We start from the raw sequence: 57,671 nt of genomic DNA, 5'->3' as shown, positions 1-57,671 counted from the left end.
GTATGCAAAATATCTACTTAAAGAGTTGTGTTCATTATCATTCAGATATAAATTTTGAATTTTTTGTATATGCAGGATTTTATTTTGAATATTGAAGTGATTTAAAATTAGTAGACTTCTTTAGTGTAAATTAATGGAGATGTGACAGTATTTAAAATAACCGAATTAACATGAATAAGTAAATTGTAAATTTATGTTATCATTTAAAATGATACTATTCTCTTACTAATTATAATTAAATGTAACGCTTCCTATTTTTATTTGAGCTGTAATGATTTATTAAATAAATATTAATTATGATTAATTAATAAATATTTCATCATTTCTATAATTATTGATTGCACTATGTGCTTTTGGGAGGTGCTTTGAGCACTTACAGACCTTCCGCAATAGAAAAGTCTGTAGCGTAAGTAAATCTTAATGATAAGCCATCTCGCGGCTGGTTTTTATCTCATCAGGAAAAGGCCAGAAAAGGAGAGATACATAGCAAGATCCCTGTGAAGATAATCAAGATTAGTGATACTCCTTTGTGATGATAGAGGTTGGGAACTTTGTAAACCAGATAAGCAGGAATAAGGCAGCCGACAATACCAAATATCGGACTACAGATAGATGTGAAACTTAAAACCGGTACATTCAGAATAATCGCTCCCCATGCTAATAAAATAGCGAATGCAATGATGCCTTTTTGCACCCATTTTTCATTGATTTTTGCTGTTGGTATTAAGCGGCTGAGAATATTCATGGCTATTCCCTGACTGGCTTCTCGAAAACCGAGGTAGACACCAAAGAAAGCAGTCATGACAGCGAAGACATTGAGCATAACACTGACTAAAATGACCCAACCTCCGGGGAAAAATTGTGCAGCAATCGCTAGCGCCGAAATATTCTGTTCATAAGCTTTGACCGCCTCGTCATGTCCCATTGCCAGCGTAAAAGAAACAGCATAGAAAAATACTGTACAGAACAGAATACCAAAGGCGACATTCATAGCCCGCAGTGCCTTATAACGGGCAACTTCACGATTTTTTTCATGATTGCGATAAGAAATAACCATCGGGCTTAGTGTCTGGATAAACAAGATGGATGTGAGTGTAAAAGGGAGAGTGATAATAGCTTTTTTTATCAGCATGGAGAAAGGAGGTAATGCGCCGATATTGCACAGATGCCACATGCCGATCATGGAAAACCCCAATGCAGCAACAACAAATAGTTTTATCAGCACCATCAGACTGGACAGTTTAAATAATAATCGTTCACTGCGGGATGAGATCATCACCAGAATACAGATCAAGGCTAAACCATAAAAAGGGTTTTCGGATAATAATTCGTCAGTAATACCAAAGGTTTGCAGATATGAGGCACTATCGTTGGTAATCGCAGTGGAGTAAACAAACATCCAGATCACCAGCATAATAAAGTAGAGCACACCTAAAAAAACGCCCCAATTTTTACCGAGATAGCCGCTGATTACGCTAGGGTAATCCTTACATTCAGGTGATTCAGCAAGTGTATTGATGAATAGGCGTTGAAAAAGATACATGGCAGGATAGCCAATAACCGAAGAGAGCAGGAAGACCCATAATCCCATTAAACCGACTTGTACCGGAAGGAAAACAATACCAGCACCGATTGCCATGCCGATACTCATGATGACCCATCCCATGTCTATGCCATCAAATTTTATGGCTTGTTTCCATTCTGCTTCCGTCATATTAGCTCGTTTAGCAGCCAAAGAAACGTGGGACATGACATCATTACTTTTTGTTGCTGTTTTCATAATAGCTCTCGCTTACATCTTTGGTGCTGTAATAGGTGTTGAATAAGCACAGAGAAAAACGTATCACATAAACACCAAAGAACGATTTTTTTTATAAAATTTGTTCAAAAAATGAATTGTCGGGTATTGATATTAAAGAATTTTATGAGGAAAATTTTCCTAAAGACTCCGTTTAATATGACTTTTTAGAGAATTATTTTACATAAAGAAAAAATTGAGATTTGTTATTCTCTCTTTATGCCAGGGCGTTGTGGTTGTTCGTAATATTGAAACAATTGGAGAGAAAAGCGATGTGATTCACTACACTCATACTTGCTCAAAACACCCTGTCAGTATTAAATCCTTTTTATTGTTTACATTATGATGTAATTTAGAATATTAATCTAGTTTTTTCTTGTGGTTATTGTCAGGAATGGATAAAAAGCAATCCGTTTTAATGGCCATCTGTATGGTCATATAGTGTATTTATTCATTTGTATATTTTTCTTGAGTTTAATTAATTTATAACTATAAATTTGTAAATAGTCTATTGGATAAAAATAGTTTAATACATGATTATAAATAATGACTTAATTATATCTTTTTTATTTTATATTTTAATAAATACAGGCTAATTCATTACGCTTAGATTCACCTAATATGTAGGATGGTTTTTAGATAAACAGTTAATGATGCCGATAAATTACATCAGAGTGGCAGGAAAGCAGGGCATATTATTACTGCTTTAATTCCTTTTGGTATACAGATGCTCTTGAGAAAGGTTTGGCAGAACAGGATAAACTTTATATGGGATGAGCCGGAAATGGTGATATGGTGTTTCTGTATTGTCATTTAAATTATAATCTCTTTTATTATTTTAATTTACAGATTTCCTGCTTATATATAATATCGAAATTTGCATTCTAAAATAATATTAGAATATCTATTATTCTAACCCTAAATAAGGGAGGTGGATTACCTTTCATATCTTAACAGACGGAATATGGTTGTAATTAAATGGGTTATCGGAAGTATAGGTAATGGGTGTTTAACTATAGTAACAGAACACACGGATGATATGGTGGTGTTGTATTTACATAGACTTTCCCTATAATAAAACTTATAAGACGATGGGATAACCAAAAAAACTCTCAGGAAGACCTAATAATGAAAAATAAACTCACTTTAGCTTCACTTTGTTTCGCTTCATTCATGTTGAGCGGATGTGCGACGGAGTCGTCATCGACTCTTCAGGTGCAAAAAGTTTCTTCATATAACACCACTTACAAAGGAATTCGTAGCCCTATTGCGGTAGGTAAATTTGAAAATCGTTCAAGCTACCAAAATGGCATTTTCTCTGATGGTATCGATCGTTTGGGTAACCAATCAAAAACTATTCTGGTGACACACTTACAGCAAACTGGTCGTTTTAATGTGCTGGAGCGTACTAACATGGCTGAATTGAAAACAGAGGCCGGGTTACAAGGCAAAGCGCAGAAGCTGAAGGGAGCTAATTATGTGATCACTGGTGCAGTCACTGAATTCGGTCGCAAGGAAGTCGGTGACCATCAGTTATGGGGTATTTTGGGGCGTGGCAAATCACAGATTGCTTATGCAAAAGTGATGTTGAATGTTGTGAATGTTGAAACGTCTGAAGTTGTTTTTTCTTCAGCAGGAGCCGGGGAATATAAATTATCCAGCCGCGAAATTATTGGTTTCGGTGGTGCATCCGGTTATGACTCTACTCTGAATGGCAAGGTGTTGGATTTGGCTATCCGTGAAGCTGTCAATGACCTTGTGTCTGGTATTGAAAGTGGCGCATGGAAGCCAGTGAACTAATAATACATAGGGAAGATTTTTTAATGTTTTTGATAAAAAAGATGGGGATGCTGCCGGGCATACTATTATTGGTCGGGTGTGTGCATGCACCTAAAACCATTTATGAATGGGGTGATTACCAGCCAACGGTTTACCAATATTACCAACAAGATAAGACCGGACCACAAGAACAGATCCAGGCATTGCAAAAAGTCATTGAACAAGCCAGAGCTAAAGACAAACCCGTTCCTCCTGGGCTGCACGCTCAAATGGGGTTGCTCTATAGCAAAACAGGCAATATTGAGGAAGCCTTTCAGCAGTTTGAAATAGAAAAGAAATTATTTCCTGAATCCGCACAGTATATGGATTTTCTGCTGAATAAAAATAAGGGAGTGAAATGATGAACCATCTTTGGGGTGCAGTCAGCGCTTTATTATTGCTGGTATTGACAGGATGTGCCAAGCAGACACCTTACGATTATAGTGCGTTGAAGGAAAGTGATCCTAAATCGATACTGGTTCTGCCTGCTGTGAATAAGTCCGTGGATGTCAAGGCGGCTGGCAGCGTGGTTTCTCAGGTCACTTATCCGTTGGCGGAATCAGGATATTATGTTTTTCCTGTCGCGGTTGTCGAAGAGACATTCCGGCAGAATGGTGCAGCAGATGCGCAGGATATTCATAATATCAGCTATAAAAAATTACATGATATTTTTGGCGCGGATGCAGCACTTTATCTGGATGTCACAGAATATGGTACACAATATCATATCATTAGCAGTGATACCCGCGTGACAGCAAAAGCTCGATTGGTTGATCTAAGGACTGGTAAACAAGTGTGGAGCGGTGTAGCAACAGCTTCCACCGCAGAAAATCGTAACAATGGCGGTGGTGGAATTATTGGTATGTTAGTGTCTGCGGCTATTGAGCAAATTGCAAATACGGTGATGGATAGAGGCCACGATATTGCAGGCATCACCAGCAATCGTCTGTTGAGTGCGGGAGGATATCATTATGGCCACCTGCTGTATGGGCCGCGTTCAAAACATTATCGGAAAGAAAAACTAGAATAATTTTAAAAATGCCGCAGTTATTGTCTGCGGCATTTTTTTACTGTCATTTTTATAACTAATTTTTATAACCATGTTTTGCAGTTAAACACGATTAAACATCTAATCGTTTGGTTTGCCATTTCTTAGATTTCCAGCGCCAGGCGTTTACCAGACCTCGTATCCATTCATCGCAGAAAAAGCCAATCCAAATCCCCAGGATCCCCATCCCCATGGTAATTCCCAGAAAATAGCCAACAGGGATAGAAATACCCCACATGAAGAGCAGAGCAGTACAAAGCGGGAATCTGGCATCACCGGAAGCACGCAGGGCATTGACCATGACGATATTAAAAGTACGCCCCGGCTCCAGGAAGACAGATAGCAGGAATAAAGGCAGCAGAAGCTCAATGATATTTTGATCTTCTGTCATCAGGACAAGGAGCGGTTCCCGGAAAATCCAGAAAAACAATACGACGCCAATTGTGACAACAACGCCGATTTTCAGACTCTTTATCCCACGGATATAAGCATCTTCAAAACGTTTTGCTCCGACAAGATGGCCGACCATAATTTCATTACCGATACTGGTGGCGATACCAAACAACATGATAAACAGTGATAATTGAAAATACAGCGTCTGTGCAGCCAGAGAAGTTTCACCCATCAAACCGATAAAAGCTTGTGCGGTCATATATTGTAATATCCACACCAGGTTTTCACCGGCAGCTGGTAAACCGATATGCAGGATTTTGCCAAGTATATTCTTTGACCAGCATATCAGCAACTTTGGGATCAGTTTGATTCTTAAGCCATAAAATAATAATCCGCAGAGAAGAATAACCGCAACCGTACGACCAAATACTGTAGACCATGCTACACCTTCCAGCCCATATTTAGGTAGGCCAAAGAATCCGTACAGGACAATCATATTACCGATAATTGTCAACAGATTGGCAACCAGGGTGACATACATGGCAGATTTTGATTTACCATAAACTCGCAGACAGGCAGCCAGAATAATTGAAATTGCTTCTGGTATCAGGCAGATACCTAAAATGTGCAGATAAGCAAATCCATCCTCCATCAGGTTTTCTGGCAGATTCATGATGTGTAGGATTTTATAGCCGAAGAAAATCGTCACCAAAGCACAACTAAAACCCAACACAAAATTAAAAGCGATGGAAATATGGATCGCCTGACTGGCTTTATCTCTTTTTCCTGAGCCGAGATATTGTGCAATTACAACGCTGCAACCAACACTAATAAAATTAAAGATCGTAATGAATAGATCAAAAACATGATTACCAACCCCCATAGCAGCTAAATAAGCCGAAGAAATATGGCTGACCATATATGTATTGATTAGCAATGTCGCCATATGAAGAAAAATATCGATGAAAATCGGCCAGCTCAGTGAAAAAAGCGAACGATCTGCAACATCAGATTGATGCATTATAAAACCTATTAATTGAATGGTCTTTTGTGGTGTGACATATCCAGAAAGTATCTATAATTTTACTTGGTTTACTGGTTGATTGGTAGACAAAATGCGTTATTCACCGATAGAGTGAAGCAAAAACTTTTATTATCAATATTCACTGATTTCTTGTTTTTCCTTAAGGCTGCCATATCGAGATTGGCAACAAAATTCATGATTATGACTTGATTCTCATCCCCGATTCACCGGATAATCCTCTGCCTCAAATTATCTCACCGTTTTTTTAACTCAAAAGCCAAACGATTGCGTGTGGGAATGGCTGAATTAATAATTGCAGCGTTTTTCAGGTTATCAAATAACGTAATCGTTTTCGTCAGGTAAGAAGGGGGAAGAAATGGTGAGGAAAATCGGATAGCTGTTCAACATACTGGCAGGGGATAAACAATGTCTGGCACGCAGGCACCAACTCAATGCAAACTTGATAAGTATTTTAAGATAACTGAACGCGGAAGCTCGGTACGTCAGGAAATTCTCGCGGGGTTAACAACATTTTTGGCGATGGTTTATTCCGTTATTGTTGTGCCAGGTATGCTTGGGCAGGCCGGATTTCCTCATACCGCAGTATTTATTGCTGTATGTCTGGTTACAGGGATTGGCTCATTATTGATGGGATTATGGGTTAATTTACCGATGGCAATTGGCTGCGCAATCTCACTGACGACCTTTACTGCTTTCAGTCTGGTATTAGGACAGCAGGTCAGTATTCCTGTCGCATTGGGTGCTGTTTTCCTGATGGGATGTCTGTTCACCGTCATTTCCGTTACCGGCATTCGCGCCTGGATATTACGCAATATGCCAATGGGGATAGCGCATGGAACAGGTATCGGCATCGGATTATTTTTGCTGCTTATTGCAGCAAATGGCGTTGGACTGGTGATTAAAAATCACCAGCCGGGGTTGCCGGTTGCTTTTGGATCGTTGACAGCCTTCCCTGTCATAATGACTTTGTTAGGGTTAGCGGGGATTATTGGACTGGAAAGGAAAAAAGTCCCCGGTGGTATTTTGCTGGTTATTATCGCTATTTCAATTATTGGATTGATTTTTGATCCCGCAGTGAAATATCAAGGATTTTTTAAATTACCAACGTTGGGGGAAGACGGGCTTTCTTTGATGTTTAGCATGGATATTATGGGAGCTTTACAGCCTGTTGTATTACCCAGTGTTCTTGCGCTGGTGATGACAGCAATATTCGATGCTACAGGTACTATCAGGGCTGTAGCAGGGCAGGCCAATCTGCTGGATAAAAGGGGGCAGATTATTAATGGTGGTAAGGCGCTGACAGCCGATTCGGTCAGTAGTATTTTCGCCGGAGCAATTGGCTCTTCTCCTGCTGCCGTTTATATTGAATCTGCCGCAGGAACCGCAGCAGGAGGAAAAACAGGGTTAACCGCAGCGGTTGTTGGTATCCTATTTCTGCTGATATTATTCCTTTCTCCATTATCATATCTGGTTCCTTCATATGCGACAGCGCCTGCTTTAATGTATGTCGGGTTGCTGATGTTGAGTAACGTACGCAAATTGAATTTTGATGATTTTGTCGATGCAATGTCAGGATTACTGTGCGCGGTATTTATCGTTCTGACTTGTAATATTGTTACAGGTATTATGCTGGGATTTGGTGCTTTGGTTATTGGACGTGTTTTCTCCGGTGAATGGCGTAAGCTGAATATCGGTACGGTAATTATTGCTATTGCATTGGTGGCATTCTATGCTGGCAATTGGGCCCTTTAATTAAAAGGGCGCTCAAAAAATTATGCGCAAACGATTAAAGTTTGCGCGTATATTTCCAGATTGGATAATTTTTAAAACCTGTCAAATTTTCGACAAAATTCCGTAGATAAGTATAAAATAGACAAATGACTTGCTGTTCATTGATTCACAATGTGATTGTTTTTTAAATTTCCAGAATAACTTTAATTTTTGGGGTTATTAGCGCTGTTATTACAAGAAAAAAACAGTCACAATCTCTTCACCGACGGATTTTTGGCAATTTGTAAGGGTAACATGGAAATATTCTTTACTATCTTGATCTTGATTTTGGTGGTGTCAGTTTCTGGTGTTCTTACTAAAGTGATCCCATTTCGTGTCCCTTTGCCGATAGTGCAAATAGCAATAGGGGCATTGCTGGCCTGGCCTCATTTTGGTTTACACGTTACTTTCGATCCTGAATTATTCCTCGTTTTACTTATCCCTCCTCTATTATTTGTTGATGGTTGGAAAACACCGACCAGAGAATTTTTTCAACATGGGCGTGAAATAGTTATTCTGGTTTTAGTATTGGTTCTGGTGACAGTTGTCGGTATTGGTTATTTGATTTACTGGTTACTGCCGAGTATTCCGCTTATTGCGGCTTTTGCTCTGGCCGCAGTGTTGTCACCAACTGATGCAGTTGCATTATCTTCGATTGTTGGGAAAGGGGGAATTCCTAAAAATATGATGAGTGTACTGGAAGGTGAAGCATTGATGAATGATGCTTCCGGTCTGGTTGCTCTGAAATTTGCTGTGGCAATTGCTATGGGGACAATGGCATTTACCGTCACGGGCGCAACATTCGAATTTTTTAAAGTGGCTATTGGCGGCTTGGCATCAGGTATTGCTGTCACCTGGTTGTACAGTAAATCACTGCGTTTGATGAGTCGCTGGAGTGGTGATGATCCTGCCACTCAAATCATGTTTATGATGTTGTTACCATTTGCCTCTTACATGATTGCTGAACATATTGGTTTCTCCGGTATTCTGGCCGCAGTTGCTGCGGGTATGACTATCAGTACGGCGGGAGTGATCCGCAATGCGCCTTTGGATATGCGTTTACGTGCTGATAACGTATGGGGAATGTTGGCATTTGTGTTCAACGGTCTGGTATTCATCATGTTGGGCTTACAGTTGCCGGGGATTTGGGAGACATCTGTTGCCCAGGCGGAACTTGATCCGCATGTTGAAACCTGGATGTTGTTCGCTGCGGTAGGCATCATTTATGCGGCGTTGTTACTGCTACGATTCTGCTGGCTATGGTTGATGAAAAATACCAGCAAGATATTGATGAAGAAAAAACCGCTGGAATTTTCGACTTACACTACCCGTGAATTGTGGCTGGCTTCGTTTGCTGGTGTCCGTGGGGCAATTACTCTGGCTGGTGCTTTATCCGTACCTCTTTTCCTGCCGGATGGCGATCCATTCCCTGCTCGTTATCAGTTGATCTTTATTGCCGCAGGTGTGATTCTGTTCTCTCTGTTTGTTGGCGTTATTGCTCTTCCATTATTGCTAAGAGGCATGAAAGTGGGAGACAAGCAGTCTGATCTCAATGAAATCAGAATGGCGAAAGCAGCGATGGCTGAAGTTGCGATTGTCAGTATGAATAAAATGGAAGAACGTCTGTCTGCCAGCACTGAAGAAAAACTGGATGCTGAAGTGATTAGTGAAGTCGCTTCCAGAGTCACTGGTTATTTGCGACGCCGTACTACTGGGACTGATGAAGGAGAACACAGCTTGTTGGTTGAAGATTTGGAACGGCGTTTCCGCTTGACAGCGTTGCGGGCTGAGAGAGGGGAGCTATATCACTTGCGTGCAACTCGTAAGATTAGTAATGAAACGCTACAGTCGCTCCTGCATGACCTTGATTTGCTTGAAGCGCTGTTGGTAGGTAAATCTCAATAAAATATGTGGCTATTAACAATTACAACACTTTTGTGGGCTGCGTCATTCAGCCTGATTGGTGCTTATCTCGCCGGTCAGGTTGATAGCTGGTTTTCTGTTCTTGTCAGGGTCGTGTTAGCTGCTCTGGTATTTTTACCCTTTCTGCGTTGGCGTGGGTTATCACTGAAAGTCATTGCGCTGTATATGGCAGTAGGAGCTTGTCAGTTAGGTGTGATGTATTTGTTTGTATTTCATGCTTACCACTATTTGACAGTAGCGGAATTTTTGCTGTTTACGGTCATGACTCCGCTGTATGTCACATTGATATATGATTTGATGGGGCGTCAACGGCTGCGTTGGGGCTATGCGCTCAGCTCGTTATTGGCTGTAGCGGGAGCTGCGATTATTCGTTATGACCAGTTAAGTGAATCCTTCTGGATTGGTTTAATGCTGGTGCAATTGGCAAATATTTTCTTTGCCATTGGTCAGGTTGGTTATAAGCGTTTGATGGAAGTGCATCCGATACCACAGAGAATCGCATTTTCGTGGTTCTATTTAGGTGCTTGTGTCATTGCCATTATCGGTTGGTTAATGTTTGGTGATCCACAGAAACTACCGACAACCCAATTACAATGGGGGGTTCTGATCTGGTTAGGAGCAGGGGCTTCCGGTATTGGCTACTTTATGTGGAATTATGGTGCAACCCAAGTGGATGCCGGAACACTGGCGATTATGAATAATATGCTGGTTCCGGCGGGGTTATTGGTCAATTTTGTTATTTGGCAGCAGCATCCAAATTGGTTGGGCTTTACCATTGGAGGCAGCCTGATTGTTGCGTCGCTTTGGGTGCATCACCGTTGGATATTGAGACCCGCTTCACAAACGGCAAATTATCCACGGCGTGCTGACGCGCAGAACGAATAAATGTATCAATAGCCGGTTGGCGTTGCTCCCCTTTACGGCAGGCTGCGTACAATCGGCTCCATAGCCCTTCTCCCAACGTCTGAGTGACAACTAATCCTTGCCTTTCGAATGTTTCTACCGCCCAGTGAGGCAATGCTGCAATACCTAAACGGGCGGCCACCATTTGAATGAGTAATAGCGTGTTATCGACGGTTTTCAAGGTTGGGGTGACATTTGCGGGTTCAAGAAAACGTCTCCAGATATCAAAACGTTGCCGTTGAACCGGATAAATCAGCAAGGTTTCGGGGGAGAGATCCTGTGGCTGGATATCACGCTGATTAGCCAATGGATGATCTGGTGCAACCACCAGTTTCACTTCATAGTCAAACAACGGCGTATAGTGCAGTTTACTGTCTGAAATAATGTCGGATGTCAGTACAATATCCAGCTCTCTTTGTTGCAGCGCCGGCTGTGGATCAAAGGTTACCCCGGATTTAAAATCCACATTGACCTGCGGCCAGCTTTCCCTAAAACGCTTAAGTGCAGGAGTGAGCCACTGAATACAGCTATGACATTCAATGGCAATGCGCAAGTTAGTTTCTTGCGGCTCATTGCACTCGTGCAGGGAGGCCGTGATCATAGGCAAAATTTGTTCTGCCAATCTTAACAGTACTTCACCTTGATGAGTCAGTTTCAGGGGCTGACTTTTACGAATGAAAAGCTTATATCCTAGCCGATGCTCTAGTTCACTGAATTGGTGTGAAAGAGCCGATTGTGTTTGATGCAGATGATTTGCTGCTGCTGCCAACGAACCACAGTGATTTAATGCTTGCAGTGTTTTTAAGTGTTTTATCTCGATCATGAAAAACCTTCAAGTTGATTATGAATAATTTGCGCTTGTGGTTTATACATTACCTGTTGATTATAGAAGTGTAAACATCTAGACGGCTAAAATTTGCGGGTGACGACATGACAGTTTTGAATCATACATTAGGTTTTCCACGTATCGGCTTGAAAAGAGAGCTAAAAAAAGCACAAGAAAACTATTGGGCAGGTAAAATTTCTCAACAAGAATTGCTGGAAACAGGAAGTGAATTACGTGCACGTCACTGGCAACAGCAAAAAGAGGCAGGGGTGGATTTCGTTCCTGTTGGTGATTTTGCTTGGTATGACCAAGTGTTGACGACCAGTTTGCTGTTAGGGAATGTACCTCCTCGCCATCAAAATAAAGATGGAAACATTGATTTAGATACACTATTCCGTATTGCTCGTGGTCGGGCTCCAACAGGTACTCCGGCTGCTGCATCAGAAATGACCAAATGGTTTAATACTAATTATCATTATATTGTGCCCGAATTTCAGCAGGGACAGGAGTTCAGGCTCGGATGGCCTCAATTACTGGATGAAGTTGATGAAGCATTAGCGTTGGGGCATAAAGTGAAACCTGTTTTGTTGGGTCCGGTGACTTACTTATGGCTTGGAAAGGTGAAAGGAAAAGCTTTTGATCGCCTCTCTCTGCTGGAGGATATTCTGCCGGTATATCAGCAAATTCTGGCTGAACTCGCAAAACGTGGTATCGAATGGGTACAGATCGATGAACCAGCGTTGGTGCTGGAACTACCCGAAGATTGGCTGGCAGCCTTCCCGACAGCTTATCAAGCACTTCAGGGACAGGTTAAGTTATTGCTGACAACGTATTTCGATAGCATCAGCCATAATCTGGAAACCATTAAGGCACTGCCGGTACAAGGTTTGCACGTTGATTTGGTGGCAGGGCGGGACTCTCTCAATGAATTGGAAAGATCTTTACCGGGATCATGGCTGCTTTCGTTAGGGGTCATTAATGGACGCAATGTCTGGCGGGCAGATTTGAGTGCGAAATATGAACTTATTGCACCGTTGGTGGGTAAACGAGATATCTGGGTTGGTACTTCTTGTTCATTGTTGCACAGTCCGATTGATTTGAATGATGAAACCGGATTGGATGAAGAAGTTAAAAGCTGGTTTGCTTTTGCACTACAGAAATGTACCGAGTTATCTCTATTGTCTCAGGCACTGAATGCACCTGAAGCCAGTAAACAGACTGAATTGAATAAATTGGATAGTTACAGTGCTCCAATTCGTGCCCGTCGCAGTTCCACAAGAGTGAACAACCCGGCTGTGGCTGAACGTCTTGCTAAGATCCAGCCACAAGACAGCGAGCGCAATCAGGTTTATTCGGAGCGTGCTAAGCTTCAGCGCCAACGGTACAAATTACCTTTGTGGCCGACAACAACCATCGGTTCTTTCCCACAAACAACAGAGATCCGTGGCTTACGTTTAGATTTCAAGAAAGGCCGTGTTGATGGTAATCATTATCGCATCAACATTAGTGAGCACATTAAGCAGGCGATCAATGAACAGGAACGATTGGGATTAGATGTACTGGTGCATGGTGAAGCTGAACGTAATGACATGGTGGAATATTTCGGTGAACATTTTGATGGTTATGTCTTTACTCAAAATGGTTGGGTACAAAGCTATGGTTCCCGTTGTGTAAAACCACCAGTAATTATCGGAGATATCAGCCGTCCAGAAGCGATTACGGTCGATTGGGCAACATATGCACAATCTCTGACTGACAAACCAGTAAAAGGCATGTTAACAGGGCCGGTGACTATTCTTTGTTGGTCATTCCCAAGGGAAGATATCAGCCGGGAAGCTATTGCTAAACAGATTGCACTGGCCTTGCGTGATGAAGTGGATGATTTGCAGAAAGCAGGTATCGGCATTATTCAAATTGATGAACCTGCATTACGTGAAGGCTTACCGCTGCGTAGAGAAGAGTGGCAGGAATATCTGGATTGGGCGGTGGATGCCTTTAAACTGAGTGCAGCAGTGGCGAAAGATGATACACAGATCCATACGCATATGTGTTATTGCGAGTTTAATGACATTATGCCTTCCATTGCAGCGTTGGATGCAGATGTCATTACTATTGAAACCTCCCGCTCAGATATGGAATTGCTGGATTCATTTGAAGATTTCTCATATCCGAATGAGATTGGGCCTGGTGTGTATGATATTCACTCACCTAATGTGCCGAGTGTTGAATGGATTGAAGCTTTATTGCGCAAAGCGGCCGAGCGCATTCCTGTTGAACGCTTATGGGTTAACCCGGATTGTGGTTTAAAAACCAGGGGTTGGACAGAAACCCGTCAGTCACTGGCGAACATGGTTGAAGCGGCAAAACGTCTGCGTGATTCAGTAAGCAACTAAATTAATTTGAACAATATGTTGCCCACCACACTAAATAAGTGTGGTGGGCGAGTTTATTTACTTAAGAACTTATTTTTTAACAAATCCATTCCTACGGACTTTAGATCCGAATTTTCTGGAACTTCACCATTTGGGGTGACCTCATCAACCAGGTTAGGCAAATGTTGTGAAATTAATGACGAAGCTTCATCGGGATCGATACTCACTTTTTCTGCCAATCTCTGGCCCTTCCTGACCTTCAACCCAGTCTACCATATGTTGAATTTGTTGGTTTTTCCCCCGGCTCAGCTTATTTGGGGGGAGAGTATTAGATGATTGAGAATTTTTGTTTATGCTAGTCACATGAGTGTGTGAAATGTTTTTTTATATTTGTTGTTTAAAAAATATTTAAATTCAATTTGTTGTGTGTTTTTTTTCTTGTAAATAATAAACCTTGAATGTGATATCCATCGTTTTTTTGTGAAATTATCTATGTGAATATAAAAGAGCAATAAATAGCCATAACACCAGGGAACTTCATAAATAGCTAAATAAAAAATAGAGATTATAGAACTAGAGCGATGGCAAGATGGATCGCATAGTCATTATAAATATACGAATATTTTTTTGATTTATATTTAATAATTTGTTTTCAACTCAAGAGAATAGAAATAAAAAGAAACATCAGAAGTGTACTAGCGAAAGGAATATTAATAATTAACTATAAAAAAATAGAGGTAGAGCCATGATGAACATATCCAAGGAGATAACTTTATCAGAGAGAAATCATGACCATTAGAGCGATTGTTGGCTGGTACTTAAATCAGGAAATTTTGGAGAGGTAGATTTTTTTAAACATGCTCAGGAGATATTTCATGGATGAGATGATAAATAGTCAGTGAAGTAGGTTGTAACCTTGTTGCTAAGAGTAGGAACAATAATGGCTAAATTTGCAGCAAATTTGAGTATGATGTTTAATGAAGTCCCTTTCATGGAGCGTTTTGAAAAAGCATCGGATGCGGGCTTCAAAGGTGTGGAATATTTATTCCCTTACTATGAATCAACCGAAGAGCTCTCTGCATTATTGAAGAGATATCAACTTACACAGGTTTTGTTTAATATGCCTGCGGGAATTTGGGAAGCCGGTGACAGAGGGGTTGCTTGTTTGCCTGGACGTGAAAAAGAGTTTGCTGATGAGGCGCATGAAGCTTTGAAATACGCTTTGGCGTTGGATTGTAAGCAAGTTCATGCGATGGCTGGTAAGTTAGATGGGCGGTCTAAGCTGGAACAACAGTATGAATGTTATATCACAAATATCCAATATGCAGCGGACGTTATGTATAAATATGGTATTAATGTCTTAATCGAACCAATAAATACTCGTGATATACCCGACTATTTTTTGACAACACAGCAACAAGCTGAAACGTTGTTAAAAGCTATTGGACGTAAAAATGTTTTTATTCAGTTGGATCTTTACCATTGCCAGATTATGGAAGGAGATTTGTTGCGAACTATAGAGCGCTTGTGGGGAAAATTTAGGCATATACAGATTGCTTCAGTACCAGGACGTCATGAACCCGATATTGGTGAAATTAATTACTTTTGGTTGTTCAAGAGATTGGATGAAATGGGTTATCAAGGATGGTTTGGGTGTGAGTATCACCCTGCGGGGTATGATACTGGCTATTCCATGTGTCATGGGAATCACTTTTTATGCTAAATGGCTGGCAATTAAATATCCTGAATACCAATTTGTTGATGAAGAAGTAAATTTGGAAAATTTAAAAAAAATTCATCAGAACTACATGGAAGAAAAATCCAATAAATCATTACCAAGTTTATTTCTTTCCCTATTGCCTATTGCTGTACCACTCTTCCTGATTTTTATCAAATCAGTTAATGGATTGTTATTGGAATTTGATTTATTGCTTAGAAGGGAAAATTATTTCTATTTTCAATTTCTTGATTTTCTTGATTTTCTTGATTTTCTTGGTGAGCCAATTATTGCCTTGGCAATTAGTGTATTATTGGCGATTTATACGCTAATGCCCAAAGCTAATAAGCATGAGGTAATTGAACATCTGGAAAATGGCTTAAAGATGGCAGGTATTATTCTGTTGGTTACTGGTGCTGGTGGCGCTTTGGGAGCAGTATTACATGAAAGTGGAACAGGAACTATACTAGCGGGGCTTATTGCAAGCTTACCGATAACGCCAATTTTGATTCCATTCATCATTGCGACATTGGTGCGTTTGATTCAAGGTTCTGGCACAGTAGCTATGGTTACAGCAGCTTCCATTTCAGCACCTATAATCAATCAGATACCGGATATTAATATGTTGGCAGCAGCTTTGGCTGCAACGGTGGGGTCACTATTCTTCGGCTACTTCAACGATAGTTTATTCTGGATGGTTAACCGGATGATGGGTATTAAAGATGCAAAACAACAGATGATTGTCTGGTCAATTCCGACAACAATTGCGTGGGGAATTGGGCTGTGTGGTGTATTGTTACTTAATCTCGTCATGTAAGTCATCGTAATGCGCTCTGTAAAGGGCGCTTTTCTTTATTCTGTATATTCCAAATAAATCCTCATTACTTTAATTGAGACTACAGGTTTTGTTACAGCTTGTAACAAGAACTTTGACTGACATACCATGCACATTTATCGCCAATAATACAGATATTGAAACGGGGTTTTATGGTGGAGTTTTACATTCCAATTATTGGATTGGGAGTGGCGGTATTTACGCTGATTTTTCTGGTCTTACGTACTCGTATTCATGTACTTCTTGCCATGTTGATTGCTGCGGTTATCGCAGGAATATCCGGCGGTTTAACCATGAGCAATGTTGTTGAAGTTATCGCGAAAGGGTTTGGCTCGACATTGGGTAGTATTGGTATTGTGATCGGATTGGGAAGCATGATGGGGAGGATATTGGAAGCCTCTGGTGCAACTGAACAAATTGCCTATAGCCTGATCAAATGGTTAGGTAAAAAGCGCGAAGAATGGGCGCTGGCAATCACGGGTTATATCGTCAGTATTCCTATATTTGTTAATTCGGCTTTTGTGATCCTCTATCCTCTGGTGAAAGCATTGGCGAAGAAAGGCAAACGAAATGTATTGACGTTAGGAATAGCATTAGCCGGAGGGCTGGTGGTAACTCACCATATTGTTCCACCAACACCGGGGCCGCTTGGTGTGGCCGGAATATTCGGAGTAAGCGTAGGTAAAGTGATGCTGGTGGGCATGATACTGGCTATCCCATGCGTTATCGGTATTACCTGCTATGCCAAATGGCTAGAGATTAAATATCCTGAATATCAGCTTGTTGAAACGGAAGAAAATCTGCGGCACATTCATCAAAGCTATATGGAAGAGAAATCGAACATGCCATTACCAGGCTTATTTATTTCTCTTCTGCCTATTGTTGTGCCTATCGTGTTGATTTTCATTAATGTTGTGAATGGATTATTGTTGAAAACGGCTCTGTTTATCGGCAAAGAAAACCATTTTTATTTTCAGATTTTTAATTTTCTTGGATCACCGATTATCGCTCTGGCAATCAGTGTCTTGCTGGCGGTTTATAAGCTTATGCCAAATGTCAGTAAACAAGAGGTGATTGAACATTTGGAAACCGGGTTACAAACTGTGGGTATTATTTTATTAGTGTCAGGTGCAGGAGGAGCGCTGGGAGCTGTATTAAATGAAGGTTCAACCGGCACAATACTGGCACAATATATAGCCAGCCTGCCAATAACTCCTGTCTTAATCCCATTTATCATTGCGACGTTAATACGCATCATTCAAGGTTCTGGTACTGTGGCAATGATCACAGCAGCATCTATTTCAGCGCCTGTTATTAAACAGATACCGGATATTAATATGTTAGTGGCTGCTCAGGCTGCAATGATGGGAACACTGTTCTTCAGCTATTTTAATGACTGTTTTTTCTGGGTAGTTAACCGGATGATGGGTATTAAGGATGTGAAGCATCAAGTGATCTTCTGGTCGATTCCGACAACCATCGCATGGGGAATTGGACTGTGTGGCATATTGCTTCTTAACTTAATCTTGTAAATGATCCAACGGCGCTCTGCGAGGAGCGCGTTTTGTGATTGTTCTTCGAATATTATTTCCATTTCGGCTTTATACTCACTGTATTATTTATCACACATAAATGTGATTTAAATCACGATTTAATGTATGTGTTTCTTTCATATATCAATCAAAGGTGACTTTTATCACAAAAAAATGTCAGAGTATTCACTAAATTTAGGCATCTGTATTTTGATTTTGAATATTCCTGTTGAGGAGCCAATATGTCTGATGTATTCCATTTAGGTATTACCAAAAACGACTTACAGGGCGCAACTCTGGCTATTGTTCCAGGCGATCCTAACCGTGTTGAGAAAATTGCAAGATTGATGAATAACCCAGTTCATCTGGCTTCTCATCGTGAATTTACAACATGGCGAGCCGAAATTGATGGTAAGCCAGTTGTTGTCTGCTCTACTGGTATTGGTGGTCCATCAACGTCAATTGTTGTAGAAGAATTGGCGCAATTAGGTGTACACACTTTCTTACGTATTGGTACAACCGGAGCGATCCAAAAGAATATTAATATAGGTGATGTGTTAGTGACCACTGCCGCCGTTCGTCTGGATGGGGCCAGCCTGCATTTTGCTCCGATGGAGTTCCCGGCTGTGGCTGATTTTGAATGTACCAACGCACTGTATGCAGCAGCAAAAGCATCAGGTTCTACAACTCACGTCGGTGTGACCGCTTCTTCTGATACTTTTTATCCAGGACAGGAACGTTACGATACCTATTCTGGTCGTGTTGTCCGCCGCTTTCAGGGCTCTATGAAAGAGTGGCAGGAAATGGGGGTGATGAATTTTGAAATGGAATCAGCGACTTTGTTGACAATGTGTGCAAGTCAGGGGCTGCGTGCTGGTATGGTTGCGGGTGTGATTGTTAACCGTACTCAGCAGGAAATTCCAGATGTTGAATTGTTGAAAAAAACAGAAAGTCATGTTTTAAGCATTGTTGTAGATGCGGCTCGTCGTCTGTTGTAATCACTCTATTCAAGGGCCGGAATATTCTGGCCCGATCACCTAATCTTTCTGTTTTCTCCACTTTATTTCATTCTGAAATCTGATAATGTCATAACATTTTGCGTTAATAACAACTTATTTCAATGACAGTTTGTTGCGATAACAGTCTGTTCCAATAACGTGCACTTTAATAAGAAAGAGTGATTATGACCACAACATTACTATCTCATCCCTCATTACTTCCTTTGAATGGCGGGATCAACTTCCGTGATTTAGGCAACAAGACACTGAACAATGGTTCTAAGATTAAGTCAGGTCTGTTATTTCGTTCAGGCTCTCTGGACATGTTGACTGATAGCGATCAGGCTTTTTTGATGGAGCAAAATCTTTTCCAGATCATTGATTATCGTGATAGCAGTGAAATTGAGGACAGACCAGATCAGGTGTGGCGTGGAGCGAATTACCATCATGCTCCGGCTAACCCGCTTTCCAAAGAAGTTGATGCTAATCTGGAGAGGCTGAGTCATGAAGCGTTGGAACAGTTTGATGCGAAAGATTTTATGCTGCGCCTATATCAATTGTTACCAATTAATAATTCTGCCTATAAGACATTAGCTAATCTATTGTTACAGCCAGAGAAAGGTGGAATTGTACAACATTGTGCTGTGGGTAAAGACAGAACAGGTGTCGGCTCTGCTCTGGTATTGTTTGCTCTGGGGGCAGATCTGAATACAGTGATAGAAGACTATTTGGTGACAAATATTACTCTGGCACCGCATCGCGAACATCTATTGAATGAACATGCGAAAGTGATGAGTGATAGTGTGGTTGAAAAACTGGCTTATGTGTATTCAGTCAGGGAAGAATTTTTGATGACTGCACTGAACAGCATTAATGAACACTATGGTAGTGTGGATATCTGGCTGGAAAAAGACATTGGACTCAATATTGCAGCGCGTGAAAAATTGCAACGTTATTTCCTCGAATAAATTTCTTTTAGGCGTAAATATTTTTTGAATAAGAATAGTCGGTTAGCATCAGTTAATCCATTTACTGCTAACCTGAAATCCTAAAGATTAACACAGGAAAGATTAATGTGAGTTTGCATGAAGTCATCGAAGTCATCACCAATTTTGTAAGAAATCATGAAACCTGGGCGATCCCCATTATTTTCTTGCTCGCTTTTGGGGAATCTCTGGCATTCATTTCTCTGTTATTGCCAGCCACAATCATCTTATTAGGGCTAGGAGTTCTGATTGGTGAAAGTGGATTAAATTTTTGGCCGATATGGGTAGCGGCTGCCGCAGGAGCCTTTTTCGGTGATTGGGTTTCTTATCTGTTTGGTTACCATTTCAAGGAAAATGTCGGCAAAATGTGGCCACTTTCACGCCATCCGCAAACATTAATTCGTGGTCATCAATTTTTTGAACGCTGGGGGGTGTGGGGCGTTTTCATTGGCCGTTTTTTTGGCCCTTTAAGAGCGGCAATCCCATTGGTGGCAGGCATTTGTGCGATGCCAAAACGCCATTTCCAGCTTGCTAATTTCGCTTCTGCGCTGATTTGGGCATTTGGTATTTTAGCTCCGGGAGCTTTTGGAATACATTGGTTAGCAGAGTGGATGGGTTAATTGCGAGCCGCTTTGCAAACAGCTTTGCAAACTGAAAGAAATCCGGTGAATAATCTGGACATCTATACAGCCTCTATTTAACTTACATTAAAGTAAAGTGGTTGGGGTAAAGTTAGCGGGGGTGTATAGGTGGATATCCATTGGTTATACATGTTAATTGGTGGCTTAAGTGGATTATTAGGCGGAGGGGGGGTTGTCTGGTTTTCTGTTCACCAACGTATTCAATACAAAGAAAATGAATTGCGTGAATTACATAGCCAGCTTGCGGTTAGCTATGAAAAATTAGAGCAATCCCATTATTGGCGTACTGAATGTGAACAGTTAAATCAGGAATTGCTTACTCAGCGTGAAATCAATAGCGTACAGGAAGCCGAGTTGCGTGAATTGAGTACTCGGCTTGAAGAAAGCAGACTGGCTGCGGAAGAGAAACAACGTCTCTTGATTAATAGTGAACAGCGTCTGAATACCCAGTTTGAAAATCTCGCTAATCGTATTTTTGAACAAAATCGACGTCGTACTGATGAGTACAGTCGCCAAAGTCTCAATGACCTGTTGATGCCTTTCCGTGAACAATTAGAAGGGTTCCGTCGTCAGGTGCAAGACAGTTTCGGACAGGAAGCCCGTGAACGCCATACACTGACCCATGAAATCCGTAACCTTCAGCAGCTTAATGCCCAGATGGCAAAAGAGGCGATTAATCTGACAAAAGCTCTGAAAGGGGATAACAAAATGCAGGGTAATTGGGGAGAAATGGTCTTGACACGGGTTTTGGAGGCATCCGGTTTACGTGAAGGACATGAGTTTCATACACAGGTTAACATTAAAACAGAAAATAGTGATCGTTTTCAGCCTGATGTGATTGTGCACTTACCACAGGGAAAAGATGTCATTATTGATGCCAAAATGTCATTGATTGCTTATGAACGTTATTTCAATAGCAATGATGAAACAGAGCAAATACAGGCATTACAGGAGCATATAAACTCCATAAGAGGTCATATCCGGGGACTTAGCCGTAAAAATTATCAACAATTACCGGGAGTGCGTTCACTGGATTATGTCTTGATGTTTATCCCTGTAGAGCCCGCTTATCTGGTGGCACTTAATCAGACTCCTGAAATACTCGATGAGGCACTGAAGCATAATATTATGCTGGTTAGCCCCTCCACACTTCTGGTGGCTGTTCGCACTATTAATAACCTTTGGCGCTATGAATATCAAAGCCAGAATGCACGTTTGATTGCAGAAAAAGCGGCCAGAATGTATGACAAAATGCGATTGTTTGTGGATGATATGCAGGGCTTAGGACAAAACCTCAGCAAAGCACAGGCGAGTTACCATTTGGCAATGAAAAAGCTGACAGAAGGAAGGGGGAATCTGATTAAACAGGCCGAAGGATTTCGTGATTTAGGGGTGGATATTAAACGCCCTATCGACTCACAGGTTATTGATAAATCTTTCCAATCTTTATTGGTTAATGAGTAAAGTCTGAATAGGGTTTTACCGGAAAGGCTGGTACACTTGCTATAATTTTTTGAATGAAAAGCGGACAAATAACATGGCAGATCAATCGAAAGAAACCACTCATTTTGGTTTCCGTACCGTAGCCAAAGAAGAGAAAAAAGATATGGTGGCGGAGGTATTTCACTCTGTCGCATCAAAATACGATTTGATGAATGATTTGATGTCGTTTGGCATTCATCGTATCTGGAAGCGTTTCACTATTGATACAAGTGGTGTACGCCGTGGTCATAGAGTCCTTGATCTGGCAGGGGGAACAGGGGATCTGACCGCGAAATTTTCCCGACTTGTAGGAGAGAAGGGAGAAGTTGTTCTGGCAGACATCAACGATTCTATGCTGAAAGTCGGGCGGGAAAAACTGCGCGATAACGGCATAGTCGGCAATGTCAGCTATGTTCAGGCTAATGCTGAAGAATTACCATTTGCGGATAACTATTTTGACTGCATTACTATTTCATTCGGCCTGCGTAATGTCACGGATAAAGACAAAGCCCTGCGTTCTATGTACCGTGTCCTGAAACCTGGCGGACGGTTATTAGTACTGGAATTTTCCAAACCTGTGCTGGCACCGTTGAGTAAAGTTTATGATATCTATTCGTTCCACATTCTGCCACGTATTGGTCAGGCGGTTGTTAAGGATGGGGAGAGTTACCGTTATCTGACAGAATCCATTCGTATGCATCCCGATCAGGAAACATTAAAAGCCATGATGGAAGCGGCTGGCTTTGATCAAGTTTCTTATAACAATATGACGGGGGGAATTGTTGCATTGCATAAAGGGTTTAAGTTCTGAAATGGAAACTCCCTCATTAAGTCACAGTGTGAATTCTACGGTGTTGTTTCCGGTGCTGACTGCTTTTCTGGAAACAACGCTGAATCATCTGTTGTACCGAGAAACCATATTGAAATCAGCCCGTATGCGATTAGCGGGCAAAATTCTTTCTATCGAACTGAAAGAAATTGAGACGCCATTGGTATTGGTTTTTAATGAAAGACAGTTAGATGTTTTAAGCCAATGGTCAGGAACTGTGGATTGTTCGATGAAAACGACATTACCAGCATTGCTTAAGCTACGGGATCGTCAATATCTTTCATCTCTGATTAATAGTGGTGAAATTGTCATTGAAGGGGATATGCAGGTTATTCAGCAGTGGTCGGCCTTGCTGGATATGCTGGAATGGGATCCTGCCCATTACCTTTCACCTTATGTCGGTGATATTGTGGCAGAAGGTATCAACCGGGTAATGAAAAACAGCATTAGTTTTGTCCGTAATACCATCACAAAGCAAAAAACTTACCTGACAGAATCATTGACGGAAGAGTGGAGAATAGCCCCCAGTGCTTTGGAATTGGCTTATTTCAGTGAAGAAGTTAATGCTGTTGCCAATAAACTGTCTGACATGGAAAAACGTCTGGCAGCAATGGAGGAGAAATATGACTCCCAGTGAAATAAAACGTCTCTATTTTATCATTAAGGTTTTTCTTACCTATGGACTGGATGAGTTAATCCCGAAGATCCGACTGACATGGCCGTTGCGTTTTGGGCGTTATTTCCTGTTTTGGCTGCCTAATCGACATAAGGATAAACCACTTGGTGAGCGCTTACGCTTAGCACTGCAAGAGCTTGGCCCGGTATGGATTAAGCTTGGTCAAATGCTTTCTACCCGACGGGATTTGTTTCCTTCCGCTATTGCTGATCAGCTCTCTTTACTTCAAGATCGTGTCATTTCTTTTGATGGAACCATTGCCCGCAAATCTATTGAGACGGCATTGGGGGGAAGCCTGGAAACGTGGTTTGAAGATTTTGATCTGCATCCTCTGGCTTCTGCTTCCATTGCACAGGTGCATACTGCACGGCTTAAAGAGAATGGAAAAGAGATCGTTATTAAAGTGATCCGCCCTGATATTTTGCCCGTGATAAAGGCGGATGTACGGTTAATGTATCGTTTGGCAAATTTAGTCCCTTTGTTGCCTGATGGTCGTCGTCTTCGTCCACTTGAAGTGGTTCGTGAGTATGAAAAAACGCTGCTTGATGAGTTGAATCTATTGCGTGAAGCTGCAAATGCTATTCAACTGCGGCGCAATTTTGAAGATAGCCCCATGCTTTATGTACCGGAAGTTTATCCTGATTATTGTCGGGAGAATGTCCTGGTCATGGAGCGGATTTATGGTATTCCTGTGTCTGATGTCGCGTCCTTGGAAGCGCAAAATACCGATATGAAGTTACTTGCTGAGCGTGGTGTTCAGATATTTTTTACTCAGGTATTTCGTGACAGTTTTTTTCATGCAGATATGCATCCGGGCAATATCTTTGTCAGCTATGAACGACCAGAGGATCCCACTTATATAGGTATTGATTACGGTATTGTTGGTTCTCTGAACAAAGACGATAAACGTTATCTGGCAGAAAACTTTATTGCTTTCTTTAATCGAGATTATCGAAAGGTAGCAGAGCTCCATGTGGATTCAGGCTGGGTTCCGGCAGATACCAATGTGGAAGATTTTGAGTTTGCTATCAGAACGGTATGTGAGCCTATTTTTGAAAAACCACTTGCAGATATTTCATTTGGTCATGTGTTGTTGAACCTCTTCAATACAGCCCGTCGTTTTAATATGGCAGTGCAACCTCAGTTAGTCCTGCTACAAAAAACACTGTTGTATGTCGAAGGGTTAGGACGCCAGCTCTATCCTCAGCTTGATTTATGGAAAACGGCAAAGCCGTTTCTGGAAGATTGGCTACATGATCAAGTTGGTTTTCCAGCTATTATGCGTGCGTTTAAAGAAAAAGCACCCTATTGGGCGGAAAAATTACCAGAACTTCCTGAACTGATTTATGGCACATTGCAACAACATAAGCGGTTGCAAACGAGTATTGACCAAATATCACAACAGTTAAAACAGCAACAGAATAATCATCGAAAATCTCTTTACTTACTGGGGATTGGTGCAACATTGTTTATCTGTGGTGGTTTATTTTTTATTACTAACCTGACTCATTTATCATGGGGATTGATGGGCGCGGGAATAATATCGTGGATACTGGGCTGGTTTAAACTTAAGTAGCCATTTACAGGAAAGAAAATAAGTAAAAAGAGGTTGCTGTAGCTTTTGGTATGGTTGCGGTATTTTCGAACATAAAGTTCGTAGTTTATAATGAAAATATTAATGATATGTATCTGAGATAGATTTCAAGATGTAGTCAACAAAACTACAATCTGAAAGATGAAGGGTATATTCCCCACGAACATGAGGTAGATCAGTATGGGTGGTATAAGTATTTGGCAATTACTCATTATTGCTGTCATTGTAGTCTTGTTGTTCGGGACTAATAAACTGCGTACATTAGGTTCTGATTTGGGAGAGTCGATAAAAGGCTTCAAAAAAGCGATGAGTGATGATGAAAAGTCAGAGCAGGCTGAGAAAAGCAACCATGATGCTGACTTTGAGACTAAAAATCTTACTGAAAAGCCCACCGTTGCTCAGTCTGAAAAATCAGAGATCAAAGACAAAAAAGAATAGGTATAAACCGTGTTTGACATTGGTTTTAGTGAACTGCTGTTGGTGCTGGTAATTGGCCTGATTGTTCTGGGGCCTGAGCGTCTGCCTGTTGCTGTCAAAACTATAGCAAGCTGGATAAAGGTATTACGATCACTGGCAGTCAACGTCCAGAATGAACTTGCAAAAGAATTAAAGTTGCAAGAGCTTCAGGATAGTTTGAAAAAAATGGAAGAAAAAGCAGACTTACAGTCTCTCTCTCCAGAATTAAAAACCTCAATGGATAAATTAAGGGAAGCGGCTGAATCGTTGAAGAAGTCGTATCAGCTCACTCCCGAAGAAGCTAAGGAGCTGGAAGAAGACGAAACGCATTTTCACTCCCTTGAGTCTGATCCAGTACCAGAGCAGAAACTAAACCAATATAGAGAACAAGTAACAGAAAAAAAGCCAGAAGAAATCTCAAAAGAAAGTACTAAACAGAAAACAAAGCAATCCCCTGAAAAATCCAATAGTGAACACTAAAAAATGTCTGTGGATGATACTCAACCTCTTATCAGTCACCTGATTGAACTGCGTAAGAGGATTTTGAATAGTTTAATTACTGTGCTGGTGGTTTTTCTGGCATTGGTTTATTTTTCTAATGATATATATCGACTTATTGCTGCGCCTTTAATGGAACAATTGCCTAAAGGTGCGAATATGATCGCAACGGATGTAGCATCACCTTTCTTCACGCCGATCAAACTTACCATTATGGTATCAATTTTTGTTTCGGCACCCATGATCCTGTATCAGGTATGGGCATTTATTGCACCGGCTCTGTATAAACATGAACGGCGTTTGATTGTGCCGCTGTTGTTGTCCAGTAGTGTCTTATTCTACCTGGGAATGATTTTTGCCTACTTCGTCGTATTTCCCTTCGTATTTGGTTTTTTTACCAAAACAGTTCCTACTGGCGTATTGATTGCGACGGATATCAGTAATTATCTGAGTTTCGTTATGGCGCTTTTTATGGCATTTGGTGTCTCGTTTGAAGTGCCAATCGCCATTATTCTGCTGTGTTGGAGTGGAGTAGTCACACCTGAATCACTGAAAAGAAAACGCCCTTATATTCTGGTCGGGGCGTTTGTAGTAGGGATGCTACTCACTCCCCCGGATGTCTTCTCACAAACTTTGTTGGCTGTCCCCATGTATTTGCTATTTGAACTGGGAGTTCTGTTTTCTCAATTTTATGTGGGAAAACATAAGCCATCTAAAACGGATGATGAATCGGAATATGATGCAGGTGACAACTCAGGCAGGTGACAATTAAGGAAAGTAATCAGTTACCTGCCAGTCATAATTATCGCCAACTGTCTGATAATACTAAGATCAGCAGTATTACAAGTAATAAAAGTGATGGCAGAATTAACCCAGTGTATTACCACTGGGTTTTACATTAGGAGAGCAGTATGAGCTATGTGTTTCCAGGAACGTTTCCTGGCCGTCGTATGCGCCGTGTGCGCCGCCATGATTTTTCCCGCCGCCTATTCGCTGAAAATCAACTGACCGTTAATGATTTGATCTATCCGGTATTCGTGATGGAAGGGACTAATCAGCGTCAAGAAGTGCCTTCCATGCCGGGAGTGTATCGTCTGACAATCGATCTTCTGCTGAAAGAAGCCGAAGAGATTGCCCGACTGGGTATTCCTGTTTTGTCTCTGTTTCCGGTTATTGAAGCAGATAAGAAATCATTGGACGCTAAAGAAGCTTATAACCCTGATGGTTTGATCCAACGCTCTATTCGTACCTTGAAAGATGCAGTTCCAGAGTTAGGCTTGTTAACTGATGTTGCATTGGATCCATTTACTATTCATGGGCAAGATGGTGTTATTGATCAGGATGGCTATGTCATCAACGATATCACCAAAGAGATTTTGGTAAAGCAGGCGCTATCTCATGCAGAAGCAGGAGCTGAAATTGTTGCCCCTAGCGATATGATGGACGGCCGTATCGGTGCTATTCGTGAGCAGTTTGAGAATGATGGCCATGTAAGCACGCAGATCATGGCTTATTCGGCTAAATATGCGTCTTGTTACTATGGGCCATTCAGAGATGCTATTGGCTCCAGTAATAATCTGAAAGGTGGCAATAAAATGACTTATCAGATGGATCCGGCAAACAGTGATGAAGCATTACAAGAGATCGCGCAGGATTTACAGGAAGGCGCAGATAGCGTGATGGTAAAACCTGGTATGCCTTATCTGGATGTGATCCATAGGGTAAAAGATACCTTCGGTGTGCCGACATTCGCTTATCAGGTGTCTGGTGAATATGCGATGCATATGGCAGCCATTCAGAATGGTTGGTTGAAAGAACAACCCGCGATTATGGAATCCTTACTCTGTTTCAAACGTGCAGGAGCAGATGGGGTTCTGACTTACTTTGCCAAGCGTGTAGCGCAATGGCTGCATGAACAGAAATATTAATGACTCCTTTTTACCTTAAGAAATATCGTAGCTTGAGATATTAGGTAAAAAAAATAACGGATGAATAAATAAAAAGGATATTCATCCGTTATAACAGGTTATTTATTCAGATAGTTTTCGATAGCGCTACAAATACCAGTTGTATCTAGCCCTAAATCAGCGTGAAGCTCTGACTGTGTGCCTTGCGGTATAAAGTAGTCAGGTAAACCGAGATTTAATACTGGAACTGGCTGACTTGCTTGCATCAGCAATTCATTGACGCCGCTACCGGCTCCTCCCATGATGGCATTCTCTTCTAACGTCACCAGTAAATCATGTTGAGAAGCCATCTCTAGTACCAGTTTTTTATCCAGTGGTTTGATAAAGCGCATATCAACAACGGTTGCATTTAAGAACTCTGAAGCTTGTAGTGCGCTTGGCAGTAATGTACCGAAGCTCAGGATGGCAATGCGTTCTCCTTGACGACGAACAACACCTTTGCCAATGGGCAGTTTTTCCAGTGGCTGGAGTTCTGCTCCTACGCCTGTACCTCGCGGATAACGAACAGCAGCAGGGCCATCTTGATAGTGATAACCCGTATGTAGCATTTGTCGGCACTCATTTTCATCACTCGGAGCCATGATCACCATATTGGGGATACAGCGCAGAAATGAAAGATCGAATGCCCCCTGATGAGTTTGTCCATCAGCCCCGACGATACCGCCACGGTCGATAGCGAACAAAACAGGTAAGTTCTGGATAGCAACATCATGAATGACCTGATCATAAGCACGTTGCAGGAAGGTAGAATAAATCGCGACAATCGGTTTATATCCCCCGATTGCCAGTCCTGCTGCAAATGTCACAGCATGTTGCTCGGCAATGGCGACGTCAAAGTATTGTTCAGGGTACTCACGAGAGAAACGTACCATGCCAGAGCCTTCTCTCATAGCTGGCGTGATCGCCATAAGTTTTTTATCAGTGGCTGCTTCTTCACACAACCATTCACCGAAGATTTTGGAAAACGTCGGGCGGGTATCCGTACTTTTTGGCAGAGAGCCAGTCGATGGATCAAATTTAGGTACAGCATGCCAACTGATAGGATCTTTTTCCGCGGGAGCATAACCACGGCCTTTTTTGGTCATGATGTGCAAAAATTGAGGCCCTTTGAGTTCACGCATATTTTTCAATGTTTGAGTCAGTGCCAATACGTCATGACCGTCAACCGGACCAATGTAGTTAAATCCAAGCTCTTCGAACAGTGTTCCGGGAACAACCATACCTTTGAGATGTTCCTCGGTCTTTTTCAATAACTCTTTGATAGGCGGCAGGCCGGAGAAGACTTTCTTACCACCCTCACGTAGAGTTGTGTACAACTTTCCTGAAAGCAATTGTGCCAAATGGTTATTCAATGCTCCAACGTTCTCGGAAATAGACATTTCGTTGTCATTGAGGATGACAAGCATATCAGGATCAATATCACCTGCATGGTTCATAGCTTCAAAAGCCATACCTGCGGTAATGGCACCATCACCAATCACACAGACTGTCTTACGACCCTTACCTTCATGTTCTGCCGCAATTGCCATACCTAATCCGGCACTGATTGAGGTTGATGAATGACCGACACATAGCGTGTCATATTTGCTTTCATCTCGCCACGGGAAAGGGTGGAGACCATTTTTCTGGCGAATAGTGTCAATACGGTCACGGCGCCCGGTCAGAATCTTATGTGGATAGGCTTGATGACCGACATCCCAGACTAAATTGTCAAAAGGTGTTTTATAAACGTAATGAAGTGCGACTGTTAATTCGACAGTTCCGAGACCGGAAGCAAAGTGGCCACTGGAGCGACTGACACTGTTTAGCAAAAATTGGCGAAGTTCATCGCATAACTTTGGCAAAGTGTCTTTAGGTAGCAGGCGCAGTTCTTCAGGGGTTTCCGCCAGTGCCAATGTTGGATATTTCGCTATATCAATGCTCATGCTATGCCTGTTGAAATTCATGCCTGTTAAAACGCTATGCACGTCTAAATTAAAGATTAAGAACCCTGGAATTATCAGTATGTAATTACTGGGCTCTCCCTATAAGGCCATGTTCCATTGTATTGATTTTGGATGTATGTAACCGATAACTTACAAAACGGTGATGATTGTCATGGTCATGACCCGTTTTTTAGCTGTTTCTTTCAATAATGAAACCCGCCAGTTGTTTTAGAATCACAGTATTATAAGATTGATTTTCCAGTTCTGTGAGTGCAGTAATCGCATCTTGATAAAGATCTTTGGCCTTTTTCTGAGCTTGTTCCAGGCCCAATAATGCAGGGTAGGTACTTTTTCCAAGTTGCTGATCATTCCCCTGACGCTTGCCGATAATTTTTGTATCACCAATGACGTCCAGGATATCATCATGTACCTGAAATGCGAGACCGATTGCCTGTGCATATTGATCCAGCCAAGGCAATGCTTCACGGCCACGTGTACCTGCACCGTAAGCACCCAATCTGACCGCACAACGAATTAATGCACCTGTTTTGTGTCGATGGATTTGTTCCAGTGCAGTAAGATCAATCTGTTTCCCTTCGGCTTCCAAATCCAATGATTGCCCGCCACACATGCCTGCAATACCACTGGATATTGCTAATTCAGCAATCATTTCAAGACGGTCAGGTAATGCCACATTTGGCATCTCTTGCTTCGCCAGAATTTCAAAAGCCAATGATTGCAATGCATCTCCAGCCAAGATCGCATGATCCTCGCCAAATTTAATGTGGCAGGTAGGTTGGCCACGACGTAAATCATCGTTGTCCATTGCAGGCAAATCATCGTGGATCAGCGAATAAGCATGGATACACTCTACAGCGATGGCTGGCGCATCAAGGCTCTTTTTGGAAAGGCCAAACATTTCACCCACAGAATAAACTAAAAATGGGCGCAGCCGTTTTCCACCCAGTACAGCACCGTGTTGCATAGCGGTTGCTAACGGGCTGCCCAAAAAGGGTAATGAAGAAAACGTTGCCATCAACTTGTTATTGATATGTTGCTGGCAATTGCTTAATTGCTCTTCAAAAGGAGCCTTATATTGTTCCGACATAAAGTTACTCAGCATCAGGCGAAAATTCATCAAGTGGAGAATGTGCATCATGATTCAATAAAATTTGCACTCGTTGTTCCGCTTGTTGGAAGGTTTTTTGCCCTTGTCTTGCAAGTTGAATGCCGCGTTCAAATTCATTTAATGCATCTTCTAAAGGGAGTTCCCCTGATTCCAAGCGAATGACAATTTCTTCCAGCTCTTTCAGGGAAGTTTCAAATGCTGGTGCTTGCTCGGTTTCTGATGTTCTATTTGCCTTAGACATAATAATTTTAAAGTATGATTATTTAACGAATTACAGTGAGGTAATTTCGCTACAGACTTGCAGAGTACCCTACTACACTGAAAGAAAGAAATCATTCGTTACCACTGTTTTTTTACAGATGCTCTGTTTTTTTACAGGAGATATAGTGAGATAGTGTTATACTCTACGCCCTATCCAACTGACCACTTAAAAACAATCATTGATACTATTTGTGATAGTTCAATATTGAATGACTACTATATCTTACTATGAAGTTTATCATTAAATTATTCCCAGAGATTACGATCAAGAGCCAAACTGTTCGTTTACGCTTTATTAAAATCCTTGCCAGCAATATCCGTAATGTGCTGAAAACACTAGGAGAAGAGATTGCTGTTGTTCGCCATTGGGATAATATCGAAGTTCGGGCTAAAAATGATAATCTTGGCGCAGAAATTTGTGATGCACTGACACGTATTCCGGGTATTCACCATATCCTGCAAGTTGAAGAGAGAGATTTTCGTGACTTGCATCATATCTTTGAACAAACCTACGAAGCATATGGGCATTTACTGCATGGAAAAACATTTTGTGTCCGTGTGAAGCGTCGTGGTAAACACAGTTTCACCTCCAATGAAGCTGAACGTTATATCGGTGGTGGCCTGAATCAACATATTGAATCTGCCAAAGTGAAACTGACTCATCCAGATGTGACAGTAAATCTGGAAATTGATCAGGATAAACTGATCTTGGTGAAAGCTCGTCATCCGGGGATAGGTGGATTTCCTATTGGAACGCAGGAAGATGTTCTGTCCCTTATCTCTGGCGGGTTTGACTCTGGAGTCTCCAGCTATATGCTGATGCGCCGTGGCTGCCGTGTACATTATTGCTTCTTTAATCTCGGTGGTTCTGCCCATGAAATTGGGGTGAAACAGGTAGCTCACTATTTGTGGAACCGATTTGGCAGTTCCCATAAGGTTCGTTTTGTTGCCGTCGATTTTGAAACAGTGGTTGCTGAAATTCTGGAAAAAGTGGATGACGGTCAAATGGGCGTTGTGCTGAAAAGAATGATGGTCAGAGCTGCTTCCAGGATTGCAGAACGTTATGGTGTGCAAGCAATTGTGACAGGAGAAGCATTGGGGCAGGTCTCCAGCCAGACATTGACTAACTTGAGACTGATTGATAACGCTTCGGATACGTTGATCCTTCGTCCGCTGATTTCTCACGATAAAGAACACATTATTAAGCTGGCACGCGAAATTGGAACGGAAGATTTTGCTCGTACTATGCCGGAATTTTGTGGTGTGATCTCTAAGAACCCAACCGTCAAAGCCGTTAAAGCCAAAATTGAAGAGGAAGAAGGTAAGTTCGATTTTGATATTCTGGAGCGTGTGGTAAGTGAAGCCCAGAATTTGGATATTCGTCAGATTGCTGAACAAGCCTGTGAGCAGATTGTGGAAGTGGAAACAGTCACTAAGTTTTCTGCGAATGATGTATTGTTGGATATCCGTTCACCAGATGAACAGGATGATTGTCCACTGAGTATGGAAGGTATCGAAATTCAGTCATTACCTTTCTATAAGTTGAGTACCCAGTTTGGTGATCTATCGAAAGAGAAAAATTATCTGCTTTATTGTGAACGTGGTGTGATGAGCCGCTTGCAGGCGCTTTACTTGCGTGAACAAGGTTTTCAGAATGTGAAGGTTTATCGCCCTTAATCTGAGCCAGTACATTGGAAAGAAACATATAAGCTGCTAGCCGAATAGATTTTCTGTCAGCAGCTTATATTAACAGATTCACTACTAGCGGTTTTGGTAGTTATTGATGCCAGGAGGTAAGACTAATTGAGCTGCAACTTCTGCTGCCTTGTCTTTTCCTTTCAGTAGTTCAATCAGCTTCAGGGCGAAGTCAAAAGCAGTTGCAGGCCCCTGGCTGGTGAGCAAATTAACTCTCTCATCAAAATAAACCCGACGATCGATCCACTTTTCCGGGGCTATTTTATCTTTCATGCTTGGGTAACCTGTCATATTTCCAATCGGGAAAAGCTGATGATATTCCAGTACAACGGCTGGAGATGCGCAGATGGCTGCAATAATTTTACCCTGACTTTGGGCTGTGCGGATTTTTTCTACAACCAATAGACTATCGCGAAAACATTCTGCCCCTTTTATCCCTCCCGGCAGAATAACAGCATCAAAATCTTCATCAACAACATCTACTAAGGGAGCATCTGCAACAATTTTGACGCCACGTGAGCAGGTTAATGTCAGAGCTCCATCGGTCGCTGCACTGGCGATGGTGACATTGATCCCGGCTCTGACCAACAAATCAATAGTCGTGACAGCTTCTATTTCTTCACTACCGTGTGCGAGGCAAATGAGAGCTGAAATGTTCATATTTCTCCTCCTTGCGTTTGATAAAATGATAAATATGGATGTTTTCTGTAAGCACCAGCCCATGTACACGGGCTCGGTATAGTAAAAATCCGGTAATGTAGTCTATTTCTGTAGGCCGTTGTGCCCGAATATCTTGCCGCATAGATGAAGAGTTTTCAGATGTTTGCTCAATAACATCCATCACGTACTTGATAAGTACGGGTTTGGTGATCTGAAGGCCCTCTTTTTGCATCACCTGATAGATCTCATCACATAATGAATGGATTTTTGTGACGTGATGCGATAATTCGCCATTCTTACAATCATAAATTACGGTGAGTGGATTGATAACGCAATTGACGGCAAGTTTTAGCCAGCTAATGGTATAGATATCATCGTGCCATTTTACGTTTGGTAAGGCGTCATGCAAAATTTTTGCTAATAAACTGAATTTATCAGTATCAGACAACGTAGAACCAATATGGGTTATACCTTGTGATTTGTGATAAACAATACCATTCTCCTGATAGGCCCCATGAGTTGTCACTCCCGATAAGATGGGGTTGGGTAGAGATAAAAGTTCATCTTGTGTTCCCATGCCATTATGCAGTAATAGAATCGGACAATGAGGGGAAAGTTTGGAGGCAAGGTTATTGATAGCATCAGAAACTTGCCAGGCTTTTAGGCAAACAAGTAACAATTCGCTTTCGAAAAGATGTTTTTCATTATTGGCCGGAAGTTGCTGGTCAAATACTCTACCTTGAAAGTTATCAATATAAACATTGACAAAAGGCTGGGGCGCTTTTAACCATGCCTGAATTTGGTGATGCTGTTGGGATAAGGCAGCAAGCCATAGTTTACCCATTGCACCGCAGCCAAGAACAGTTATTTTCATTGTTCTTCCTTGAGAAATGCTTTCATCGGGAACCTCAAAATTATGCTGATCTGAATTCCAAGCGCGCTAAGATAATATAAATTCCAAGAGATCATTAGTGTGGGGAGTATAGATCTTTTGCCAATAATGGAAAGCGGTTATCATGCCGGATTATTGATTAGCTGGAGGTGACTGATAATGCCATCATTTGATATTGTTTCAGAAGTTGATATGCAGGAAGTGCGTAATGCGGTAGAGAATGCACAGAGGGAATTAACCAATCGTTGGGATTTCCGCAATGTCAATGCGAGTTTTGAACTAAACGAAAAGAACGAATCGGTCAAGATTGCGAGTGAGTCTGATTTTCAGGTTAACCAACTGGTCGATATTCTGCGTGAAAAATTTGCTAAGCGAGGAATTGACGGCTCTGTATTGAATATTCCTGAGAATATGGTGCATAGCGGTAAAACTTACAGTGTGGAAGCAACTTTGTTGCAAGGTATTGATACACCGTTAGCGAAGAAAATCGTCAAGCTGATTAAAGACAGCAAGCTGAAAGTTCAGGCACAAATTCAGGGCGAGCAAGTGAGAGTTACCGGTAAAGCTCGTGATGATCTGCAAGGTGTTATTGCATTAGTTCGTGGCGCAGAGTTGGGACAGCCTTTCCAATTCACCAATTTTCGTGACTAACTGTTTTCTGTGACTGACTGCTGATATCAGCAGATTTACTTTTTTCTCTGATCAAAATATTTAAGGGAAGCTGAGTAATTTTAATTGTTACCAGTGCTTCCCTAATCAATTCATTATCTATAGGACCCTATTATCTCAGAACTTATTGGGTATGAGAAAACACAAGCTGTTCTAGTTGTTCACGATTAGTTTGTTCAGTATCGACTTTGATATAGGCACTTAGTTCATCCGGTACAATAATGACATCTTTCACACCCGCTTGAGACAATATTTTCTTTTCCAGAATTTCAGGCGCATTTAATTGAGCTGGCAAGATGAGCCTGATGCTGCTGACATAAGGTGGTTGACGTAATGTGAGGCTGAGAATAAACCAGAATATGGTGAGAATAATACTGCCCATAAATACTAATGATGCGCCTTGCAGTTCATATAGCATTCCACCGATACTGCCTCCCAGAGCAACACCCAGGAACTGGCTGGTAGAGTAAACGCCCATTGCTGTACCTTTGTAGCCTGCCGGGGCTTCTTTGCTGATCAATGAAGGCAAAATCGCTTCCATGATATTAAAAGCAAGAAAGAAAATCTGAATACCTGCAAATATTCCCCAAAGATGTGACCCTAAGGACCACAAAACAAATTCAGCAATAAACAACATGCCGATACAAAGCAAGAAAACTTGCTTCATGCGGCGCTTTTTCTCTGCATAAATAATGAATGGTAAGACGGCAATAAAAGAAATAAGCGTAGTAGTTAAATACACTTTCCAGTGTTGTTGAGGAGGAAAACCTGTTTTTTCCATGATCAGAGGCAGAACAACGAAGCTGGACATCAATAAGGTGTGCAGACAGAGAATACCAAAATTGAGTTTGAGTAATTGAGGATCAGAAAGTACACGCCGGAAACTGCCTCGGACAATGCCAGATTCACGATTTAATAAATGATTATGTGTTGATGGGACAGCGAATAGCGTTATTAAGATACCGCAACTGGCAAGAATTGTGATCGTACCAAATAAACCATTTAATCCGATGTGATAGGTGATAACAGGGCCGACAACAATAGCAAAAGCAAATGTGATGCCAAAACTGATACCAATGAATGCCATTGCTTTTGTACGATTTTGTTCGCGGGTAAGATCTGATAATAACGCCATGATTGCAGCAGAGATTGCCCCTGCACCTTGCAAAGCTCTTCCGGCGATAATTCCCCAAATAGAGTCGCTAAAGGTGGCAATGATACTACCTAATACAAAAATGAGTAGTCCACCTATTATCAAAGGCTTTCGACCAAATTTATCTGAAAGTAACCCGAATGGAATTTGAAATATTGCTTGTGTTAAGCCGTAGATACCGATTGCAATTCCTATCAGGGCCTCGGTGGCATCCTGTAACGCTAAACCGTAGGTCGTCAGGACGGGTAAAACCATGAACATACCTAACATGCGTAGAGAAAAAACGGAACCTAAGCCCCATGTTGCCCGGAGTTCAAGGGGAGTCATTTGATTATCGTTCATGGATACTTGATACCTCAAAAATTCGATACGGCATTTAGCGTAGAAAGGAATAAATTGATACAAAATGCTCATTTCATACAGATTACTAACAATTGGTTACTAAATCATGTTTATCAAGAGTGACCTAAACGAAGTAATTTATTAATGTTTGTAAGAGATAAAGAAAGGAAAAATGGCAAGGGTTTGTTTCCCCTGCCATTTTGATATTATCGGACGTAAGTCAGCATTATTTCTGGAGATGCTGAGGAGTCTACAGACATCATGACGCTCAATGACATGATAGCGACAATAGAAAATACAAATAACTTACGAGCCCAGATATGGTCATTAGTGGTTTTATAACCGGATAATGCCATACCTAGCCACCAAATACTTACCGCAGCAGCGACAATCAGGTACTTGTAACCTGCATAGCCACTGATTGCCAACATCAGCGTGGCAACCATAAATGCCAGAATATAGAGGGTAATATGGTTTTTAGCCACAGAGATACCCTTAATTACAGGCAAAACTGGAATATTGGCAGTCTGATAATCTTTGAACCGAAAAATAGCAATGGCGTAAGAGTGAGGCATCTGCCATAAACTGAAAATCAGTAACAGAATAAGTGCCCCTGTGTCAAATTGTCCGGTTACTGCACAATAACCAATGACAGGGGGAGCAGCGCCTGATAAGCTGCCAACCAGCGTGCCATAAATAGACTTTCTTTTCATATAGAGGCTATAGACCCCTACATAAACGACAAACCCGATGAGAGCTAACTGCATTGCTAAGGCATTGGCTGCTACATAGAGCAGCACAATACCAGCAATACCTAACACTGAGGCGTAAATCAGGCTGATTTTCGGATCGATAAGCCCTTTCACAAGGACCCTTTCTTTTGTTCTTTCCATGATCCTGTCGATATCGCGGTCGATATAGTTGTTGAATACACAACCTGATGCTACCACCAGCGATACCCCAACCATTGTTGCAAAGAACAAGGGGTAATCTATTACGCCCTTGGAAGCGAGTAGAAAACCACCAATCGCAGAAATTAGATTTCCGAAAATAATTCCTGGTTTGGTCACTTGCAGGTATTGCTTAATCATTCAAATCAACCCTTAATCAACCATCATATTGATATTCAGGTTGTACATAATCCACAGAGAGCCAACGACAACAATAGCGATGACCAGTATTGTGAATATTAAGGCAACGAGATTCCAACGCTCTTCAGACGATGTATTCATGTGCAGGAAGCAGATGAAATGAACAAAGATCTGAATAACAGCCATAACAACTACTGTTGTCAGGATTGTGCTGTGTGAGGCAGTGCCATCCATCACCATCCAGAATGGGATCACGGTCAAGATAACTGACAGAACAAAACCAATCATATAGGTTTTGAAACTACCGTGGCTGGCGCCGGAATGAGAAGTATTTGGATGACTCATTACATCGCTCCCATCAGATAAACGACAGTAAATACACAGATCCATACAACGTCAAGGAAGTGCCAGAACAGGCTCAGGCAGTTCAGACGCATACGGTTCACGTCAGTCAGACCGCGGCGTGAAACCTGAATCATCAGAATGACGATCCAAATCAAACCAAAGGTTACGTGCAGACCGTGAGTCGCAACCAGTGCGAAGAAAGCCGACAGGAATGCACTGCGGTCAGGGCCATAACCTTCCATGATCAATTTATGAAATTCATAAACTTCCATTGAGACGAAGCCCAGGCCGAACAGGAAAGTAACAAATAACCATAGGTTAACTTGACCGACTTTGCCTTTGTTCATGCTCAGCATGGCGAAACCATAGGTGATACTACTGAACAACAGCAGGAAGGTTTCTACCAAGACAAATGGCAGTTCAAAAATCTGTTTACCTGTTGGGCCACCCGCAGTGCCATTAACTAAGACTGCATAGGTAGCAAACAGACTTGCAAACAGAATCAAGTCGCTCATCAGGTAGATCCAGAAACCAAAGATTTTGTTGGCTCCTGTGTCGTGGTGCCCATGAGCGTCATGGGCGGCTGTATTGTTAAGGGTTTGAGTCGACATTATTTTACACCTGCCTTTCTCAGTTCTTCGTAACGCTGATTTTCAATTTTCTCGACTTCAGCCACTGGAACGTAGTAATCAACGTCCTCGTCAAAGCTTTTCACGATGCAACTGATGATAATGCCTGCGAAACTTGCAATAGCCATCCACCAGATATGCCATATCAATGCAAAGCCTAAGACCAGACAGAATGCACTAATGATCACGCCAGCACCTGTGTTTTTAGGCATATGAATTTCTTCATATTTAGCAGCGCGCTTATATCCAGTGCCTTTTTCTTTCATGTCCCACCATGCATCACGAGTCTGGATGTGTGGAACTTCTGCGAAGTTATAGAACGGAGGTGGAGATGAAGTTGACCATTCCAGAGTACGAGCGCCCCATGGGTCACCAGTCAGATCGCGGTTTTGTTCACGGTCACGGATACTCACGTAGAACTGGATAACCTGGCACAGAATACCAATTGCGATCAGGACAACACCGCCTGCTGCAACAACCAGCAGAGAATGGAATTCTGGGTTGATATCCTGGCTCAGACGACGAGTCATTCCCATAAAGCCCAGAGCATACAGAGGCATAAAGGCAACGAAGAAACCAGTGATCCAGAACCAGAAGGCGCGGACACCCCATTTTTCATTCAGTGTGAAACCAAATGCTTTCGGGAACCAGTAAGTTGTACCAGCGAAGCAGCCGAATACAACGCCACCAATGATAACGTTATGGAAGTGAGCAATCAGGAACAAACTATTGTGCAGTACGAAGTTCGCACCAGGTACAGCCAGCAGAACGCCTGTCATACCACCAATGGAGAACGTGACCAGAAAGCCGACAGTCCACAGCATTGGTGTTTTGAACTCGATACGGCCACGGTACATGGTGAACAGCCAGTTGAAGATCTTAACCCCGGTTGGGATAGAGATAATCATTGTGGCGATACCAAAGAAGGCGTTAACGTTCGCGCCGGAGCCCATGGTAAAGAAATGGTGCAGCCATACAATGAACGACAGAATGGTAATAACGATTGTCGCCCACACCAGTGAGGTATAACCAAACAGGCGTTTTTTCGAGAAGGTTGCAGTGACTTCAGAGAAGATACCAAAGACAGGCAGAACCAGAATGTAAACTTCAGGATGACCCCAAGCCCAAATCAGGTTGATGTACATCATCATGTTGCCACCCATATCATTGGTGAAGAAATGGGTGCCCAGATAACGATCTAGGGTTAACAGTGCAATAGTGACTGTCAGAATAGGGAACGCAGCAATGATAAGTACGTTGGTGCACAGTGAAGCCCAGGTGAAAACCGGCAATTTCATCATGGACATGCCAGGTGCACGCATGCGCAGGATGGTCACGAAGAAGTTAACACCAGTCAGCAATGTACCTACACCGGAGAGCTGAAGGCTCCATATCCAGTAATCAACGCCAACTCCAGGGTTATATTCCAGGCCGGACAGAGGCGGGTAAGCCAGCCAACCAGTTTGAGCGAATTCACCTACACCCAGAGAGAGGTTGATCAGAGCGACACCTACAACAAATAACCAGAAACTCAGAGAGTTCAGGAATGGGAATGCAACGTCACGTGCCCCGATTTGCAGAGGAACCACAATGTTCATCAGACCAACAACGAAAGGCATTGCCATGAAGAAGATCATGATAACGCCGTGAGCGGTAAAGATCTGATCATAATGGTGCGGGGGCAGGAAACCTGCTTCACCAGCGGAAGCCAGGGCTTGCTGTCCACGCATCATGATGGCATCAGCGAAACCGCGCAACATCATTACCATAGCAACAACAATGTACATGACCCCGATTTTTTTGTGGTCGACGCTTGTCAGCCATTCAGTCCAGAGCCATTTCCATTTACGGAAATAGGTTAGGGCACCAACAACTGCTAGTCCCCCAAGAAGTATCCCAATCAATGTCACCACAATAATGGGTTCATGTAATGGGATCGCATCAAGTGTTAATTTTCCCCACATGTCTTTATTCCTCAACACCTGCATGAGCCGGCTGACTCATATTCATATTATGACCTGCAGCTTTACCATGTTCTGTTTTTTCGTGACTGGATACACCAAACATACCACTATGGCCCATATCACCCATAAATTTGGCGATCGTTTCCTGGAACAGATTTGGTTTCACGCTTGAGAAGTATTCAACTGGGTTGTTTTGGCTAGGTTTAGCTAACGCATTGAATGCTTGCACGGTATCTAGGGTTTTAGATGATGCTTTAACTTTCTGCACCCACTCTTCAAAACCTGCACGATCTTCAGTTGCTGTTGCAGTGAATTTCATGCCGGAGAAGCCATGTCCACTATAACTGGCTGAGAATCCGTCGTATTTACCTGCTGAGTTAGCAATTAAATGCAGTTTTGTCTGCATACCTGCCATTGCATAAATCTGACCACCTAACTGAGGGATGAAGAAAGAGTTCATCACAGAGTCTGAGGTGATTTTGAAGTTAATTGGCACATCTTTAGGGAATACAATTTCATTTACAGTTGCAATACCCTGTTCTGGGTAGATGAATAGCCATTTCCAGTCGAGGGAAATAACTTCAATCGTTACCGGTTTCACATCACTGTCTAGTGGCTTATATGGATCGAGTTGATGAGTCGTTTTCCATGTAATCGTTGCCAACGTGATGATAATCAAGATAGGCACAGTCCAGACGACAAGCTCAATTTTATTTGAGTGTGCCCAGTTTGGACGATAGGTAGCAGATTTATTGGCTTCCCGGTAACGTAAAGCAAAAACGATTGCCATTACGATAGCCGGGATAACAACGATCAGCATCAGGCCAAACGCTGTCAGTATCAGCGTTTTTTGTTCAACGCCGATCGCCCCTTTGGGATTCATCAATACCATATCACAACCACTTAGCATTAAAGTGGCTGCGAGTAATGACGATAACCCAATAGTTTTTTTGTATTTCATAAGTCTCATTGAGCGACCCCAGATAACAAAAGCTTTATTGTCGTTTCATCAGTGCGGGCATTCTACGGTAAGGTTACCGGAGTGTAAACAATTGTAATAGAAGCAGGATGGCTTGCAGGCTTTTTATGCTAGAGGGATCACATGTAATATGAGATTTAACAAAAAGTTAACTTCGAATCGTTATTGTATCTAAGAAATCAAAATAGGCAATATTTTTAAAGTAACTCTCTATTTTTCAAAACTATTTTTTTGATAAAAATCACATGTTAGTGTTTTTGAATTGACTTCTTGTTGTAATGAAATGATCGTTTTTGATATTGATGAGCAGTTCGAGACTGCTCATCAGTTAAACTAATTATTAGAAGTTATATTTTACACTGTAAACAATACCATCCTGAAGGAAATCTTCGCCTAATTTATTATTGGCATAGCGATATTGGATACCGGTAGTAAAAGAAGAGTGTGGAGTCCACCATAATCCCAGAGCCCCGTTAACGCCATCACGGCCACCATTGCCGTAACGTTTATTACGATTCAGTTCGATTTCATTCCAGTTTGTGACACTGAATTTTTGCTCCCAAAGGTTGAAATCGTACCCTGCAACCCAGCCTACGACATAACCGTTATTTCCTGAGTAGAAAGTTTGGTCAACATAGTGCAGGGCAACAAAAGGTTTGAACCACAGACCTGCAAAGGTCGTGTTATAGCCCAATCCATAGAGTGTATTTACTTCATGGAAGTTGCCACCGTTAGCTTTTCCTGGTTGTGAGTAGGTTCCATAAACATGTCCATAAAGGTTGAAACCTGTTTCTCCCAGATAAAAACGTCCTGTTGTTTTGAAAGCGTAACGTCGGTTATCACCAGGTTGTGCAGTTTTGCTGTTAAATGGGTTTTCTAAATCAAAGAAGCCATATAGCTCTCCCCAACTGAAACCCGCTCCGCCTTCCAGTTCCATATAAGCAAAGTCATCTTTGTGAGAAGTCTTCCCTGTTTTGTGCGTAGTATGTTTGCTCCAGTCAAGGTAGTTCATGCTGACATTGGCAAACCCCCACTGATATTCCGCACAGGCTGAAGCAGAAACCAAGGCGGTAGCAACTGCGGTGAGTGTCAAAATATGTCTTTTCATAAATTCCCTTTATGTGGTTTTTTAGATATACAAAAAATATTTTGGATAGTTCGAAACAAAATGAATGCGAACATAATATTTATTAGTATAAATATTTTCCCGTAAGAAAAGATGTCTCTTGGGTCACATAATTTCAGTTTTTATTTTTATTGTGATAATTATCACTAAATGGGAACAACACAAAACTGAACTTTATCAGCTTTGTGTTGTAACAGGTAAGATTTTAAACAAGTTGACTTTTCTTCAATGCGACATAATCCAATATACCTCCCAGTAGCAATCCTATGACGCCAATGACAACACTCCATGACAGCATGGGGTATATAAAGTCACTTATTTCATTAGAAAGTTGGATATATTCTGGGGAAATAAAAAGTATCAAAGTGACGAAATGAGTGATTATAAACAATAGGCTGCTTATAATTAACCAGGTAATAAAAATCAGCGCGGCTAATGTCATGGTCATAAAGGCCAGACGATAATAGCGACTAAATAGCGTCCGCGGAATGAAACTATCAGTTTTTTGAGTATAGGTCAGTGTATTACGACAAATCAACAAGAGAGCAAGACCCGGTAATCCAATCACAACGGAGAACAGATAAAATATTGACCAACCATGAGCCTCGGCAAACCAGCCTGCAACTGGACCGACGTAAACTCGCCCCACAGCGGATAATGCAGAAAGAAGAGCAAATTGGGTTGCTGAAAATGATTTATTACAAAGTGTCATGAGTAAGGCAACAAATGCTGCTGTGCCCATACCGCCGCAGATATTCTCCAGAAAAATAGCGCCACCCATGACATAAATATCCTTGGGAGTGACGGCAAGTATCCAGTAACCGAAATTTGAAACGGTTTGAAGGAGCCCGAAGATCATCAATGCACGGAACAGGCTCCACTTCTGCATCAGATAACCACCATACAGGGCCCCTATAATGGTGGCAGCCAGGCCAAGGGTTTTATTAATCATACCGACTTCAGCCGGATTAAACCCTACTCCGCGAATAAGAAAAGGGGTGCTGAGTGAAAGGGCAAAAGCATCAGCCAGCTTATACAGCACAATTAAGAGCAGAATAAGCCAGGCATTGTTTCGACTAAAAAAGTCAAATAAAGGCTCAAATACAGCCTGATGTAATGTTTTTGGCGGCGCTACGTCAATTTGAGGTTCTTTAGCAGTAAGAGTGGCATAAACGCCAATCAGCATTAGACCTGCCATGAGCCAGTACATGCTATTCCAGCCAATGTAAGTTGCCATCCATAGAGCCAGACCGCCGGAGACCAGCATTGCTAACCGATATCCCAGTACAGAAATTGCCGCTCCGGTTCCCCGTTCTTCCTGTTGAAGTAAATCGGTTTTATAGGCGTCAAAAATAATATCTTGAGAAGCCGAGAAAAAGGCGACAGCAACAGCTAATGCAGCTAACCACCATAAATGTTGCGATGGGTCGAGAAATCCCATTGCTCCGATACTGACAATGAGTAAAAGCTGTGTAATGAGCATCCATCCGCGCCGACGTCCTAAGAACGAGGGGGAATAGCGATCCATAGTAGGTGCCCAGAGAAATTTAAAAACATAGGCCTGACCGACTAAAGTAAAAAAGCCGATAGTTTTGATATCAATGTTTTCGACAGTCATCCATGCCTGTAACGTTCCTGCGGTGAGGGCAAGGGGGAGACCAGAGGCAAAACCCAATAAAAGAAGAATACGGTAATTGCGTATTGTAGATAAACTCAGTGTGTGATTCATCATAAGCCCTTCCAATACTTTCTGCCCATAACCTATCAGAGGAAAGTTCAATAGAATCAGGCAGAAAGTCTATATCTTGTTACCTGTTATCGAACATTCTGTTTAATGAAGGTGCTGATTGACGAATCTTGAGCCATGTCTGTAATCACATCAGATAATACAGTATTAACGGCATCAGCAATTTTGGCGTTAGTTGCGTTTAATGGACCCTGAGCATTATAGCTGGTGCGGTAGTTTTTGATTTGCTTACTACCATCTTGAGCATAAACAATAATTGAGATTTCCGCTTTCGCTGAAATATCGTGGCGAAGGCTTCCTTCCTTTACTGTCGCATAAAGTTGATTCACTATGACTTGTAAATTGGCATTCGCCGGAGAACCAATCATATAACCACGAGCAACCATTTGTTTTTCCAGCGCTTCTTGTAGTAAAAAGCGTAAATCACGTGAAGGCAGCAGCGTAACTAATTTTGCATCACGGTTAATTTGGGCCAGGGCTTGAGATTGCCGATGGTCGACCCCACTAATACTGATTGTGATCGCTTTCATTGTAGGATCTGCCGATGGCAAGGTAATTTTAGGTTGAATAGCCAATGTATTGCTGGTGTCTGCACAGCCAGATAAGTTGGCTAGAAAGAGAAGTGCGATAAATGGAGTCAATATTTTCTTTAGCATGTAAGTGTTCTCATTCAGAATACGGATACCCAGTATAGTAATACAGATAGTATGGACCGTTGCAATCATAGCATTGCCGTAGGTAACGGCATATCACTAATGCTTACTAATTGAAAGATATGAAGAAATGCTTAAATTAAGCTCTATAAAAGATATTTGGATACCCTGATGTTATAAATCACGGGAAATAAACTAGAATCAATATATGGTTGATTAATAACCTTTGGTGACTAAGGAGAATGAGATGGTTCGTCAGGAAATAGAAACAAAGTTACAGGCGGCATTTAAGCCTTCTCATCTGGAAGTGATCGATGAAAGTTATCGTCATAATGTACCAGCAGGTTCTGAAAGCCATTTTAAAATCATCGTGATCAGCAATGCGTTTGTTGAGCAGAGAATGCTCAATCGCCATCGCTCAGTATATAGTGTCTTGGCTAAGGAGATGGAAGAAGGAGTACATGCTTTAGCGCTTCATACTTATACAGAAAAAGAGTGGGCTGAATTAGAAGATACCGTTTTGGCCTCACCTGCATGTCGGGGAGGAAGTACAACGACATCAACTTTATGAAGTTGTACGGTATAATAATACTGTACAACTTCATAATCCTTAATTTTTTATTAATCTGGTTTTCAAGTTAGACTACAGCCTTCGGGCTGTATTTTTGTTTATATTCATACTGAATGGCCAATATCATGATGTAGCCATTGGGCAATGCATATCACATTAAGTCAACGAATAGTGCATGCTTTTGTCTGCAATTCTCGACTCATACTGTCTGCATCGCTATAATGCTGCGTCTAAATTTTTACAATAGTTTCGTTCGGGGCGCTTCTGATCACAGGGATTCTCGGTTTTTAAATGCGACCGCCCCGGTTCTTGAAGAGTGATGTAATTTGCCTGTTTTAGACGTTGCACCATTCTGAAGTTGACCGAGCACTATGATTTTTTTGAGGTAACAAGATGCAAGTTTCTGTTGAAACAACTCAAGGCCTTGGGCGTCGTGTATCAATCACCGTTCCTGCTGCCGACATTGAAAAAGCAGTTAACAGTGAATTGGTTAATGTAGCGAAGAAAGTTCGTATTGACGGTTTCCGTAAAGGTAAAGTGCCTATGAATATCGTCAAACAGCGTTATGGCGCTTCCGTTCTGCAGGATGTTCTCGGTGATCTGATGCAGCGCAACTTCGTCAATGCAATCATTGAGAATAAAATTAATCCAGCTGGCGCACCAAGCTATAAACCAGAACAGTTTAAAAACGGTGAAGACTTCATTTATGCGGTTGAATTCGAAGTTTATCCAGAAATCGAACTGAAAGGTCTGGAAGACATTGAAGTTGAAAAACCAGTTGTTGAAGTAAAAGATGCAGACGTTGACACAATGCTGGAAACTTTGCGCAAACAGCAGGCTGACTGGAAAGAAACTGAAGCAGCAGCAGTTGCAGAAGATCGTGTAACTGTTGATTTCAATGGCTCTGTTGATGGCGAAGAGTTCGAAGGCGGTAAAGCAACTGATTTCGTTCTGGCAATGGGACAGGGTCGAATGATCCCTGGTTTTGAAGAGGGTATCGTTGGTCACAAAGCGGGCGAAGAATTTACAATCGATGTCACTTTCCCAGAAGACTACCATGCAGAAAACCTGAAAGGTAAAGCAGCGAAGTTTGCTATTAACCTGAAGAAAGTTGAACAGCGTGAACTGCCAGAACTGACTGAAGAATTTATCAAGCGTTTTGGTATTGCTGATGGTACTGTTGATGGCCTGCGTGCAGAAGTTCGCAAAAATATGGAACGCGAACTGAAAAATGCAGTGCGTAACCGCATTAAAACTCAGGTTTTGGATGGTCTGGTTAAGGCTAACGAAATTGAAGTTCCGGCAGCGGTTGTTGACGGTGAAATCGATGTACTGCGTCGTCAAGCGGCTCAGCGTTTCGGTGGTTCTGAAAAACAAGCTTTGGAATTGCCTCGTGAGTTGTTTGAAGAGCAGGCAAAACGCCGTGTTGTTGTTGGCTTACTGTTAGGCGAAGTTATCAGCAGCAATGAGCTGAAAGTTGATGATGAGCGTGTTAATGCACTGATCGAAGAAATGGCTTCTGCTTATGAAGATCCGAAAGAAGTCGTTGAATACTACAGCAAAAATCAAGAAATGATGAACAATATCCGCAACATTGCTCTGGAAGAGCAAGCTGTTGAATTGGTTCTGAGCAAAGCAAAAGTTTCTGAAAAAGAAACTGGCTTCAACGATCTGATGAATCAGAACCAACTGGCATAAGTTTCATTTATTGATTACCTGAGATGGTGAATTTTTCTCTCAGTGATGTAAACCCGCAAGCCTGGCCTGCGGGTTTTTTATTGTTCTTGAAAAAAACAGATTTAACCTCATATCCTTTCTTACTATTATGTAGAGGCTTACTACTTTTTATAGAGGGAGAGTCCTCTGTTAGTTAACTTTGGATCATGGTCATCATCGCTTATCTCACGTAGAATCAGTTATGAATGGCACCAGCGTGAGTTCTATTAGGAGACGGAAATGTCATACAGTGGCAAGCAAGATCAATATGCACCTAACATGTCTTTGGTGCCGATGGTGGTTGAACAAACAGCACGTGGAGAACGTGCGTTCGATATTTATTCCCGCTTATTAAAGGATCGAATTATTTTTCTGACTGGCCCAGTTGAAGATCATATGGCGAATTTAATTGTCGCTCAAATGCTATTCCTGGAAGCAGAAAACCCAGAAAAAGATATTCACTTATATATCAACTCGCCGGGTGGGGTTATCACAGCGGGTATGTCTATTTATGACACGATGCAATTTATTAAACCAAATGTGAGTACTATTTGTATGGGGCAAGCCTGCTCAATGGGGGCCTTCTTGCTAACGGCTGGCGCAGAAGGAAAGCGTTTTTGTTTGCCAAATTCCAGAGTTATGATCCACCAACCATTGGGCGGATTCCAGGGACAGGCGACAGATATTGAAATCCATGCGCAGGAAATACTTAAAGTTAAAGCTCGTATGAATGAATTGATGGCAAAACATACGGGACAGCCACTTGAGAAGATCGTCGAAGACACAGAACGTGACCGTTTCTTGTCAGCCGCGGAAGCCGTAGAGTACGGGTTGGTTGATAGTGTATTTACCCATCGAAACTAATTTATTGATAATTAATTTATTACTCCAACACTATAATTTTAAGGTGACTTTTTGTGCTAACACCTAATTCGGCGGAGTAATGACAGCGTTTTTTCTGTTATGCCAGAGAGACTGGGATAACAGCTCATAAAGTGAGGTTGACTGATGACAGATAAGCGCAAAGACGGTTCAGGAAAGCTGCTGTATTGCTCTTTCTGCGGGAAAAGCCAACATGAAGTTCGGAAATTAATAGCTGGCCCGTCAGTGTATATCTGCGATGAATGTGTCGATTTATGTAATGATATCATTCGCGAAGAAATTAAAGAGCTAGTACCACATCGTGAGCGTAGTACATTACCTACTCCTCATGAAATTCGTCAACATTTGGATGATTATGTCATCGGTCAGGAAATGGCGAAAAAAGTGCTGGCAGTGGCTGTTTATAACCATTACAAGCGACTACGTAATGGAGACACTAATAGTGGTGTGGAGTTAGGTAAAAGTAATATTCTGCTAATTGGGCCAACAGGCAGTGGTAAGACTTTGTTAGCAGAAACTCTTGCTCGTTACTTAGATGTCCCTTTTACTATGGCCGATGCAACGACTTTGACTGAAGCGGGCTATGTTGGGGAAGACGTAGAAAATATTATCCAAAAACTTTTACAAAAATGTGACTACGATGTACAGAAAGCACAGCGTGGTATCGTTTATATTGATGAAATAGATAAAATTTCTCGTAAGTCTGATAACCCTTCAATAACTCGTGACGTATCGGGTGAAGGTGTTCAACAAGCACTTTTGAAACTGATCGAAGGTACAGTGGCAGCGGTTCCCCCTCAAGGTGGTCGTAAACATCCACAGCAGGAGTTCCTTCAGGTTGATACCTCTAAAATTCTGTTTATCTGTGGTGGAGCGTTTGCCGGTTTAGGCAACGTTGTCAGCCAGCGTTTGAATGTCAGTTCTGGAATTGGTTTTAGTGCTACAGTTAAAGGCGAATCAGAGAAAGCGACAGAAGGTGAATTGCTTGCTCAGGTTGAACCGGAAGATTTGATCAAATTTGGACTTATTCCTGAATTCATTGGCCGTCTGCCTGTTGTGGCAACGTTGGGTGAACTCAATGAAGAAGCGTTGCTCCAAATCTTGCAAGAGCCAAAAAACGCTTTAACAAAACAGTATCAGGCTTTGTTCAATCTGGAAGGTGTTGAGCTGGAGTTCAGAAAAGAAGCGCTGACAGCGATTGCGAAAAAAGCAATGGCGCGTAAAACAGGTGCACGTGGACTTCGCTCAATTGTGGAAGGTGTTTTGTTGGATACAATGTACGATCTGCCATCAATGGAACATGTAGAAAAAGTTGTCGTTGATGAGACAGTTGTTGAAGATAAATCTGCACCATTATTGATATATAGCAAGCCGGATGCTCAAGTTTCTGGTGAGTGACGAAAATGGGGTAGAAAGTACCGGCTATCAATACGCATTGAAAAAATAAAATGAGGGATTCTCCCTCATTTTGCTTTTTGCAGACATAGGCTATTGAATGTCAGGTTCCTGTCCCCATATATTTTATATTCTTTGAAGTGAAACTCGTGAAAACCGTGTTTCACGAGATTCCTAAAACTGGCGAAAGCTAAACGAAGAGAGAGCTCTATGAACCCTGAGCGTTCCGAACGCATAGAAATCCCTGTATTGCCTTTGCGCGATGTAGTGGTTTACCCACATATGGTGATCCCTCTGTTTGTTGGGCGAGAAAAGTCGATTCATTGTCTGGAAGCAGCAATGGATCATGACAAACAGGTCATGTTGGTAGCGCAGAAAGAAGCATCCACTGATGAACCGGGAGTCAATGATCTGTTCTCCGTAGGTACAGTAGCTTCTGTTTTACAGATGTTGAAATTACCAGACGGTACAGTGAAAGTTCTGGTTGAAGGCTTGCAGCGTGCTCGTATTACAACATTAACAGATAATGGAGAGTACTTTTATGCGCAGGTTGAATATCTGGATTCCCCGCTTGTTGATGAGCGTGAGCAAGAAGTTCTGGTAAGAACCGCCATTAATCAGTTTGAAGGCTATATCAAACTGAATAAAAAAATCCCGCCGGAAGTACTGACATCATTGCACAGCATTGAAGATGCAGCAAAATTGGCAGATACCATTGCTGCCCATATGCCATTGAAAATCAATGACAAGCAGACTGTTTTAGAGATGTCTGATGTTGTTGAACGCATTGAATATCTGATTGCAATGATGGAATCAGAAATCGATCTATTACAGGTAGAAAAGCGTATTCGTAATCGCGTCAAAAAACAGATGGAAAAAAGTCAGCGCGAATACTACCTGAATGAGCAAATGAAAGCGATTCAGAAAGAATTGGGTGAGATGGATGATGCACCTGATGAATATGAAACTCTGAAACGTAAGATCGAAGACGCCAAAATGCCAAAAGAGGCGCGGGAAAAGGCGGAAGCTGAGCTGCAAAAATTAAAAATGATGTCCCCAATGTCAGCAGAAGCAACAGTTGTTCGCAGCTACATTGATTGGATAGTGCAGGTTCCCTGGAACGCACGCAGCAAAGTGAAAAAAGACTTGGTAAAGGCGCAGGAAGTCCTTGATATAGACCATTATGGTTTAGAGCGAGTGAAAGAACGTATCCTTGAATATCTGGCAGTGCAAAGCCGGGTCAGTAAAATCAAAGGTCCAATTCTTTGTCTGGTTGGGCCGCCGGGTGTGGGTAAAACCTCACTGGGCCGCTCCATTGCTCGAGCAACAGGGCGTAAGTATATTCGTATGGCTTTGGGCGGTGTACGTGATGAAGCTGAAATACGTGGGCATCGTCGTACCTATATTGGTTCAATGCCGGGTAAATTAATTCAAAAAATGTCCAAAGTAGGCGTTAAAAACCCACTGTTCTTATTGGATGAAATTGACAAAATGTCATCTGACATGCGTGGTGATCCTGCTGCTGCTTTGCTGGAGGTACTTGATCCTGAACAAAACGTGACATTTAACGATCACTACCTTGAAGTGGACTATGATTTATCCGATGTAATGTTTGTGGCGACATCCAACTCTATGAACATTTCGGCACCTTTGTTAGATCGTATGGAAGTGATCCGTTTATCTGGTTATACCGAAGACGAGAAGTTAAATATTGCCAAGCGTCACTTGTTGCCGAAACAGATCGAACGCAATGCTTTGAAAAAAGGTGAATTGACCATTGATGATGGGGCGATTATTAGCATAATCCGTTATTACACCCGTGAAGCTGGCGTGCGTAGTTTGGAACGTGAAATTTCCAAGCTGTGTCGTAAGGCGGTCAAGGCTCTGTTGATGGATAAGCAGCTTAAGTATATCGAAATCAATGCAGATAATCTGAAAGATTATCTGGGCGTTCAGAAAGTGGATTATGGTCGTGCAGATACTGAAAACCGTGTTGGTCAAGTTACAGGGCTTGCATGGACAGAAGTCGGTGGTGATTTGCTGACAATTGAAACAGCCAGTGTACCGGGTAAAGGGAAATTAACTTATACCGGTTCGTTGGGTGAAGTGATGCAAGAATCCATTCAGGCCGCACTGACTGTCGTTCGGGCTCGTGCAGATAAGTTGGGTATCAGTTCTGATTTCCACGAAAAGCGTGATATTCACGTTCATGTCCCGGAGGGTGCAACACCGAAAGATGGCCCAAGTGCAGGTATTGCAATGTGTACAGCACTGGTTTCTTGTTTGACAGGTAATCCGGTTCGTGCTGCTGTAGCGATGACAGGTGAAATTACTCTGCGTGGTCTTCTCTTGCCTATCGGTGGTTTGAAAGAAAAACTGCTGGCAGCCCATCGTGGAGGAACTAAAACGGTCATTATTCCTTACGAAAATAAACGAGATCTGGAAGAGATCCCTCAAAACATAATTCAGGATTTGGAAATTCATCCGGTTAAGCGTATAGAAGACGTTTTAACTATTGCTTTACAAGATCCTGCGTTTGGTGCTGAGGTTGTCTCACTAAAGTAGTACAAAAATAGTGAGCTAACTCAAGACTCTTTATAAAAATTAGGTTGGTAAGTTAATTCAGGCTTGCCAGCCTTTTTTTGTCTCATTAAGTTAGTTTAATCTAAAGATCTGATTAAATATTTTGCTGTTCTATAATTTCTTGCTAATACTGGAATTGGTTGATATGACGGCAAGACTGTTGTGTTATCCGTTCTAAATAGGTGTTTGTTACAATAGTATACCTAATAGATTTCAAGTTGCATTGTGGTGGCAAAAGAACGAATCCTCAGTAGCATAGATAACTATGTGACCGGGAGTCGTTGTAAAGGGTAACGCGGCCAATGAAAGAGGTAACTTGAAAGATTCAAGGTATAAAACTAAATGGGGATGATAAGAGTGAATAAGTCACAACTGATCGACAAAATTGCTGCTGATGTAAATGTTTCTAAGGCAGCTGCCGGGCGTGTAGTAGATGCATTCATTTCTTCAGTATCTGGTGCATTGAAAGACGGTGATGATGTCGTTTTGGTAGGGTTTGGCACATTTACTGTACGTGATCGTGCTGCTCGTACAGGACGCAACCCTCAGACCGGCAAGGAAATCAAAATAGCAGCAGCAAAAGTACCCGCTTTCCGTGCAGGAAAAGGGCTGAAAGATGCTGTCAACGGGTAATGAACATAAATAACCTGTCACATTTACTGTGACAGTTATAAACTGACTGGATTAAATTGATAGGTTAGAATATAAGCGTATCACTTGATTGATGCGCTTTTTTTTTCTTAGCGTTCGAATTAGCGTAAGATGATAGTTTCTTTTTCACTAAGCGGAGTTTTACGTCTTTATGATGGACAACCTACGCACGGCGGCAAACGGCCCAGTGCTTAAAATCGTGTTGGCTCTAATTATCCTGACCTTTTTGGTGACAGGGGTAACAGGCTACCTGTCAAGTGAAGGCGGTAATTATGCTGCCAAAGTGAATGGTCAAACCATTAGTCGTGCTCAATTAGAGCGGGTATTTCAACAAGAAAAAATTTCATTACAGGAAAGACTGGGAGATCAATTCTCAACTCTGCTAAGTAATGAACAGCAAGTGAGAGTGCTGAAACGCCAGTCATTGGATAGTATTATTAATGCGGTTTTACTTGAACAATATGCAAGTAAGCTAGGTCTATCAGCAAGCGATGGGCAAGTAAAAGCAGAGATCCGCAAACAGCCTTATTTCCAGACCGAGGATGGCAAATTTGATAACAATAAATATCTGGAAACGTTGACCAGAGTTGGACTGAATCCAGATGCTTATGCGGAACAAGTTCGGCAGGAATTGATTACCCGTCAACTTCGTGCAACGTTACTGGGTTCAGAAATTGCTTTGCCGACAGAAATTAAACAGATGGCAGCGTTATCTTTGCAAGAAAGAACGGTTCGTTTGGCAACTCTTGAACTGAAATCAGTTGAAGCAAAACAGACAGTAACTGAGCAAGAGCTGAAAAATTACTATGATATGAATGGTAATCGCTTCACAGTGCCTGAGAAAGTTAAAATCAGCTATATCAAGATGGATGCTGCGGATGAGCTGAAAAATGTTACCGTAACTGATGCTGATATTGAAAAGTATTATAAAAATAACCTGTCAAAATATACACAACCAGAAAGGAAGAAATATAGTCTTATTCAACTTGCGTCTGAAGCCGATGCAAAATCGATTCTTGATGAATTGAAAAAAGGCGCCGATTTCAGCAAATTGGCAGCAGAAAAATCGACAGATAAATATTCTGCTCAGCAAGGAGGTGATCTTGGCTGGATGGAAGACAGCTCTTCACCTGATGAGATCAAATCCGCTCATTTAACGGAAAAAGGGCAATTCTCTGATGCCATCAAATTATCTAATGGGTATGCAATCTTCCGTTTGGACGACATTAAACCTCAGGTAGTTAAGTCATTAGCGGATGAACGCACAACAATAGAAAAAACAGTAAAACAAGAAAAAGCAATTGATGCGTTTTATGCATTGCAGAGAAAAGTCAGTGAAGCTGCTGCCAATGATAATGAATCCTTAGCTGCGGCAGAACAGGCCGTTGGTTATAAAGCTGTTACTACTGATTGGTTTGACCGAGATCATATCCCGGCTGATATTAATTTTAGTCAGGTCGTTCAGGCTGTTTTCTTTAGTAATTTGATGGATGATAAAGGCGCTTCAGGAACTAACTCTGATGTAATCTCTGTTGATGGTGACAGGGCCTTTATTATTCGGGTGGATGATGTTAAACCTGAATCCATTCTGCCATTTGAAGAGGCTAAAACTCAGGTTACTGAATGGGTAAAACGTCAAAAGGCTGAAAAACAGTTACAGGCTGATGGTGAAAATCTTCTTACAGCATTAAAAGAAGGTAAAGGAGAACCAGCTCTAAAAGTGGCAGGGCTCCAGTTTGGTGAACCAACACTAATGACACGTATGCCACAAGCCAACCCGATTACTGATGTGGTATTTACCTTGCCTCATCCCAAAGATGGTAAGCCAGTATATGGATTAGCTCATGATGAGCTTGGCAATGCTGTTTTGGTTCAATTGGATAAAGTTGCATCTGGTTCTGTTTCAGAAGAACAGATTAAACAATATATGATGGTTGAGCAGTATCAGATGGGTAATGCTATGCTGGAATCTTTAGTCGCTAACTTACGTGATAATGCTGAAATTAAAATAGGGCAAATTGAGTAAATTGCGAAGTTACTCGCAACTGATTTTGCAAAACAGTAATTGAAAAAGGCCACTTTCGTGGCCTTTCGCATATTTGAATCTTTCCTGTTGTTCTGAATTTTTGTTATGGCACTCTTTCCTCCATCAACAAAACATGGAGACATTTTTATGAAGTATTTAAGGATATTATTTAATTCATTTATTCTTACTTTTGGTATTAGCATGCCGTTATCTCATGCTATTGCAGCAGGAGAGTCTGTTAATAAAGTGGTACTGACACCATCATCTGATCTGCATAAGACCACTACTGAGAAAAGCGAATCAAGGGATAAGGAAGAAAAAGCGCTCTCAGGAAAAGGAAGCATTAATATCAATACAGCGAATGCTGAAGAATTAGCAAAAGAACTTAATGGTGTTGGTGCCAAAAAAGCACAGGCAATTATTGAATATCGTGAAAAATATGGCCCATTCACAGCAATTGAGCAATTACAGGAAGTACAAGGCATTGGTCCTGCTTTTATAGAGAAAAACCGGGATAAATTAACCTACTGATTAAAAGCCCTCTTGATGAGTGTGCTGATGATTTTATCAAGAGGGCTGTGATACTGATCAAGAATAATTAATTAAACGCTATTGTAATTAAAATGTTTTGTTATTGTTAATAATCTTACTGGTCAGATGAGTTGAGGGGAAAATAGCAATGAGCACAATTATAAAAGTCAGAGGTTATCATATTGATGTTTTTCAGCATGTAAACAATGGACGTTATTTGGAGTTTATGGAGGCGGCTCGCTGGGATTTACTCGCTGAAAGTGACATGTTACGATGGCTAAATAATAATAAAATTGCTTTTATTGTAGCCAATATCAATATTAACTATCGTCATCCTGCTGTATTAGGAGATGAATTGGAAGTGAAATCGTCCTTGCAGGAATTGCGTAACAAAAGCGGCTCTTTTTTCCAGAAAATTATACGCAAAGGCGATAACCGAATTATCGCCGATTCTATGACTACATTTGTTTGTGTTGATTTAAAAACTCAACAAACGTTGGTGTTGGACGGTGAATTAAGAGAAAGGTTTGATGAGTTTAAGAATGAAGCCGTGAAGTGAGGAGTGAGAGGTATTTTTCCCCCTCACTGATACCTGAATTATCTAGTTAAGCTGCGTTTTGGATTTCATTTCTGCCATTGTGGGCTTGGCATTGTTTAAATAAAGATTTAGCCCATTAGCTCGAAGATGGCAGGCAGCGCACTCACCACAACCATCACCCTGTATTCCGTTATAACAAGTGAGAGTTTGAGTGCGAACAAAATCCAGTTTCTGGTAATAATCAGCTAATGCCCAGGTTTCCGCTTTGTTCAGCCACATTAATGGAGTTTCAAAGCGGATATCTCTGGCGATACCGAGACAAACAGCATTATTCAGGGATTTGACAAACTCATCGCGACAATCGGGATAGCCGGAAAAATCAGTTTCACAAACACCGGTGATAACGGTTTCAGCCTCAATCTGATATGCGTAAATCGCTGCCAGAGTTAAAAACAAAATATTACGACCGGGAACAAAAGTATTCGGTAGGCCACTTTTTTCGCTTTCACTGAAATCTGGTACGGGAATGTTATCTCTTGTCAGGCTGCTGATAGCAAGCTCATTTAATAAAGTAACATCAAGTACTTTATGGGCAGCCGCTCCCAGCTCTTTACTGATACGGCTGGCAACATCAATTTCAGCTCGGTGGCGTTGACCATAGTCAAAAGTAATACAGTGAACTTCATCATATTGGTGAAGTGCTTGAATTAAACAAGTGGTGGAATCTTGTCCACCACTGAATACAACAACAGCTCGTTTCATGATACCTACCTCTTTAAATTGAAGGAGATATGTTACTCATAACTATTGAGTTTGGGTAGTTGCGTGAGATATAGCGTGATGTCACCGATATTATTTTTGACCCATTCTGGGTTGTAATAAGTATCAAGGTAACGCTCCCCGCTATCACATAACAATGTCACGATTGAACCCTGCTGGTTGTTGTCATGCATTTGTTTGGCTAGTTGCAAAGCTCCCCAGACATTGGTTCCTGTTGATGCTCCCGTTTTTTTTCCAATGAGCTTTTCGAGCCAGTAGATGGTGGCAATCGAAGCACAATCAGGAACTTGGAACATATCATTGATAACATGAGGTATAAAAGATGGTTCGGCACGCGGACGCCCGATACCTTCGATTTTACTGCTTGTATTTTTGCGTATTTGTCTGCAATTTTGGTGATAGCAGTCGTAGAAAACGGAGTTCTCAGGATCAACAACAATGAGTTTAGTGTTATATCCTTGATAACGCATATAACGGCCAAGTGTTGCGGACGTTCCGCCAGTCCCTGCACTCATGACAATATAAGTTGGCTCAGGGAAGGGTTCTAATTCCATTTGACGGAAAATGCTTTCTGCAATGTTATTGTTGCCCCGCCAGTCAGTGGCTCGTTCAGCATAAGTGAATTGATCCA

The 57,671-nt window shown here is 41.7% G+C and carries 51 protein-coding genes and 1 pseudogene; 32 read left to right on the top strand and 20 right to left on the bottom strand.

Translation table 11 applies throughout. The features are described 5' to 3' along the window. Positions 1 to 454: 454 nt before the first annotated feature. Positions 455 to 1,780: an amino acid permease gene (locus AAC147_RS10125; protein WP_047680611.1), complete on the bottom strand. Its 1,326-nt coding sequence runs from the start codon at positions 1,778 to 1,780 to the stop codon at positions 455 to 457. Between the two features lie 1,146 nt (positions 1,781 to 2,926). On the opposite strand from AAC147_RS10125, the gene AAC147_RS10120 reads away from it, so the two are divergent. From AAC147_RS10120 to AAC147_RS10110, 3 genes are read left to right on the top strand one after another with little or no spacing between them, the layout of a single operon-like run. Then, a complete protein-coding gene (locus AAC147_RS10120) occupies positions 2,927 to 3,598 on the top strand; it encodes a CsgG/HfaB family protein (protein WP_047680608.1) in 672 nt (223 codons plus the stop codon). 23 nt (positions 3,599 to 3,621) lie between these two features. Then, positions 3,622 to 3,978 (top strand): DUF4810 domain-containing protein, encoded by a 357-nt coding sequence (locus tag AAC147_RS10115; RefSeq protein ID WP_047680606.1) that lies wholly within the window; start codon positions 3,622 to 3,624, stop codon positions 3,976 to 3,978. Beyond that, positions 3,978 to 4,646 (top strand): DUF799 domain-containing protein, encoded by a 669-nt coding sequence (locus AAC147_RS10110; protein WP_047680625.1) that lies wholly within the window; start codon positions 3,978 to 3,980, stop codon positions 4,644 to 4,646. Before AAC147_RS10115 ends, AAC147_RS10110 begins: the two co-directional genes overlap by 1 nt. A gap of 91 nt (positions 4,647 to 4,737) precedes the next feature. Here the strand turns inward: AAC147_RS10110 and AAC147_RS10105 are convergent, their stop codons facing one another. After that, a complete protein-coding gene (locus AAC147_RS10105) occupies positions 4,738 to 6,078 on the bottom strand; it encodes an MATE family efflux transporter (RefSeq protein ID WP_047680603.1) in 1,341 nt (446 codons plus the stop codon). A 429-nt stretch (positions 6,079 to 6,507) separates the two neighbouring features. Here AAC147_RS10105 and AAC147_RS10100 point away from each other — a divergent pair, with 429 nt between their 5' ends. The 3 genes from AAC147_RS10100 (at position 6,508) to AAC147_RS10090 (ending at position 10,680) form a co-directional block, all read left to right on the top strand. Then, on the top strand, positions 6,508 to 7,854 hold the full coding sequence (locus AAC147_RS10100; RefSeq protein ID WP_047680600.1) for an NCS2 family permease: 1,347 nt from the start codon (positions 6,508 to 6,510) through the stop codon (positions 7,852 to 7,854). A gap of 273 nt (positions 7,855 to 8,127) precedes the next feature. Next, on the top strand, positions 8,128 to 9,777 hold the full coding sequence (locus AAC147_RS10095) for a Na+/H+ antiporter (protein ID WP_047680598.1): 1,650 nt from the start codon (positions 8,128 to 8,130) through the stop codon (positions 9,775 to 9,777). Positions 9,778 to 9,780: 3 nt separating this feature from the next. After that, entirely contained in the window at positions 9,781 to 10,680 is a 900-nt protein-coding gene (locus AAC147_RS10090; protein ID WP_047680595.1) for a carboxylate/amino acid/amine transporter, read from the top strand. Here the strand turns inward: AAC147_RS10090 and metR are convergent. Beyond that, entirely contained in the window at positions 10,565 to 11,521 is a 957-nt protein-coding gene (metR, locus tag AAC147_RS10085) for an HTH-type transcriptional regulator MetR (protein ID WP_072032498.1), read from the bottom strand. The genes AAC147_RS10090 and metR overlap by 116 nt on opposite strands. A gap of 107 nt (positions 11,522 to 11,628) precedes the next feature. Here metR and metE point away from each other — a divergent pair, with 107 nt between their 5' ends. Further along, positions 11,629 to 13,917, top strand: coding sequence for a 5-methyltetrahydropteroyltriglutamate--homocysteine S-methyltransferase (gene metE / locus AAC147_RS10080; RefSeq protein ID WP_047680592.1), 2,289 nt, complete (start codon positions 11,629 to 11,631; stop codon positions 13,915 to 13,917). A gap of 53 nt (positions 13,918 to 13,970) precedes the next feature. On the opposite strand, the gene AAC147_RS10075 is transcribed toward metE, so the two are convergent. Next, positions 13,971 to 14,135 (bottom strand): YidB family protein, encoded by a 165-nt coding sequence (locus AAC147_RS10075; RefSeq protein WP_231571380.1) that lies wholly within the window; start codon positions 14,133 to 14,135, stop codon positions 13,971 to 13,973. A 701-nt stretch (positions 14,136 to 14,836) separates the two neighbouring features. Here AAC147_RS10075 and otnI point away from each other — a divergent pair. From otnI to hemB, 14 genes and pseudogenes are all read left to right on the top strand, one after another. Beyond that, positions 14,837 to 15,619 (top strand): 2-oxo-tetronate isomerase, encoded by a 783-nt coding sequence (gene otnI / locus AAC147_RS10070; protein WP_047680589.1) that lies wholly within the window; start codon positions 14,837 to 14,839, stop codon positions 15,617 to 15,619. Then, positions 15,555 to 16,430, top strand: a pseudogene (locus tag AAC147_RS10065) (GntP family permease); the annotation flags it as partial. The gene otnI and the pseudogene AAC147_RS10065, both read left to right, overlap by 65 nt. A 170-nt stretch (positions 16,431 to 16,600) precedes the next feature. Next, positions 16,601 to 17,980: a GntP family permease gene (locus AAC147_RS10060; protein WP_047680584.1), complete on the top strand. Its 1,380-nt coding sequence runs from the start codon at positions 16,601 to 16,603 to the stop codon at positions 17,978 to 17,980. A 242-nt stretch (positions 17,981 to 18,222) separates the two neighbouring features. After that, a complete protein-coding gene (gene udp, locus AAC147_RS10055) occupies positions 18,223 to 18,978 on the top strand; it encodes a uridine phosphorylase (protein WP_047680582.1) in 756 nt (251 codons plus the stop codon). A gap of 185 nt (positions 18,979 to 19,163) precedes the next feature. Further along, positions 19,164 to 19,946 carry a tyrosine-protein phosphatase gene (locus AAC147_RS10050; protein WP_047680580.1) on the top strand — a complete coding sequence of 261 codons (783 nt, stop codon included), beginning with the start codon at positions 19,164 to 19,166 and terminating at the stop codon, positions 19,944 to 19,946. Between the two features lie 107 nt (positions 19,947 to 20,053). Next, entirely contained in the window at positions 20,054 to 20,584 is a 531-nt protein-coding gene (locus AAC147_RS10045) for a DedA family protein (protein WP_047680578.1), read from the top strand. A 129-nt stretch (positions 20,585 to 20,713) separates the two neighbouring features. Next, entirely contained in the window at positions 20,714 to 22,069 is a 1,356-nt protein-coding gene (gene rmuC / locus AAC147_RS10040) for a DNA recombination protein RmuC (protein ID WP_081988988.1), read from the top strand. Positions 22,070 to 22,142: 73 nt separating this feature from the next. Then, positions 22,143 to 22,898, top strand: coding sequence for a bifunctional demethylmenaquinone methyltransferase/2-methoxy-6-polyprenyl-1,4-benzoquinol methylase UbiE (gene ubiE / locus AAC147_RS10035; protein WP_047680575.1), 756 nt, complete (start codon positions 22,143 to 22,145; stop codon positions 22,896 to 22,898). Between the two features lies 1 nt (position 22,899). Then, the gene (gene ubiJ / locus AAC147_RS10030) at positions 22,900 to 23,553 is read left to right on the top strand and encodes a ubiquinone biosynthesis protein UbiJ (protein ID WP_047680572.1); all 654 of its coding nucleotides are present in this window, start codon (positions 22,900 to 22,902) and stop codon (positions 23,551 to 23,553) included. Next, positions 23,540 to 25,168 carry a ubiquinone biosynthesis regulatory protein kinase UbiB gene (gene ubiB, locus AAC147_RS10025; RefSeq protein WP_047680569.1) on the top strand — a complete coding sequence of 543 codons (1,629 nt, stop codon included), beginning with the start codon at positions 23,540 to 23,542 and terminating at the stop codon, positions 25,166 to 25,168. The genes ubiJ and ubiB overlap by 14 nt, the downstream gene beginning before the upstream one ends. 198 nt (positions 25,169 to 25,366) lie before the next feature. Next, positions 25,367 to 25,624 carry a Sec-independent protein translocase subunit TatA gene (gene tatA, locus AAC147_RS10020; RefSeq protein WP_047680566.1) on the top strand — a complete coding sequence of 86 codons (258 nt, stop codon included), beginning with the start codon at positions 25,367 to 25,369 and terminating at the stop codon, positions 25,622 to 25,624. 9 nt (positions 25,625 to 25,633) lie between these two features. Next, positions 25,634 to 26,122, top strand: coding sequence for a Sec-independent protein translocase protein TatB (gene tatB / locus AAC147_RS10015; protein WP_047680563.1), 489 nt, complete (start codon positions 25,634 to 25,636; stop codon positions 26,120 to 26,122). A gap of 3 nt (positions 26,123 to 26,125) precedes the next feature. Next, positions 26,126 to 26,905 carry a Sec-independent protein translocase subunit TatC gene (tatC, locus tag AAC147_RS10010; protein ID WP_047680560.1) on the top strand — a complete coding sequence of 260 codons (780 nt, stop codon included), beginning with the start codon at positions 26,126 to 26,128 and terminating at the stop codon, positions 26,903 to 26,905. Between the two features lie 146 nt (positions 26,906 to 27,051). Next, positions 27,052 to 28,068: a porphobilinogen synthase gene (hemB, locus tag AAC147_RS10005; protein ID WP_047680558.1), complete on the top strand. Its 1,017-nt coding sequence runs from the start codon at positions 27,052 to 27,054 to the stop codon at positions 28,066 to 28,068. Between the two features lie 98 nt (positions 28,069 to 28,166). Here hemB and dxs read toward each other — a convergent pair whose 3' ends face one another. From dxs to xseB, 3 genes are all read right to left on the bottom strand, one after another. Beyond that, entirely contained in the window at positions 28,167 to 30,032 is a 1,866-nt protein-coding gene (gene dxs / locus AAC147_RS10000; RefSeq protein ID WP_047680555.1) for a 1-deoxy-D-xylulose-5-phosphate synthase, read from the bottom strand. Positions 30,033 to 30,222: 190 nt separating this feature from the next. After that, positions 30,223 to 31,140, bottom strand: coding sequence for a (2E,6E)-farnesyl diphosphate synthase (gene ispA / locus AAC147_RS09995; RefSeq protein ID WP_047680619.1), 918 nt, complete (start codon positions 31,138 to 31,140; stop codon positions 30,223 to 30,225). 4 nt (positions 31,141 to 31,144) lie between these two features. After that, the gene (gene xseB, locus AAC147_RS09990) at positions 31,145 to 31,402 is read right to left on the bottom strand and encodes an exodeoxyribonuclease VII small subunit (protein ID WP_047680553.1); all 258 of its coding nucleotides are present in this window, start codon (positions 31,400 to 31,402) and stop codon (positions 31,145 to 31,147) included. Between the two features lie 248 nt (positions 31,403 to 31,650). Here xseB and thiI point away from each other — a divergent pair, with 248 nt between their 5' ends. Next, positions 31,651 to 33,099 (top strand): tRNA uracil 4-sulfurtransferase ThiI, encoded by a 1,449-nt coding sequence (gene thiI, locus AAC147_RS09985; RefSeq protein ID WP_047680550.1) that lies wholly within the window; start codon positions 31,651 to 31,653, stop codon positions 33,097 to 33,099. Positions 33,100 to 33,183: 84 nt separating this feature from the next. Here the strand turns inward: thiI and yajL are convergent, their stop codons facing one another. Together yajL and panE are read right to left on the bottom strand one after the other, a co-directional pair. Then, positions 33,184 to 33,777, bottom strand: coding sequence for a protein deglycase YajL (gene yajL, locus AAC147_RS09980; RefSeq protein ID WP_047680548.1), 594 nt, complete (start codon positions 33,775 to 33,777; stop codon positions 33,184 to 33,186). After that, positions 33,740 to 34,651 (bottom strand): 2-dehydropantoate 2-reductase, encoded by a 912-nt coding sequence (gene panE / locus AAC147_RS09975; protein WP_047680546.1) that lies wholly within the window; start codon positions 34,649 to 34,651, stop codon positions 33,740 to 33,742. Before panE ends, yajL begins: the two co-directional genes overlap by 38 nt. A gap of 177 nt (positions 34,652 to 34,828) precedes the next feature. Here panE and AAC147_RS09970 point away from each other — a divergent pair, with 177 nt between their 5' ends. Further along, complete coding sequence (locus AAC147_RS09970; protein ID WP_047680544.1) at positions 34,829 to 35,320, top strand: YajQ family cyclic di-GMP-binding protein; 492 nt, start codon at positions 34,829 to 34,831, stop codon at positions 35,318 to 35,320. A gap of 142 nt (positions 35,321 to 35,462) precedes the next feature. Here the strand turns inward: AAC147_RS09970 and AAC147_RS09965 are convergent, their stop codons facing one another. The 9 genes from AAC147_RS09965 to AAC147_RS09925 form a co-directional block, all read right to left on the bottom strand. Then, positions 35,463 to 36,833, bottom strand: coding sequence for an MFS transporter (locus tag AAC147_RS09965; protein ID WP_047680541.1), 1,371 nt, complete (start codon positions 36,831 to 36,833; stop codon positions 35,463 to 35,465). 206 nt (positions 36,834 to 37,039) lie between these two features. Then, a complete protein-coding gene (gene cyoE / locus AAC147_RS09960) occupies positions 37,040 to 37,924 on the bottom strand; it encodes a heme o synthase (protein WP_047680539.1) in 885 nt (294 codons plus the stop codon). A 12-nt stretch (positions 37,925 to 37,936) separates the two neighbouring features. Then, on the bottom strand, positions 37,937 to 38,269 hold the full coding sequence (locus AAC147_RS09955; protein WP_038262173.1) for a cytochrome o ubiquinol oxidase subunit IV: 333 nt from the start codon (positions 38,267 to 38,269) through the stop codon (positions 37,937 to 37,939). Then, positions 38,269 to 38,880 (bottom strand): cytochrome o ubiquinol oxidase subunit III, encoded by a 612-nt coding sequence (locus AAC147_RS09950; protein WP_047680537.1) that lies wholly within the window; start codon positions 38,878 to 38,880, stop codon positions 38,269 to 38,271. Before AAC147_RS09950 ends, AAC147_RS09955 begins: the two co-directional genes overlap by 1 nt. Further along, positions 38,880 to 40,862, bottom strand: a complete 1,983-nt coding sequence (gene cyoB, locus AAC147_RS09945) for a cytochrome o ubiquinol oxidase subunit I (RefSeq protein WP_047680535.1) — start codon at positions 40,860 to 40,862, stop codon at positions 38,880 to 38,882. Before cyoB ends, AAC147_RS09950 begins: the two co-directional genes overlap by 1 nt. A gap of 4 nt (positions 40,863 to 40,866) precedes the next feature. Continuing rightward, positions 40,867 to 41,832 (bottom strand): cytochrome o ubiquinol oxidase subunit II, encoded by a 966-nt coding sequence (gene cyoA, locus AAC147_RS09940; RefSeq protein ID WP_047680533.1) that lies wholly within the window; start codon positions 41,830 to 41,832, stop codon positions 40,867 to 40,869. A 349-nt stretch (positions 41,833 to 42,181) separates the two neighbouring features. Continuing rightward, positions 42,182 to 42,949, bottom strand: a complete 768-nt coding sequence (locus AAC147_RS09935; protein WP_047680531.1) for a nucleoside-specific channel-forming Tsx family protein — start codon at positions 42,947 to 42,949, stop codon at positions 42,182 to 42,184. A 223-nt stretch (positions 42,950 to 43,172) separates the two neighbouring features. After that, a complete protein-coding gene (ampG, locus tag AAC147_RS09930; RefSeq protein WP_047680529.1) occupies positions 43,173 to 44,699 on the bottom strand; it encodes a muropeptide MFS transporter AmpG in 1,527 nt (508 codons plus the stop codon). 83 nt (positions 44,700 to 44,782) lie between these two features. Next, positions 44,783 to 45,370, bottom strand: a complete 588-nt coding sequence (locus AAC147_RS09925; RefSeq protein ID WP_047680616.1) for a lipoprotein — start codon at positions 45,368 to 45,370, stop codon at positions 44,783 to 44,785. Between the two features lie 244 nt (positions 45,371 to 45,614). On the opposite strand from AAC147_RS09925, the gene bolA reads away from it, so the two are divergent. The 9 genes from bolA (at position 45,615) to AAC147_RS09880 (ending at position 56,281) form a co-directional block, all read left to right on the top strand. Then, a complete protein-coding gene (gene bolA, locus AAC147_RS09920; RefSeq protein ID WP_038262193.1) occupies positions 45,615 to 45,938 on the top strand; it encodes a transcriptional regulator BolA in 324 nt (107 codons plus the stop codon). A gap of 393 nt (positions 45,939 to 46,331) precedes the next feature. Beyond that, complete coding sequence (gene tig / locus AAC147_RS09915; RefSeq protein ID WP_047680526.1) at positions 46,332 to 47,636, top strand: trigger factor; 1,305 nt, start codon at positions 46,332 to 46,334, stop codon at positions 47,634 to 47,636. Between the two features lie 258 nt (positions 47,637 to 47,894). After that, the gene (clpP, locus tag AAC147_RS09910) at positions 47,895 to 48,518 is read left to right on the top strand and encodes an ATP-dependent Clp endopeptidase proteolytic subunit ClpP (protein ID WP_047680523.1); all 624 of its coding nucleotides are present in this window, start codon (positions 47,895 to 47,897) and stop codon (positions 48,516 to 48,518) included. 144 nt (positions 48,519 to 48,662) lie between these two features. Continuing rightward, positions 48,663 to 49,934 (top strand): ATP-dependent protease ATP-binding subunit ClpX, encoded by a 1,272-nt coding sequence (clpX, locus tag AAC147_RS09905; protein WP_047680520.1) that lies wholly within the window; start codon positions 48,663 to 48,665, stop codon positions 49,932 to 49,934. A gap of 207 nt (positions 49,935 to 50,141) precedes the next feature. Beyond that, a complete protein-coding gene (gene lon, locus AAC147_RS09900; RefSeq protein WP_047680518.1) occupies positions 50,142 to 52,496 on the top strand; it encodes an endopeptidase La in 2,355 nt (784 codons plus the stop codon). A 375-nt stretch (positions 52,497 to 52,871) separates the two neighbouring features. Continuing rightward, entirely contained in the window at positions 52,872 to 53,147 is a 276-nt protein-coding gene (gene hupB, locus AAC147_RS09895) for a nucleoid-associated protein HU-beta (protein WP_156115343.1), read from the top strand. Positions 53,148 to 53,316: 169 nt separating this feature from the next. After that, on the top strand, positions 53,317 to 55,191 hold the full coding sequence (gene ppiD / locus AAC147_RS09890; RefSeq protein WP_047680514.1) for a peptidylprolyl isomerase: 1,875 nt from the start codon (positions 53,317 to 53,319) through the stop codon (positions 55,189 to 55,191). Between the two features lie 147 nt (positions 55,192 to 55,338). Continuing rightward, on the top strand, positions 55,339 to 55,722 hold the full coding sequence (locus tag AAC147_RS09885; protein ID WP_047680512.1) for a ComEA family DNA-binding protein: 384 nt from the start codon (positions 55,339 to 55,341) through the stop codon (positions 55,720 to 55,722). 148 nt (positions 55,723 to 55,870) lie between these two features. Beyond that, entirely contained in the window at positions 55,871 to 56,281 is a 411-nt protein-coding gene (locus AAC147_RS09880) for an acyl-CoA thioesterase (RefSeq protein WP_047680510.1), read from the top strand. A gap of 42 nt (positions 56,282 to 56,323) precedes the next feature. On the opposite strand, the gene queC is transcribed toward AAC147_RS09880, so the two are convergent. Further along, positions 56,324 to 57,022: a 7-cyano-7-deazaguanine synthase QueC gene (queC, locus tag AAC147_RS09875; protein ID WP_047680508.1), complete on the bottom strand. Its 699-nt coding sequence runs from the start codon at positions 57,020 to 57,022 to the stop codon at positions 56,324 to 56,326. 32 nt (positions 57,023 to 57,054) lie between these two features. Continuing rightward, positions 57,055 to 57,671: pyridoxal-phosphate dependent enzyme (locus tag AAC147_RS09870; RefSeq protein ID WP_047680506.1), on the bottom strand; the 617-nt coding region annotated here is incomplete at its 5' end.

Source organism: Xenorhabdus sp. NBAII XenSa04, from assembly GCF_963866145.1.
Classification (GTDB): domain Bacteria; phylum Pseudomonadota; class Gammaproteobacteria; order Enterobacterales; family Enterobacteriaceae; genus Xenorhabdus; species Xenorhabdus indica.
Note: the sequence above shows the minus strand (reverse complement) of the source record. Positions and strands in the feature narration are given on the sequence as shown.

Coding starts and splice junctions, on each gene's coding strand:
- AAC147_RS10125 (WP_047680611.1), bottom strand. CDS start 1,780: ATGAAAACAGCAACAAAAAGTAATGATGTCATGTCCCACGTTTCTTTG.
- udp (WP_047680582.1), top strand. CDS start 18,223: ATGTCTGATGTATTCCATTTAGGTATTACCAAAAACGACTTACAGGGC.
- panE (WP_047680546.1), bottom strand. CDS start 34,651: ATGAAAATAACTGTTCTTGGCTGCGGTGCAATGGGTAAACTATGGCTT.
- hemB (WP_047680558.1), top strand. CDS start 27,052: ATGAGCTATGTGTTTCCAGGAACGTTTCCTGGCCGTCGTATGCGCCGT.
- AAC147_RS09885 (WP_047680512.1), top strand. CDS start 55,339: ATGAAGTATTTAAGGATATTATTTAATTCATTTATTCTTACTTTTGGT.
- tatA (WP_047680566.1), top strand. CDS start 25,367: ATGGGTGGTATAAGTATTTGGCAATTACTCATTATTGCTGTCATTGTA.
- AAC147_RS10100 (WP_047680600.1), top strand. CDS start 6,508: ATGTCTGGCACGCAGGCACCAACTCAATGCAAACTTGATAAGTATTTT.
- AAC147_RS10095 (WP_047680598.1), top strand. CDS start 8,128: ATGGAAATATTCTTTACTATCTTGATCTTGATTTTGGTGGTGTCAGTT.
- cyoE (WP_047680539.1), bottom strand. CDS start 37,924: ATGATTAAGCAATACCTGCAAGTGACCAAACCAGGAATTATTTTCGGA.
- AAC147_RS09955 (WP_038262173.1), bottom strand. CDS start 38,269: ATGAGTCATCCAAATACTTCTCATTCCGGCGCCAGCCACGGTAGTTTC.
- metE (WP_047680592.1), top strand. CDS start 11,629: ATGACAGTTTTGAATCATACATTAGGTTTTCCACGTATCGGCTTGAAA.
- thiI (WP_047680550.1), top strand. CDS start 31,651: ATGAAGTTTATCATTAAATTATTCCCAGAGATTACGATCAAGAGCCAA.
- ppiD (WP_047680514.1), top strand. CDS start 53,317: ATGATGGACAACCTACGCACGGCGGCAAACGGCCCAGTGCTTAAAATC.
- xseB (WP_047680553.1), bottom strand. CDS start 31,402: ATGTCTAAGGCAAATAGAACATCAGAAACCGAGCAAGCACCAGCATTT.
- AAC147_RS09950 (WP_047680537.1), bottom strand. CDS start 38,880: ATGTCGACTCAAACCCTTAACAATACAGCCGCCCATGACGCTCATGGG.
- AAC147_RS09970 (WP_047680544.1), top strand. CDS start 34,829: ATGCCATCATTTGATATTGTTTCAGAAGTTGATATGCAGGAAGTGCGT.
- AAC147_RS09880 (WP_047680510.1), top strand. CDS start 55,871: ATGAGCACAATTATAAAAGTCAGAGGTTATCATATTGATGTTTTTCAG.
- dxs (WP_047680555.1), bottom strand. CDS start 30,032: ATGAGCATTGATATAGCGAAATATCCAACATTGGCACTGGCGGAAACC.
- otnI (WP_047680589.1), top strand. CDS start 14,837: ATGGCTAAATTTGCAGCAAATTTGAGTATGATGTTTAATGAAGTCCCT.
- AAC147_RS10060 (WP_047680584.1), top strand. CDS start 16,601: ATGGTGGAGTTTTACATTCCAATTATTGGATTGGGAGTGGCGGTATTT.
- cyoA (WP_047680533.1), bottom strand. CDS start 41,832: ATGAGACTTATGAAATACAAAAAAACTATTGGGTTATCGTCATTACTC.
- AAC147_RS09935 (WP_047680531.1), bottom strand. CDS start 42,949: ATGAAAAGACATATTTTGACACTCACCGCAGTTGCTACCGCCTTGGTT.
- lon (WP_047680518.1), top strand. CDS start 50,142: ATGAACCCTGAGCGTTCCGAACGCATAGAAATCCCTGTATTGCCTTTG.
- AAC147_RS10050 (WP_047680580.1), top strand. CDS start 19,164: ATGACCACAACATTACTATCTCATCCCTCATTACTTCCTTTGAATGGC.
- ispA (WP_047680619.1), bottom strand. CDS start 31,140: ATGTCGGAACAATATAAGGCTCCTTTTGAAGAGCAATTAAGCAATTGC.
- AAC147_RS10110 (WP_047680625.1), top strand. CDS start 3,978: ATGAACCATCTTTGGGGTGCAGTCAGCGCTTTATTATTGCTGGTATTG.
- queC (WP_047680508.1), bottom strand. CDS start 57,022: ATGAAACGAGCTGTTGTTGTATTCAGTGGTGGACAAGATTCCACCACT.
- cyoB (WP_047680535.1), bottom strand. CDS start 40,862: ATGTGGGGAAAATTAACACTTGATGCGATCCCATTACATGAACCCATT.
- tatC (WP_047680560.1), top strand. CDS start 26,126: ATGTCTGTGGATGATACTCAACCTCTTATCAGTCACCTGATTGAACTG.
- bolA (WP_038262193.1), top strand. CDS start 45,615: ATGGTTCGTCAGGAAATAGAAACAAAGTTACAGGCGGCATTTAAGCCT.
- yajL (WP_047680548.1), bottom strand. CDS start 33,777: ATGAACATTTCAGCTCTCATTTGCCTCGCACACGGTAGTGAAGAAATA.
- clpX (WP_047680520.1), top strand. CDS start 48,663: ATGACAGATAAGCGCAAAGACGGTTCAGGAAAGCTGCTGTATTGCTCT.
- AAC147_RS10105 (WP_047680603.1), bottom strand. CDS start 6,078: ATGCATCAATCTGATGTTGCAGATCGTTCGCTTTTTTCACTGAGCTGG.
- AAC147_RS10120 (WP_047680608.1), top strand. CDS start 2,927: ATGAAAAATAAACTCACTTTAGCTTCACTTTGTTTCGCTTCATTCATG.
- AAC147_RS10090 (WP_047680595.1), top strand. CDS start 9,781: ATGTGGCTATTAACAATTACAACACTTTTGTGGGCTGCGTCATTCAGC.
- ampG (WP_047680529.1), bottom strand. CDS start 44,699: ATGATGAATCACACACTGAGTTTATCTACAATACGCAATTACCGTATT.
- metR (WP_072032498.1), bottom strand. CDS start 11,521: ATGATCGAGATAAAACACTTAAAAACACTGCAAGCATTAAATCACTGT.
- tig (WP_047680526.1), top strand. CDS start 46,332: ATGCAAGTTTCTGTTGAAACAACTCAAGGCCTTGGGCGTCGTGTATCA.
- ubiE (WP_047680575.1), top strand. CDS start 22,143: ATGGCAGATCAATCGAAAGAAACCACTCATTTTGGTTTCCGTACCGTA.
- ubiJ (WP_047680572.1), top strand. CDS start 22,900: ATGGAAACTCCCTCATTAAGTCACAGTGTGAATTCTACGGTGTTGTTT.
- AAC147_RS09925 (WP_047680616.1), bottom strand. CDS start 45,370: ATGCTAAAGAAAATATTGACTCCATTTATCGCACTTCTCTTTCTAGCC.
- AAC147_RS10115 (WP_047680606.1), top strand. CDS start 3,622: ATGTTTTTGATAAAAAAGATGGGGATGCTGCCGGGCATACTATTATTG.
- clpP (WP_047680523.1), top strand. CDS start 47,895: ATGTCATACAGTGGCAAGCAAGATCAATATGCACCTAACATGTCTTTG.
- ubiB (WP_047680569.1), top strand. CDS start 23,540: ATGACTCCCAGTGAAATAAAACGTCTCTATTTTATCATTAAGGTTTTT.
- AAC147_RS09965 (WP_047680541.1), bottom strand. CDS start 36,833: ATGAACGATAATCAAATGACTCCCCTTGAACTCCGGGCAACATGGGGC.